Genomic DNA, 54,876 nt, shown 5'->3' on the forward strand with positions numbered 1-54,876 from the left:
GTCGAGTTCGAAGCTGCCGCGCACACCCCCGTCCCGGCGGGCGGCCAGGTGGAGTGCCCGCCGGGGCTGGGCGAGGTCTGCCTCGCGGGGCGCGGTGCCGTCGGGGTCGAGCCGGTCCCGGATCTCCCGCCCCAGTTTGGTCAGCAGCCGGGGCTCGGTCTGAGTGGCTGCCTCGCACAGGATCCGTTCGGCGGCCACCCGGTCCTCGGCGGTGGTGGCGCGGGGCAATGCGTCCACGGCTGCTCGAATCGCGTCGACGTGCTCCGGGCCGATCTCGCCCTCCCGTAGGGCGGTCGCGGTGCGCGGGAGTTCCGCGTCGACCTGCCCGCCGCTGGGAGTGAGCTTCGGGTGCAGAGCGTGCGCGTGGGCCACCATGCGCTGCGCCTGGGACATGCCCAGGTGGTAGAGGTCGCGCACCAATGCCGCCGCCGTCGGATAGCCCTGGTCGAGAGCGAGCCCGCGAGCGTCGATCTCCGCCAGCAGCGCCAGCTCGTCGGCGTAGGCGGCTCGCCGCCGCACCATCGCCTCGCGCAACGCGTCCAGTAGCGCCGCGTCCCCCAGTGCTGGGGGAACGGCGCTCGGCGGCTGGATTCCGATCACAGAGTTATGGTAGCACGATACTCGAACATATGTTCTAATCTGTCGCGAATGGAGTGAGTCCAACCGTCTCGCCGGGGTGGAGTCGAGGGTTCGGGAATGATGGCGGGGCGAGCGGACCGCGGAAGCCGTTATGGCGGGTGTCGGCTGACGCGGCCGCGGCACGACGGATGTTGTCGACGCCGGGCGACCCGGTGATCGGTGAAGCACCCGCTCCGGTCGCGGGTGGCCTTGGGTCGACCGCTGTTCCTGACCGGCGGCCGCACACTGCGCCGGACCTCCTTCCGGCCGCCCGCCCACGCTCACCGCGAACACGGAAGGCGCCCGCTAGGCGTACATCGCCAGCCAGATCGCGATGTAGTGGGAGATCGCGGCCAGCACGGTGCACGCGTGGAAGAACTCGTGGTAGCCGAAGACGTGCGGCCAGTGGTTCGGCCAGCGGGTCGCGTAGAAGACCGAGCCCAGGGTGTAGAGGAAGCCGCCGACGAGGAGCAGTACGAGAGCGGCGGTGCCCGCCGTGCGCGCCAGTTCGGGGAGCACGAAGATCGCCACCCAGCCGAGCGCGATGTAGATCGGCACCCCCAGCCAGCGGGGAGCCCTCGGCCAGAGCATCTTGAGCGCCACGCCCGCGATCGCGCCGCCCCAGACGACCCCGAGCACCACGTAGCCGGTCGGCTGCGGCATCGCCAGCAGCGTGAACGGGGTGTAGGTGCCCGCGATGAACAGGAAGATCATCGAGTGGTCGGCACGCTTCATCCACTCGTACGCCCGCGGGCTCCAGATGCGCCGGTGGTACAGCGCGCTGACGCCGAACACGCCCAGCACGGTGACGCCGTAGATCGACGTCGCGAGCGCCGCCGTGGCGGACACCGTCGCACCGGCCAGCGCGATCAGCGTCGCGCCCGCGGCGAGGGCGCCGAAGAAGGACCAGAAGTGGAGGTGTCCCCGAAGCCGGGGCCGATCCAGCATGTCCAGGTTCGCTCCCGGTCGGGAATCGGTCGCCGCACTCACGTCTCCAGGTTACGAGACCGTAGGTTGTGGTCGCCATGTTTCGGCGGCCCTGGTCGCTGTTCGAAGCATCACGCTCGCCGCATCGTCACGGGGGCAGCGGCCGGGCGAACCGGACACCGCGGACGCGGGCCGGACGGCGCGTTCCGCCGTCCACCGTCAGGCGTACGCTCCGATCCCGTGAGCGTTCGGTCCTTCCTCTCCAGAATCGTCTACACCGCCTACTCGTGGCGGCTGCGACAGCAGGCAGCCGGCAGGCAGCCCCGGCACATCGGCATCATGCTCGACGGCAACCGGCGCTGGGCTCGGGAGGCTGGGTTCACCGACGTCAACGACGGCCACCGGATGGGCGCGAAGAAGATCGCGGATTTCCTCGGCTGGTGCCGGGAGGCCGAGGTGGAGGTGGTGACGCTCTGGCTGCTGTCCACGGACAACGTCCGCAGCCGGTCCAGCGAGGAGGTCACGGCGCTGCTGGAGATCATCCCGGACGTCGTGGACGAGCTGGCGAAGCCGGGCAACTCGTGGCGGTTGCGGATCGTGGGTGCGCTCGACACCCTCCCCACCGAGGTCACGGCCCGGCTCACGGCGGCGGCTCAGCGCACCGAGAGCCGCAACAGCATGGTCGTGAACATCGCCGTCGGTTACGGCGGGCGGCAGGAGATCGCCGATGCCGTGCGGAAACTGCTCGAACAGCACGCGGACGAGGGAACGTCCATTCGCGAGCTGGCGAAGATCCTGGACGTCGATCACATATCGGAGCATTTGTACACATCCGGACAGCCCGACCCTGACCTCATTATCCGGACATCGGGCGAACAACGGCTTTCCGGATTCCTGCTCTGGCAGTCCGCGCATTCGGAATTCTGGTTCACCGAAGCCTACTGGCCCGCATTCCGCAAGGTCGACTTCCTGCGCGCGCTGCGGGACTTCGCGGTGCGCCACCGGCGGTACGGGGCGTGAGCAGGCCGGTGGCCCGCGGGGAACTCCCGCGGGCCACCGGGCCTTCCCTGGATGATCAGTCGCCGGCCGGGTTCATGATCAGGTGCGGGGTACGCGCGATACCGGTGTAGGCACCGGCGACCAGCGAGGACGCACCGTAGCCCAGCGCGCCACCGCCCTCGATGAACTGGTAGTAGGCCTCGGAGAACGTGATTCCGTCATGCGGAATCGGGGACGAGGCTTCCGCTGGGGCGGCGAACGCGGTGCCGCCGGCCATCATCAGGGCGGCGGTGGTGGCGGTGACGATTCCGGCCTTCTTCAGCACTTCGCACACTCCTCTTTCGACAATCCGAATCCGGGACTTTCCGGGTGGAACCCGGTGCGTCCGTGAGCCAGAAATTACTTCAAAAAGCCGAGTCATGATCGTCCGGTTACACCATTGTGTGAGTGGCATCCGGCGTAGAGCACCCGTTCGCCTGGCGGTTCGCGGTCGACGGTGGCGAAAGAGTATTCGCCTTTGATATAGGCGAAAAAATCTTGGTGAGGTGACCGGCCAGGTGCCCCGACAAGGCGAGGAATGACCGGTCCGGGGGTGCCGAGGCGGCGGTATCGAACACGGACGGTGAGGACCCAGGCTCGTTCGCGCTCGCTGAGTGATCGCGTGCTGTCGGACAAGTGACGAATCGGCGAATCACCTGGCTGGCTGCCTGCGAGACAGGCCACTCGCAGGTAGCTTCCGAGGAGACGGATCGCGAACCCATGCGGACCGTCGCGGGAGGCCCTGGTCGTGGCAGTGGTGGAGCGAACGGCGAAGCCGTTCAGGAAACGCACGAGGGGGCCGGCACCGGGCCCTCGTGGCCGCGTGCCCTGACGTCCGAGGCGTCAGGGAGAGCGACCAGCCAGGGCAGTGCCCGGCCCAGCGAGTGCGGGCGTGGTGCCACGCCCACGAGGGAGATGCCGTCGTGACTGCGCAGCGTTTGCCCCGAAAGGCCTCCGGCCGCTCTTCGACCAGTGCTTCGGGCACTGAGGAGGCCTCGGCCTCAGCCTCACCCGACTCCGACCAACCCAGGCACACCTACGTGCTCGACACCTCCGTGTTGCTGTCCGACCCGTGGGCGGTGACCAGGTTCGCCGAGCACGCCGTGGTCCTCCCGCTCGTGGTGATCAGCGAGCTGGAGGGCAAGCGGCACCACCCCGAGCTGGGGTGGTTCGCCCGGGAGGCGTTGCGGCTGCTGGACGACATGAGGCGCACACACGGCAGGCTCGACGCGCCGGTTCCCATCGGCGACCAGGGCGGAACCCTGCACGTGGAGCTCAACCACTCGGATCCCACCGTGCTCCCGCCCGGGTTCCGGACCGACTCCAACGACCACCGCATCCTGGCGTGCGCGCTCAACCTCGCCACCGAGCTGACCGACGTCACGCTGATCACCAAGGACGTCCCGCTCCGCGTCAAGGCGGGCTCCGTCGGTCTCGACGCCGACGAGTACCGCGCGCAGGACGTCACGCCGTCCGGCTGGACCGGAATGGCGGACATGCACGTGCCCCAGGAGGCGCTCGACGAGCTGTTCTCCCGGAACACGGCCGACCTGTCCGACTTCGGCCTGCCCGAGGCGGCCGAACTGCCGTGCCACACCGGTGTGCGCCTGCTCGCGGGCACCGCGAGCGCACTCGGCAGGGTGACGCCGGACAAGAAGGTGCGGCTCGTCCGCGGCGACCGTGAGGCGTTCGGGCTGCACGGGCGCTCCGCCGAGCAGCGGATCGCCCTCGACCTGCTGCTCGACCCCGACGTGGGCATCGTCTCGCTCGGCGGGCGTGCGGGCACCGGCAAGTCGGCCCTCGCGCTGTGCGCGGGACTGGAGTCCGTGCTGGAGCGGGGACAGCACCGCAAGGTCGTGGTCTTCCGGCCGGTCTACGCCGTCGGCGGGCAGGACCTCGGCTACCTCCCCGGCACCGAGAGCGAGAAGATGCAGCCCTGGGCGCAGGCGGTGCTCGACACCCTCGGCGCCCTGGTCAGCCAGGAGGTCATCGACGAGGTCTTCGACCGGGGCATGCTGGAGGTGCTGCCGCTGACCCACATCCGGGGCCGCTCGCTGCACGACGCGTTCGTGATCGTGGACGAGGCGCAGTCGCTGGAACGCAACGTCCTGCTCACGGTGCTGTCGCGGCTGGGCACGGCGTCGCGGGTCGTGCTGACCCACGACGTCGGCCAGCGGGACAACCTCCGCGTCGGCAGGCACGACGGCGTGGCCGCGGTGATCGAGAAGCTGAAGGGCCACCCGCTCTTCGCGCACGTCACCCTGACCCGCTCGGAGCGTTCGCCCATCGCGGCGCTGGTCACCGAGATGCTGGAGTACCACGCCTGACGGGCCGGGCCGTGGGCGCGTGGTCTCCCGGCCGCGCGCCCACGGCACCGCAGGTCACCAGCCGACGGGCAGTGGCCTGCCCTCCGCGAACCCGGCGCTGGACTGCACTCCCAGCACGGCCCGCTGGTAGAACTCCTCCAGCGTCGCCGCGCCCGCGTACGTGCACGCCGAGCGGACCCCCGCGGTGATCGAGTCGAGCAGGTCCTCGACGCCAGGCCGCACCGGGTCGAGCGCCATCCGCGACGACGAGATGCCCTCCTCGAACAGCGCCTTGCGGGCCCGCTCGTACACGTCGTCGGCCCGGGTGCGCGCGCCGACGGCACGCTTCGACGCCATGCCGAACGACTCCTTGTACGGCCTGCCGTGCTCGTCGTAGCGCAGGTCGCCGGGAGACTCGTGTGTTCCGGCGAACCACGAGCCGATCATCGCGGCGGACGCGCCCGCGGCGAGCGCCAGCGCCACGTCCCGCGGGTGCCGGATGCCGCCGTCGGCCCACACGTGCTTGCCCAGCGAGCGGGCTTCGGTCGCGCAGTCGGACACCGCCGAGAACTGCGGCCTGCCCACCCCGGTCATCATGCGGGTGGTGCACATGGCGCCCGGCCCGACACCGACCTTCACGACGTCGGCGCCTGCCTCGATGAGATCCCGCGTCCCCTCCGCCGTCACGACGTTGCCCGCCACCACCGGCACCGCGGGAGACACCGAGCGGACGGCCTTCAGCGCGGCCAGCATCTTCTCCTGGTGCCCGTGCGCGGTGTCCACGACCAGCACGTCCACGCCCGCCCCGAGCACGGCCTCCGCCTTCGCCGCGACATCGCCGTTCACGCCGATGGCGGCGGCGATCCGCAGGCGCCCGCCGGCGTCCACGGCGGGCCGGTAGATGTCCGCCCGCAGCGCGCCCACGGCCGTGAGCACGCCCGCGAGACGGCCCTCGGCATCCACGCCCAGCGCGAGTTTCCCGCCGTGCGCGTGCAGCCGCGCGAACACCTCGCGGGAGGGGGTGTCCAGCGGGCAGGTGAGCACCGCGGGGTCCGCGATCTCGCCCAGCCGGGCGAAGCGGTCCACCCCCGCGCACGAGTCCTCGTCGACGATGCCGACCGGCTTGCCCCCGGCGTCGACCACGACGACGGCACCGTGTGCGCGCTTGCCGACGAGGTTCAACGCGTCGGCGACGGCGTCGTCGGGGGTCAGCACGAGCGGCGTGTCCCAGACCGGGTCGCGGTCCTTCACCCACGCGGTGATCTCGGCGACCGCCGCCGGGTCGATGTCCTGCGGCAGCACGACGAGGCCGCCCCGGCGGGCGACCGTCTCGGCCATCCGCCTGCCCGCGACGGCGGTCATGTTGGCGACCACGATCGGGATGGTCGTGCCGGTGCCGTCGACGGTGGAGAGGTCGACGTCGAAGCGCGACTCCACCGCCGAGCGGTTCGGCAGCAGGTAGACGTCGTCGTAGGTCAGGTCGTGAGCGGGCCGGTGGCCATCCAGAAAGCGCACGAGACTTCAGAGTACGTGGTACTCGCCCGCCGCGGGTCACGGGCTCCCGGCGAGGTCGAGTGGTTACCCAGGGCTGCGACGCAATACCCTCGGTGCTCATGACGAGGGGTTCGGGGCGCCGGGGCCGGACCGCCACCTGCCCGGACGAGTCCGCCGGACCCGTCGCGGCGTTCGCCCGGCGACTGTGGGAGCTCAAGCGCGCCGCCGGGGACCCGTCGTACGACCGGATGCGCGAGGAGTTCGGCGCGCTCGCGTCCAGGTCGGCGCTCTCGGCCGCGGCGCGCGGCAGGCACCTCCCCTCGTGGGAGACCACGTGGGAGTTCGTCCGGGTGCTCGCCGTCGGCGTGCTCGGGGAGGACGAGGAGGCGACCCGGAGCACGTGGCGGCGCCAGTGGGAACGAGCCCGCGGTGCCGCGACGGGGGAAGGACCGGTGCCGGTCGCCGCCGAGCCGGGCACACCCCGGCGCGGGCGCGGGCTCACCGTCGCGGTGACCGCCGCCGCCGCCGTGGTCCTGCTCGTGGCGGCGGGGCTGGTCGGCAGCAGGCTGCTCGGCGGTTCGGCACCCGCGGACGAGTCCATCGACCCGAGCCTGGCGCCGCTCGTGCCCGGCGACGCCTCCGAGTTCGGCGGGGACATCACGGTGCCCGACGGCACCGAGGTGCCCACGGGCTCCCACTTCGTCAAGACGTGGGAGTTCCGCAACGTCGGCTCGGTGCCGTGGATCGGCCGGTACCTGCGCCGGGCGGGCTCGTTCGGCGGTCCCGACGAGTGCACCTCACCCGAGCGGGTGCCGATTCCGGACACCCGTCCCGGCGAGTCCGTGCGCGTCTCGGTCGAGGTGCGCGCACCCGACCGGCCCGGCTACTGCCAGGTCTACTGGAAGATGGTCGACGCCGAGGGCAGGCTCGTGCTGCCCAACCACCGCGCCGTGTTCTACCTCGTCCGCGTCGTCCCCTGATCCGGTGAACGAATTGGCCATCGCCATCGCAGGCCAAATCTCCGACCAGCGGATTCGCCGGGTTTCGGCCGCGAGCCGTCCGGCGGCCGCCGAACCGCTTCCGGCCGCCCGCGCCCGTTCCTACGTTCGGATCCGTCATCGATCCGCAAGCGAAAGGGGAACGACTCCATGGGATCCACGTGGGGCAGGCGCGCCGCCGCGGCGCTGACGACGGCGGTCGCCGTACCGCTGCTGCTGGCGCCCTCCGCGTCGGCCGGGTACAAGGTGTGCGCGGGCGGGCAGCTGCCCGGTGGCAGGACCACCACGGTGGGTGTGCTGGCCGACCAGGTCATCTCGATCAAGGTGCACAACCACGACTGGCGCGGGCTCGCCCTCACGATCCGCGACGTGAAGTGGAAGAAGACCCTCTGGAAGGGCGTCGTCGCGCCCGGCAAGGACAAGAAGGTGCGGACCGACGTGTTCGGTGAGCCGCCGATCGGCTACAAGATCGCCTTCGACGTCACGTCCAACCTGTCCAACAACTACACCTACGCCATCTCGTCGGCGCGCTGCTACTGACCGGAGGGACCGACATGCGAGCACTGAGGAAGGCCGTGACCCTCGCCGGCGTGGCACTGACCCTGGCGGTGGTGCCGGTGACGGCGGCGGGCGCGGAACCTGTCGCCGCACCGTCCGGTGCGGAGTCCGACATCATCAAGACCTGCGGCAAGGGCTATGTCGGCTACCTCCGCCGGTTCGGCAAGGACGCGCTGTGCCTCAAGCCGGGAACCCGCACGTGGAACGGCTTCAAGGCGTTCGAGTGCCAGGGCAAGGTCACCGTGTACTTCAAGGAGGGGCAGAAGATCCACTGCGGTGGCGGGGTGAACTTCCCCCACTACGGCGGGGTCGTCAAGACCGTCGCCACCTGGTAGGCGCACGCTACTCGCGCACGGTGGCCCGCACGGCGTCGATCGTGTCCGCCTCGGCGGGGTCCTTGTCCGGCCGGTACCGCAGCACGCGGGCGAACCGGAGCGCGACCCCGCCGGGGTAGCGGGGGCTCATCTGGGCCCCGTCCAGCTCGATCTCCACGACCAGCTCGGGCCGCACGTGGACGGTCCAGTCGTCGCGCCGGGTCTCGATGCGCTGGAACTCGGCGGTCTGCCACGCGAGCAGCTCGTCGGTGAGGCCCTTGAACGTCTTGCCCACCATGATCGGCGGCCCGCCGTCGGGGTCGCGGGCCCCGAGGTGCAGGTTCGACAGGTAACCCGTGCGCCTGCCGTGCCCCCACTCCGCCGCGAGCACGACGAGGTCCAGCGTGTGCACCGGCTTCACCTTCAGCCAGGCCCGGCCGCGCCTGCCCGCCGCGTACCCGGAGTCGAGGTCCTTCACCAGCACGCCCTCGTGTCCCGCGCCGAGCGATCCGGCGAGGATCGCCTCGGGGTCGGCCGGTTCCGTCTCGCCGGGCATCACGTGCTCGCCCGCCACCGCGCGCAGCGCGACGTTGCGCTCGCGCAGGGGAGCGTCGAGCAGGTCGGTGCCGTCGAGGTGCAGGCAGTCGAAGAAGTACGGGCGCAGCAGCAGCGCCCGCACCTGCTCCTCGCGGGTGCTGCCGAACCGCGACATGGTCTCCTGGAACGGCCTCGGCCTGCCGTCGTCGGTGAGGGCGAGCGTCTCGCCGTCGAGCACCACCGACTCGCACGGCAGCGAGCGCACCAGGTCGACGAGCTCGCCGACGTGGCGGGTGATCTCCCGCAGGGTGCGCGTCCAGACGCGGACCTCGTCCCCGTCGCGGTGCACCTGGATCCGCGCGCCGTCCATCTTGTACTCGACGACCGCGGGTCCGAGCTCGGTCAGCGCGTCGGCCAGCGACTCGGCGGGCGAGGCCAGCATCGGCCGGATCGGCCTGCCCAGCTCGAGCCGGAACTCGGCCAGCGCCGCGCTGCCGCCGGACATCGCCGCGCTCGCGGTGGCGGGCAGCCGCCCGGACAGCATGAACGCCCGGCGCACCGCCTCGACCGGCACGCCGGTGGCGGCCGCGATCCCCTCCACCATGACCCCCTCCAGCGCGCCGTGCCGCAGCTCACCGGTGAGCAGCCGGAACAGGAAGTCCTGCTCGTCGGAGGTCGCCCGCCCGAACAGCGCGCCCAGCACGTCGGCGCGCCGCTTCGCCGAGCCGCTGCCGCTCGCGGCGGCCACCTCACCGAGCGCCGCGTCGACCTCGGACACCGTCAGTGCCGGCTCGGTCGCGGGTTCGGGGCGGACCGCGGCGAGCGTGCGCCAGCCCGCACCGATCCGTCCCTGCGTCGGCTGGCCCGTGAGGAAGGCGACCGCGGCGGCGAGCTCCCCGGGCGGCGCGGCCGTCAGCAGCCCGGCCAGCACCGTGGTCTTGGCCTTTCGGGAGCGCGTGGCCGCCAGCGCGGCGGAGGCGCGGACGACGTCGTGCAGCAACATGCCGCCATCATCCCCCTGGCCACCGACAACGCGCCCGCGCGAGACCGCCCCACCGGTGGACCGGCTAGACCGGTCGGTATACCTTCGGGGGGTGACCGACGAACTGACGTTGACCCCGGCCGCCGAGCGCGTGCTCGACGTCGCCGGGCGGCTGTTCTACGACAACGGCATCCACGCCGTCGGCGTCGAGTCGATCGCCAGCGAGGCGGGGGTCACGAAGAAGACCCTCTACGACCGGTTCGGCTCCAAGGACGCGCTGATCGCCTGCTACCTGCGCCGCCGGGACGAGCGGTGGCGGGAGCACGTGGTGAGCGTCGTCGAGCAGCGGGGCCGGATGACGCCCGCCCGGCGGCTGCTGCTCGTGTTCGACGCGCTCGAGGAGTGGATCGCGACGGAGAACACGCGCGGCTGCGCGTTCCTCAACGCCCAGGCCGAGCTGCCGGACGGCACGCACCCCGGGCGGGAGATCATCCGCGAGCAGAAGCTGTGGATGCTCGATTACCTGCGCGCGCTCGCGCGAGAGGCCGGGGTGCGCAACCCGCGCAAGGTGGCCACCTCCCTGCTCGTGCTGCTCGAGGGCGCTACGGTCACCGCCGCGCTGGGGGTGGTGCCGGGCGCGGTCGGCAACGCGAAGGAGGTCGCGCGCCAGATCGTCGAGGGCTAGTGCCAGGCGAGCCCGGCCCGGTAGTCGTACACCTCCCGGTCCGCCTTGCCCGACCCGGCCGAGCGGAGCACGAGCGGCAGGACGGCGTCGCGGACCACCCTTCCGACCGGACCCGCCGCCTTGCCGCTGTGCATGCGCGCGGCCCGCTTGATGATCCGTTCCACCCGCGGCCTGCGCGTGGCCTCGAACTCGGCGAACGCCGCCTCGTGCCCTGCGTGCCCGCGCAGGCACCTGGCCAGCACCACCGCGTCCTCCACGGACAGTGACGCGCCCTGGCCGGATGTCGGCGTCGGCGCGTGTGCGGCGTCCCCGATGACGAGCATCCGCCCCCGGTGCCACCGCGGCAGGTGCGGGACCGAGTGCATCCGATGACCAGTGCCGTACGTGGACTGTTCATGTTTCCGGTGCCTCCTCGGTGTGGAACGCCGCCCACTGCCTGCTCCAGCCGTGCTCGGGATCGGTGATCCGGTCGACGAACTCGTGGACGAAGCGAACCTCGGCGTCGAGCAGGGCGATCCGGTACTCCTCCTCCACGAGGAACAGCGGGTGCACCCCGTCCGCGAGTGCGCCGTCGATCACCTCCCGGATCTCGGCGAGCTCGGTGCCCAGCAGCCGTGCCCGCTCGCGGAGCAGGGGGACGACCTCGTCCGGGGGAGCGCGGCGATCAGGGACAGTGCCGCGACGAACCTGGGGTATTCGTGTTCCGGTGTGCCGACGAGCTCGCGGAGCCAGTCGCGCAGCTCCCGCCTGCCCGCGTCGGTGAGGGCGTAGACGGTGCGCTCGGGCCGCTGGGTGAGATACGCCAGCACGGCGAGTCCCAGCAGGTTGCCGACCTTCCGCTTCCGCGCTACGGCTGCCCTCCGTCGTCAATAGTCAGAGTCAACTATTCGCGGCGGGTCCGGTCAGGCGTCGTCCGCCCAGCGCAGCGTGGCGTCGAGGTGCTCGGCGAGCACGGGGGACAGCGTCGCCATGTAGCTCGCCGTCACGTGGTTGTCATCGAGGTAGACGAGCACGTTCCCGATCACCGGCCGGCACGCGTCCTCTGGGCAGAAGTACTCGCTGAGGTCGAGGAACGACACGCCGGGCGGCAGGTCGAGGCCCGCGTAGGGCGGCTCGGTCGCGTACAGCTCGCTCCGCGGGATCCGGCACCGCGCGGCGTCCGCGCCGTGCCGCTCCACGCACGCCGACGGCTCGAAGTCGTACCGGGGGTTGTCCCGCATCGCCACCACGGGGATCCCCGCCTCGGCGAGCCGGTGCCACTGCTCCACGTAGCCGGGTGGCGTCCACTCGGTCAGCCCCGGCCGCACGTCCCTGGTCGCCATCGTGACCACGGCGTCCGGCCGCATCTCCAGCAGTTCCGCGACCACGGCCTCGTTCCAGTCCAGGCACGTCCGGTCGCCGGGAGCGTTCTCGGACCCGGTCGACAGCGGGCAGCCGCCCCGGCCCATCGAGATGATCTCCCAGTTCCGCTCCTCGGCGATGGGCGCGAGCGCCCCGATGTACTGCTGGGAGTGCGAGTCACCGGCCACGACGATCCGGCGGTCCGGCGGACCCGCCGCGCCGGTGGTGCAGACGACCAGCTCGGGGTGGCGGGGCGAGATCGTGCAGTCCGGCTCCTCGAACGCCACGAACTCGTCGCGCAGCGCGATGAACGGCGGCACGATCGGCCGTTCCTCGTCGAGGAGCGGGAACTCCTTCGACACGGCCCGCGCACCGGGGATGCCCGGATCGTCGGGCGAGAGGACGAACGCCGCCTTGTGCTGGCTCACCAGCTGCCAGCCGCCCGCGACGAGCAGCACGGGCGCGAGCGCCAGCGCGCCGAACCGGTACGCGCCCCAGCGGGTGGTGACCCCGATCCGCGAGTCGCGCACGGGCGTCTCGACGAGGTGGTACGTCAGTGCCGCGAGGCCCACCGACAGCCCGACGAGCATCGCGCCGTCCCACCAGCCCACGGTCGCCGTGTCGCGCGCGACGAGGTAGCAGATCAGCACGGGCCAGTGCCACAGGTAGAGGGCATAGCTGAGGTCGCCGAGGTAGGTCAGCGGCCGCGCGGAGAGGAACCGGTCGGCGCCCACCCTGCTGCCCGTCGCGCCCGCGAGCAGCACCAGCACCGCCGACAGCGTCGGCCACAGCGCCGCGTAGCCCGGGAAGACGCTGCCGATCCGCAGCACCAGCCCGCAGAGCACCAGCCCGGCGACGCCCAGCCAGCCGAGCACGATGCGCACCGTGCGGGGCAGCGCGACCCGGTCGATGCCGAGGGCCAGCAGCCCGCCGAGCGCGAACTCCCAGATCCGGGTGAGCGAGGTGAAGTAGGCGAGCGGCTGGTTCACCGCCGTCAGCCACACCGAGTACGCCAGCGATCCGGCGAACAGCGCCAGCAGGCACACGGCGAGCGTGCGCCGCAGGCCGAGGCCGGCGCGGCGGGCGAGCAGCGCCACCGCGGCGACCAGCACCGGCCACACCACGTAGAACTGGCCCTGGATGGACAGCGACCAGAAGTGCTGCACCACGCTGGCCGTGTCGTGCTGGGCGAAGTAGTCGACGGAGTTCGCCGCGAGCCGCCAGTTCTCCACGAACAGTGCCGAGGCGACGACCTCGCGGATCGTGTCGAACCAGCGGTGTTGCGGCAGCACGGCGACGGCCAGCGCCATGGTCGCCAGCAGCACGGTCAGCGCGGCGGGAAACAGCCGCTTGATGACTCGTCCCCACAGCGGCCGGAACTCGATCCGGCCCCGGGCCGCCGCCCGCGCGAGCTGGCCGGTGAGCAGGAAGCCCGAGATCACGAAGAAGACGTCGACGCCGCCGGAGATCCGGTCCAGCCACACGTGGTAGGCGACGACGAGCAGGGCCGCGACCGCCCGCAGCCCCTGCAGTTCGGTCCGGTAGCGCCGGGCGGGCTCGGCCGCGCGGCCGCGAAGCGGTGACATCCTCGACTTCCCCTCGTGCTCACCGCGAGCGCTGCGCCCCGGTTCACCCAAACCGGGCGCACGATACCGGTCCCGCCGATCGCCTCCGGCGGCCCACCACGGGTGGCGTGACCCGCTAGTCTCCCCGGCATGGGCAGGCTGACGATGGGCGATCTCACCGACACGGAGCGTGCGGTGGTCGGCGCCCTCGGCACCGGGACGTGGCTGGACCTCGGGGAGCACCGCGATCCGGTGGTGCGGGCGGAGCTGATCCGGCAACTGGCCGCAGGCTGGTTCGCCTGGCCCGGTGACGAGCTGCCCGATCCGCGCGGCATCCGGCTCCGCGGGGCGCGGATCCCGGACGTACTCGATCTGTCCGAAATGGAATCCAGTCTGCCGTTGCGGCTCGTCGACTGCCAGGTATCCGGCCCGGTTCTGTTGATCGGCAGCAGACTGTGCACAGTGGACATGTCGGGTCTGGAGGCCGGAGGCGTCGCCGCGCAGGAACTGAGGCTGGAGCGCAGCCTCCTGCTGCGCCGGGCCCGGCTGCGGGCCACGAGCTCCTACGCCGCGCTGCACCTGGGTGGCAGCGACCTCGGCGGAAGGCTCGACCTCGGCGGCGCCGAGCTGATCAGCCCGGAAGGCTCCGCCCTGGGCGCGAGCAACCTGCGCGCGGGCGGCGGCGTGTTCCTCACCGAGGGGTTCCGTGCCGAGGGCAGGGGCGAGCTGGGCACGGTGCGGCTGCCGGGCGCGGAGCTCGGCGGGCAGCTGAACATGAGCGGGGCGCGGGTGACCAATCCCAAACTACGCGAGCCAGCCGTACTTCCAGCTCGCCGCCGCCCACGGCGCCACCGGGCACGAACGAGACGTCCGCCGGGTCCACATCGCGCGGCAGAAGGACCTGCTGCGGCGCGGGGAGCTCCGGGCTGACGGCACGGGCGGGCGGCACCCCGTGCTCGACCGTGGAAGAGGTCGGGCTGGCGCTGGCCGCCGCGGCGCCGCTCGTGCGGATCGACGGCCCCCAGCGCTGCCTGATCGACACGGCGACCGGCGCGGGCCAGGCCGTGCTCGCCGCGACCTGGGCGCTGCAGGTCCTCGTCTGGGCCTTGCTCACCCTGTTCGTCGCCGGCTTCACCGGCCTGGTCCGCCGGTCACCGTGAGCGCTACCGGCCGCCGCGGGCCATCCGCAGCACGTCCAGCGCCTCGTCCAGCTGTGCCTCGGTGAGCTTGCCCTCGGCGACGTATCCGCGCTCGAGCACGACCTCGCGGATGGGCTTCAGCTCCGCGAGCGCCTGCTTGGCGACGGCCGCCGCCTCCTCGTAGCCGAGGTAGGCGTTGAGCGGTGTCACGATCGACGGCGAGCCCTCGGCGAAGGCACGGGCCCGCTCGACGTTGACGGTGAGCCCCGCGAACACCTTGTCGGCCAGCAGCCGGGACACGGCGGCGAGCAGGCGCGCCGACTCCAGCACGTTGCGGGCGATCACCGGCAGGTTCACGTTGAGCTGGAAGTTGCCCTGCGCACCGGCGAACGCGACGGCGGCGTCGTTGCCGATCACCTGCGCCACCACCTGCAGCGTCGCCTCGGGGATCACCGGGTTGACCTTGCCCGGCATGATCGACGATCCCGGCTGCAGGTCCGGCAGCGCCAGCTCGGCGAGGCCCGTGCGCGGGCCCGAGCCCAGCCAGCGCAGGTCGTTGGCGACCTTGTTCAGGGACACGGCGACCGTGCGGAGGTGGCCGGAGGTCTCGACGACCCCGTCCTGGGCGGCCTGCGCCTCGAAGTGGTCCCTGGCCTCCGTCAGCGGCAGCCCCGTGACGTTGGCCAGCTCGTCGGCGACCGCGGCGCCGAACCCGGCCGGCGCGTTCAGGCCCGAGCCGACCGCGGTGCCGCCGATGGGCAGCTCACCGAGCCGGGGCAGGCCGCTGCGCAGCCGCTCGATGCCGAACCGGACCTGCGCGGCCCACGCACCCGCCTCCTGGCCGAACGTGATCGGCACCGCGTCCATCAGGTGCGTCCGCCCGGACTTCACGACGTCCTGCCACTCGGCGGCCCGCCGCTCGATCACGGTCGCCAGGTGGTCGAGCGCGGGGATCACGTCGGTCAGCACCGCCTCGGTGGCGGCGACGCGGATCGTGGTGGGGAACGTGTCGTTCGACGACTGCGAGGCGTTCACGTGGTCGTTCGGGTGCACGTCCCGCCCGAGCGCACGCGTGGCGAGCGTCGCGATGACCTCGTTGGCGTTCATGTTCGACGACGTTCCCGAGCCGGTCTGGAAGACGTCGATCGGGAAGTGCGCGTCGTGCCTGCCCTCGGCCACCTCGTCGGCCGCGCTCGCGATCGCCGCCGCCAGGTCGGCGTCCAGCACACCGAGCCGGGCGTTGACGCGCGCCGCCGCGGCCTTGAGCAGGCCGAGCGCGCGGATCTGCGCGCGTTCGAGACCGCGGCCGGAGATCGGGAAGTTCTCCACGGCGCGCTGCGTCTGCGCCCGGTAGAGGGCATCGGCGGGCACCCGCACCTCGCCCATCGTGTCGTGCTCGATCCGGTATTCCTGTTCAGCCATGGCGCCAGTCTGGCCCAGCGCGGGTGCCGACGCCCGGTGTCGTGGCGCACTAGGCTGGTGGCGACTGCCACCCACCACGGCGGAAGGAAGGTGAGCCATGAGCTCGCCCGAGCAGCTGACGGTCGACGTGCTGATCGTCGGTGCCGGCCCGACCGGGCTCTTCGCGGCGTACTACGCGGGTTTCCGGGGGCTGTCGATGGCGGTCGTCGACTCGCTGCCGGAAGCAGGCGGCCAGATCACGGCCATGTACCCGGAGAAGATGATCTACGACGTCGCGGGCTTCCCCGCGGTCCGCGGCCGCGACCTCGTCAACGGGCTCGTCCAGCAGGCCGCGCCCTGGCAGCCGACCTACCTGCTCGAACGGAAGGCGGTCCGGCTCGACGACACCGAGACCGGGCTGGCGATGACGCTGGACGGCGGCGACGTCGTGCACGCCGGTGCCGTGCTGATCACGGCGGGGATCGGGGAGTTCACGCCGCGCCCGCTGCCCGCGGGGGACGGCTGGCTCGGTCAGGGCATGGTCCACTTCGTGCCGGAGCTCGACAAGCACCGGGACGAGGACGTGATCGTGGTCGGCGGCGGCGACTCCGCGTTCGACTGGGCGCTGGCGCTGCGGCCGATCGCGTCGAGCGTGGCCCTCGTGCACCGGAGGGCGAAGTTCCGCGCGGCCGAGTCGATCGTGCGGGAGGCGCGCGAGTCGGGGATCCGCATCATCACCGACGCCGAGGTGCGCGCGCTGCGCGAGAACGGCGAGGGCAAGCTCGCGGAGGTCGACGTCGAGCTCAGGAGCGGGGAGTGGCTGACCCTGCCCGCGCAGACGGTGGTCGCCGCCCTCGGCTTCACCGCGGACCTGGGGCCGATCGAGAACTGGGGGCTGGAGATCCACCAGCGGGCCATCGCGGTGGACACCACGATGGCCACCAAGCGGGACCGGGTCTACGCGGCGGGCGACGTGGCGTCCTATCCGGGCAAGGTGAAGCTGATCGCCACCGGCTTCGGCGAGGCCGCCACGGCGATCAACAACATCGCGGTGGCTCTCAACCCCGGCGCGCACCTGTTCCCCGGCCACTCCAGCGACATGTAGCCGTCGTGAGTGGGGAACGTGGTGAGAACGACGTTCTTCACTCCCGAGTGTGCGAGGTGATCCAGGTGCCGTAGGCGACGGCGGAGGTGTAGATCGACGGGGCCGTCGCGCATTTCGCGTCGTCGTTGCCGGGCCTGCTGGACACGCCCAGCAGCCGCCACGTGCCGTCCACCCGCGCGATCTCGGGTCCGCCGGAGTCGCCGTAACAGGCGCCCGAGTCGCCACCGGGGTTGTCGGTGCACAGCTCGGCCGCGTGGTCGAACGCGGACTCGCAGCGGGAACCGTCCACGATGGACGTGTCGAGCTGCTGCAGCGTCACCGGGCTCTGCCCGCAGCCCTCGGCCGGGCACGTCTGGCCCCAGCCGAGGATCCGGGTCGCCGTCCCCGCCGAGGTGTCCGAGCCGAGGGGGATCGGCGCCGGGGTCGCGGGTTCGGCCAGCCGGACGAGCGCGATGTCGGCGCCCGCACCGTCCGGATCGTACGCACGGTGCACGACGAACCCGGCCGCCCGGCGGGTCTCACCACCCGCCGTGCGGTCGTTGCTGCCGATCCGCGCCGTCACCTCCGCGGGTTCCCTGCCCTGCACGCAGTGCGCGGCCGTCAGCACCGAGTCCGGCGTGACGAGGGAGGCCCCGCAGAAGTGCTCGCCCGAGGACAGCTGCAGCGACACGATGAACGGGTACGGCTCGTCGGCGTCCTCGCCCCCGACGATGCCGGGCTGCGTGGCCACTGCGGGAGCCGCGGTCGCGCAGGCCAGCATCAGGATCGCGGCGAGTGCGCCCGCCGCGCGGCACAGGCGGCCCATCAGGGCAGCGGCGGGACGGCGTCGTCGGCGTTCGGGACGCCGTCGAAGTCGACCGAGGAGTAGCCGCGCAGCTTGGTCAGCCGGTGGTAGCCGTCGATGAGGCGGACGGTGCCCGACTTGGAGCGCATCACGATCGACTGCGTGGTGGCGCCCCCCGCGCGGTAGTGCACGCCCCGCAGCAGGTCGCCGTCGGTGACGCCGGTGGCGCAGAAGAACACGTTGTCCCCGCGCACGAGGTCGTCCGTGGTGAGGATGCGCTCGACGTCGTGCCCGGCCGCCCTGGCCTTCTCCCGCTCCTCGTCGTCCTTCGGCCACAGCCTGCCCTGCAGTTCGCCGCCGAGGCACTTCATCGCGCACGCGGCGATGATGCCCTCCGGCGTGCCGCCGATGCCCAGCAGCAGGTCCACGCCGGTCGTCGGGCGGGCGGCGGCGATCGCGCCGGCCACGTCACCGTCGCTGATGAACCGGATACGGGCGCCCGCCTCGCGGACCTCCTTCACGATCTGCTCGTGCCGGGGCCGGTCCAGGATGCAGACGGTCACGTCGGAGACGCTGCTGTGCTTGGCCCTGGCCACGCGGCGGATGTTCTCCGCGATCGGCGCCGAGAGGTCCACCGTGCCCGCCGCCTCGGGACCGACGGCGAGCTTCTCCATGTAGAACACCGCCGACGGGTCGAACATCGCCCCGCGCTCCGCCACCGCGAGCACCGCGAGCGCGTTCGGCATGCCCTTCGCCATCAGCGTCGTGCCGTCGATGGGATCCACGGCGACGTCGCAGTCGGGTCCGTTGCCGTTGCCGACCTCCTCGCCGTTGAACAGCATGGGCGCCTCGTCCTTCTCGCCCTCGCCGATCACGACGACGCCGTGCATCGACACGGTGCCGATCAGCTGGCGCATGGCGTCCACCGCGGCGCCGTCGCCGCCGTTCTTGTCGCCCTTGCCGACCCAGCGGCCCGCGGCCATGGCGGCCGCCTCGGTGACCCGCACCAGTTCCATCGCCAGGTTGCGGTCCGGCGCCTCGGGCTTTCTCGGCGTCCCAGCGGACTGCTCAGCCTGCTCTGCGGCGGTCATGGTGCCCTCCCGGATCGACGCGACAGTGCTTACCGGAATCTTCTCAGATACCCGGCCGGTCCGACGGTCATGCGCCCGTTGTGAACATCACTCACGGTCGCTGCCGGTGTTCGCGCCGTCGCCGCCCGGCTCGTCCGCGCCGCCGTTGTCCTCGACGCTGGCCAGCGCCGCCTCGATCCGCTCGCGAGCACCCTCCAGGTGCCGCTCGCACAGCTTGGCCAGGTGTTCGCCCTTCTCCCACAGCGCGAGCGAATCCTCGAGGGACAACCCGCCGGCCTCCAGGTCGCGGACCACCTGGATCAGCTGGTCACGGGCATCCTCGTAGCCGAGTTCGGTGCGGTCGCCGTTCGCTTCGCTCACTGTGTCCGTCTCACGTTCCCGATGGCCGTCGTGCTGCTCGTCCGGCGCACACTACCGCGCTCGCCATCGCGTGGTCGTAACCGACGAACGCCTTCGCGAACTCCTGGCCGTCACCGTCGGTGACCGCGTCCTCGATCTGCGACTGCGCGCTGGCCACCCGCCTGCGGTAGGCCGAGCCGTCGCTGAACCACCAGCGCGTGCCGACGTAGTGGGACGTGGCCTCGGACAGGCTCCGCAGGCGCGGGCCGAGCGCCCGCCTGCCCGCCGAATCACAGCCCGCCAGGAGCGTGGTCCAGCAGTCGGCGGCGGCGGCCTCGACCTCGGCCGCCCGCCGGTGCACCTCGGCGGCGCGGGCCCGTGCCTCGCCCGACCGGGCCGCCCGGCTCAGCCGCGCCGCGGCGTCGGCGGTCATCGGCAGGAACATGGTGGTGTGGGGAGCCGGCACCGCAGGCGGGGCACCCCCGAAAGGGCTTGGTGGAGACATGCCGTCCTCCCGGATCGACGATCGCTCAGGTGTCCTGTCCCCGCGCGACGGCGGTCACCGCACCATCGGTGACGCGCACGCGCAGCGGGGTTCCCTCGGCTACTTCAGAGACCGATCGGAGCACCTTGAGGTTGCCTGCCGAATCGGTGTACTGCACGACGGCGTAGCCGCGGGCGAGCGTCGCCGACGGCCCGAGCGCGGTCAGCCGGGCCCGCGCGGACGCCAGCGCGGTCTGCTCGCGGCTGAGCGTCGCCAGTATCGCGCGCCTGCCCCGCTCGAGCTGCGTCTCGACCTCGGCCGCACGCCGGTCGACCGGCCCGAGCGGGTCGGCCAGCGACGGCCTGCTGCGCAGCTGGTCCAGCAGACGGCACTGCGTGTCGACCCAGCCGTGCAGGGCTCGCCGGGCCCGGTCGCGCAGCTGGTGCACCCTGGCGGTCTCCTCCCGCACGTCCGGCACGATCCGCTTGCCCGCATCCGTCGGCGTCGAGCAGCGGAGGTCGGCGACGTGGTCGAGCAGCGGCGAGTCCGGCTCGTGGCCGATGGCGCTGACGACCGGGGTGCCCGCGGCGGCCACGGCCCGGCACAACGCCTCGTCGGAGAACGGCAGCAGGTCCTCGACGCTGCCGCCACCACGGGCGATGACGATCACGTCGACGGCGGGGTCGGCGTCCAGCCTGGACAGTGCCCGGATGATCTGGGGCACGGCCTGCGGGCCCTGCACGGCGGTGTTGATCACCTGGAAGGCGGCGGCAGGCCACCGGCTTTGCGCGTTGACCAGCACGTCGTGCTCCGCGGCCGACGCGCGTCCCGTGATCAGGCCGATCCCCCTCGGCAGGAAGGGGAGCTTTCGCTTGCGCTCGGCCGCGAACAACCCCTCCGCGGCCAGCAGCCTGCGCAGCCGCTCGATCCGCGCCAGCAGTTCCCCGATGCCGACGGCGCGAATGTCGTTGGCCCGCAGGCTCAGCGTGCCACGGCCGAGGAAGAACGTCGGCTTGGCGTGGACGACCACGCTCGCGCCGTCCCGCAGTGGCGGTTCGACGGAGCGGAGCAGGCGGGCCGGGCAGGTGACCGTCATGGACACGTCAGCGGACGGGTCGCGCAGCGTGAGGAACGCCGTCGCCGTGCCCGGCCGCGCCGAGACCTGGGTGACCTGCCCCTCGACCCACACCGAGCCGAGGCGGTGGATCCAGTCGGCGATCTTGCGGGCGACCGTGCGGACCGGCCAGGGGTTCTCCGCGGTGGAAGGTTCGCTCGTCCGGGTGGTCGGTTCGCCGCTCACTGTTCGGGCTGGTCCTCGGAGCCCGATCCGGCCGACCGCACGTTGCCGATGCGGCGGGTGAGCATGCCGACGAACGACGGCCGGTTGGCGTGCGCCCGCTCGTAGGCGAGGATCTCCTCGAGGTCGGCCAGGCTGAGCCGGCGCAGCCGCGCGCGGACCTGCGGCAGCGTCAGCTCGTCGTACCCGGTGAGGCCACCGGGCGCCCCGGCGGGGCCGCCCGGCTCCCGCGGTGTGTCGAACGTGGACGGTTCGCTCGCCGCCGCCGGGCCCGCGGGCTCTGGCCCGTCGAGCTCCTGGGCGCTCTCCGGCAGCACGTCCGGTGCGGCCGAGCCGGCCGGGGTGCCGTCGGGGCTGTCGAACTCACCGTCGGCGTGGTCCTCCGCGAGCGCGCGTTCCTCCTCGGCCCACGGGTCCTCCGCCGCGGGCTCGCCGAGCGAGGGCGGCACCGGCCTGCCGTTGCTGCTTCCGGGGAAACCGTGAGCGCGGCTCGTGTCGAACGCCGAGTCGATGGGGGTGACGCTGGCCGGGGGCCCGGCGGTCGGCACCGGTTCCGCGGGAGTGGCGGGGCCGCTCAGGTCCGGCTCGATGTCCTCGTCGAAGGTCGCCCAGCTGGGCGACTCCTCGACCGGCCGCAGCATCGACAGCGCGTCGTCTCCCTTGATCGCGAGCTCGGTGACGTGCTGCTGCACGCGCATGGAGGCCTGCAGCACCTGGCTGGCCACCGTCACCGGCAGCCCGGTCAGCTGTTTGGGGAGTTCGCGAACCCGCTCGGCGGTGGTGACGGCGAGTCCGGCGGCGACCCGGAGCGGGAACGGGAGTTGCTTCATGTCTCTAAGCCTGCCGCACATGGTCCGTCCTGCCCAACCGGAAGGGGGAACGCGGGGCGCCGGGTGACGCTGCGCACATCGGGCGCGGGCGGCCCGCGCCGTCGGGTGCCGGCACCGCCCTGCTCATGGCGCTCCCCGTGGGATCGTCTCGACATTTGTGGTTCCGGCGTGACCCGTACCCTGGTGGCATGAGTGCAGCGAGTCCCGGAACCGAGCCTGCCACCAGCGTATCGATCGACGGCGGCTCCGAGGCCTGCGAGGCCTCCGCGAGCGGTGGTAAGCGCGTCCTGCTGGCGAAGCCGCGCGGTTACTGCGCCGGGGTCGATCGGGCCGTGATCACGGTCGAGAAGGTGCTGGAGATGTACGGCCCGCCCGTCTACGTCCGGAAGGAGATCGTCCACAACCGGCATGTCGTGGACACGCTGCGGGAGCGCGGGGTGATCTTCGTCGAGGAGACGTCCGAGGTGCCCGAGGGCGGGCTCGTCGTGTTCTCCGCGCACGGTGTCTCCCCGGCCGTCCACGCCGAGGCCGAGCAGCGCAACCTCCGCACGATCGACGCGACGTGCCCGCTGGTGACGAAGGTGCACAAGGAAGTGAACCGGTTCGCCCGCGACGACTACGACATCATGCTCATCGGCCACGAAGGACACGAGGAGGTCGAGGGCACGGCGGGTGAGGCGCCGGACCGCGTCCAGCTCGTCGACACCGAGGACGACATCGAGAAGGTCCAGGTGCGCGACCCGTCCAAGGTCGTCTGGCTCTCGCAGACGACGCTGAGCGTCGACGAGACCATGGAGCGGGTGGACCAGCTCCGGAAGCGGTTCCCGGAGATCTCCGACCCGCCGAGCGACGACATCTGCTACGCCACCTCCAACCGGCAGGTCGCCGTCAAGGCGATGGCGGCCGAGTGCGACCTCGTCATCGTCGTGGGCTCGGGCAACTCGTCCAACTCGAAGCGCCTGGTCGAGGTGGCGCTCCAGGCAGGTGCCCGCGACGCCCACCTCGTCGACTACGCGCGCGAGGTCGACGAGACGTGGCTGGACGGCGTGGAGACCGTCGGCGTCACCAGCGGCGCCTCGGTGCCGGACGTGCTCGTGATGGAGCTGCTCGAATGGCTCGCCGAGCGCGGCTGGGAGGACGTCCAGGAGGTCACCACCGCGAACGAGAAGATCTCCTTCGCCCTGCCGAGGGAGCTGCGGTCCGGATCGGGCCGCAGCAGCGTGCGCTGACGGCCTGAGCCGGCCCGCGCCAGCCGGTGCGCTTCCGCGGTGCCCGCTCAGCCGCGGTCGTCGTCCCACGGCCGGGAACGGCGCGGTGGCCGTCCACCGCCGCGTTCCGGGCCGCGCCGGGGTCCGTCCGGCCCGCCCGACGGTGGTTCCCCCGTGCGCGGCGGGGAGCGCCGCGGCCGCTTCGGGTCCTGCGGTGAGCCGGACCGGTCACCGCCGCGTCCGCCCGCCTTGTCCCCCGGCTGACGTCCACCGCGACCGGCGCCGCGCGCCTTGCCGCCTCCGCCGGGCTCCCGCTCCGGCGGCCGTTCCCTGCGCCGCTCCTCCGGCCGGGCCCGCCTGCCCGCGGCATCGGGTGGCGGCGCCCCGCGACGGCGCTCCGGGGCTCCCGCCGCTCCACCCGCGCGGCGCGGCGGCTCGCCCCTGCCCTCGGCCGGCCGTTTCTTCGCCGGCCCCCGGCTCGCGTCGCTCTCCTTCTTCTTGGCGGGCCGCGCCCCACCGCGCTTGTCCTCGTCGCGCGGCGCGCCGGAGGGCTTCCGGTCGTCGCGCACCTTCCGCGGCGCGTCCGGGTCGCGCTCCCGGAACATGCGGTAGACGCCGATCGCGACCGTGATTCCCGTGGTGATCGCCATCGTCGGGAAGCCGTTGATCAGCGGTGTGCTGATCGCCAGCACCTTCGCCAGCATGTCGCTGCTCTCCGGAAGGCCGGAGCCCGCCAGCACCACCGCGGGCACCGTGACCGCGAGGATCAGCGGGGGCTGCACCATCGGCCCGAACAGGTTCCTCCTGCGGACCGCCCCGATGGCCAGCACGGATCCGACCAGATAGCTGGCCTGGAACACCACACCCAGCGCGCCCGACAGCTGCAGGTCCGCGACGGCACCCAGGGTCGCGAGGCCGAACGCGAACAGCACCGCACCCCACCACGGCAGACCCCGCCACGGGCCGAACATCGGCCGCTGGTCCCACTCGACGGGCGTCGCGTCGTCAGCGTCAAGGTCGCTGCGGCGGTCTCGTATGGCGGTCACGAGGCAACACCGTATCCCGTGACCTTGGAGAATCGGCTACCGCTCCGGGAGCGGTACCTTCGCCGGTCTCGCTGACCTGCGTCCGGACGCGTCGGAACCGTCATACCGGGTGATGGTATGGACCTGCGGGCGGCCCCGCTCTCAGTTCGCCGACATCTCGTCCCCCTGCCTGATCGCGGGCACCGGCGACGGGCTCGCCGCCGCGTCGGTGAGCGGCGACACGGTCGCCCGGAAACTCTCCAGCGCGTCCAGCTCCCGCCTGCGGGCCGACAGGAAGCGCTGCAGGTGGGTGCTCGACAGGTTCACCGCGTCGATCGCGTTGCCCGCGGCCCGGTGCGCGGACGCGGCCTGCGACCGCACCCGCTCGACGTCGTCGACCAGCGCCCGCTCGGTGGCCGCGAACAGGGCGGCCGACGCGACGACCGCGAACCCGGTCGGGCCGCACAGGAACACCCGCCGGTCGAGCATCCAGCGCAACAGCTCCGGGTCGGTGTCGAGCGCCGCCACCACCGCGGCGTCGGACGGCACGAACATGACGGTCCCGTAGATCGCGTCCGCCCAGCGCTGGTAGCCCTTCGCCGACAGCTCGGCCGCCCGCGACCGCAGGTTGCGGACGTGCACCCGCAACGCGTCGCGGCGCTCCTCGGGATCGTCCGTCTCCACCGCCTCCGCCCAGCACGCCATGCTCGCCTTGGCGTCGACCGGGACGGTGCGGTCGCCCCCGACCCGCAACACGAGGTCGGGCTTGGCGCCACCGCCGCCCGCGAGGTCGGTCTGGACCGTGAAGTGCAGCCCCTCTCGCAGGCCCAGCGCACGGGCGGTCTCGACCAGCACACGTTCCCCGAGCTCGCCCCGGCCGCTGATCGAGGCGAACGCCACCTCGTATCGGCGCAGCTCGTCCCGCCGCTCGTCCGCCCTGGCCCGTTCGACGTCGACCTGTCGCCGGGCGGCGTCGGCACGGCGCATGCCGTCCTGGTAGAGCCGCCACAACAACGCGACCGCGGCCGCCAGCAGCAACGCCACCACGATGGCCGCTGTGCTGAGCACCGTCGAACCCACCAGCCGGCTCCTTCCCGTCCTGTCCCGGTGTCACGCGTCCCGCCCCGGCGTCCGGTGGCCGGGGCAGCTCGCATCATGGCGCACGGCACCGACAGAACGAGACGGGGAAGCCCGCCCACCATACCGAACACACGTTCGAGTGACACGCCGGGCGGAACTGCGGGGTTCTGTCGCCGTCCAGCCCTAGCTTGAGTGCCGTGCGCATCTTGCATACGTCCGACTGGCACGTCGGAAGGACCTTCCACGGCACCGACCTGCTCGCGGAGCAGGAGGCGGTGCTGGGCCACCTCGCGCGCGTCGTGGCCGACGAGGAGGTCGACGTCGTGCTCGTCGCCGGCGACGTCTGGGACCGGGCGGTGCCCTCCGCCGACGCGGTCCGCGTCGTCACCCGCGCGCTGGCGAGGCTGCGCGAAGCCGGTGCGCGGCTCGTGCTCACCCCAGGCAACCACGACTCGGCGGCCCGGCTCGGCGCGTTCGGCGAGTTCGCCGAGGCGGGCGGCCTGTACCTGCGCACGACCGTCGACACCGTCGACCGCCCGGTCCTGCTTCCCGACGAGCACGGGGAGGTGGCCGTCTACGGCATTCCCTACCTCGAACCGGAGGTCGCGCGGCACGCCCTCGGCGTCCCCGGAGCGCGCGGGCACACGGGCGTGCTGACCGAGGCGATGCGCCGCGTCCGGGAGGACCTCACGGCCAGGCCCGAGGGCACCCGCTCGGTGGTACTGGCGCACGCGTTCGTGACGGGCGGCGAGGCGAGCGAGTCGGAGCGCACCATCGCCGTCGGCGGCGTCGAGCAGGTGCCCGGCTCGGTGTTCGACGGCGTCGACTACGTGGCACTCGGCCACCTGCACGGCCCGCAGCGCCTCGCCGAGCACCTGCGCTACTCGGGCAGCCCGCTCGCGTACTCCTTCTCCGAGGCGGCACACCGGAAGTCCGTGTGGCTGGTCGACCTCGACGCCGGCGGCCTCTCCGCCGTGCGGCGCCACGAGCTGCCCGTGCCGCGGCGGCTGGCGACCGTCCGGGGCACTCTCGACGAGCTGCTGGCCGACCCGGCGCACGAGGGGCTGGCCGACTGCTACCTGTCGGTCACGCTCACCGACCGCGTTCGCCCGGTCGACGCCATGCGGAAGCTGCGGGAGCGGTTCCCGCACACCGTGCACCTCGACTGGGAGCCCGAGGGCGGCACGGCGACCGTGCTCAGGTACGCGGAGGCGGTGCGCGGCCGCTCCGACGCCGAGATCGGCCGCACGTTCCTCGCCGACTGCCGGGGCGCGCCGCCGACCGAACGCGAGGACGCGCTGCTGGTCAGGGCACTCGAAACGGCGGGAAAGGGCGACCCCGAACAGGACGGTGATCCCCGGTGAGACTGCACCGCCTCGAGGTGACCGCCTTCGGCCCCTACGCCGGGTCCGAGATCGTCGACTTCGACGCGCTCGGGGCCGACGGGCTGTTCCTGCTGCACGGCGACACCGGTGCGGGGAAGACGACCCTCCTCGATGCCATCGCCTTCGCGCTCTTCGGCGTCGTTCCGGGAGCACGCGGGCAGGTGAAGCGGCTGCGCTGCGACCTCGCCGATCCGGAGACCCCGACCGAGGTGGTCCTCGAGCTGACGGTGCAGGGACACCGGCTGCGGATCGTGCGCTGCCCCGAGTACCAGCGACCGAAGCGGCGCGGGAACGGCTACACCACCCAGCCCGCGAAGGCGTCGCTGGCCTGGGTGGGGGAGGCGCCGCACGGTCAGCGGCCCGAAGGGCTCACGCGTATCGACGAGGTCGCCCGCACGGTGCAGCGGCTGCTCGGGATGAGCGCCGAACAGTTCTTCCAGGTGGTGCTCCTGCCGCAGGGCGAGTTCGCCCGCTTCCTGCGGGCCGAGACCACGGAGCGCGAACAGTTGCTGGAGCGGTTGTTCGGCACCCGGCGGTTCGCCGACGTCGAGCGCTGGTTCCGGGAGCTGCGCGCCGAGCGGGGCCGGGAGCTCGACCGGCGCAGGCAGGACGTGCGGGTGTGGCTGGAACGCCTCGCCCAGGTCGCCGGGGAGGAGATCCCGGAGGACGCCGCCCAGCCCTGGGTCGACGACGTCCGCCGCCGCGCCGAAGCGGCCGCCGCGGAGGCGGCCGAGTACGCGCGGGCGGCGGGTGTGCGGCGGGAGCACGCGGACGCCGTCCTGCACGAGCGGCGCACGACCGCGGAACGGGTCCGCCGGTTGCGCGCCGCGCATCGGGAACTGGCCGCACTGGCGGATGGAGCGGACGAGCGGGCCGCGGCGAGGGCCGAGCTGGAGTCGGCGCGCCGCGCCACCGCCGTCACCGGCCTGGCCGCCGAGGCGGACCGCCAGGCCGCGCGGCTCGACCGGTGCGGGCAGGCCGAGCTGGCCGCGCGGGCCGCCGTGGCCGAGACCGGGTTCGAGCAGCCGGACGCGGAGGTGGTCGTCCTGCGCGAGCGGGCCGGTGACCTGCGCGAGGAAGCAGGCACGCTGGCGGGACTGGTCGAGGAGGCGCGGCAGCAGGCCCGGGACCAGGCACGGCTGGCCGAGCTGCAGGAGACCGCCACCTACGCGAGCGCGCAGGCCGCCGCCCTCGGCGAGAAGCTGGACGGCCTGCCCGAGCGCATCCGGGAACTGCGGGAGGAACACGAGGCCGCAGCCGGTGCCGCCGCCCGGCTCGGCGACGTCCGCTCCAGGGAGGCCACGCTGGCCGAAGCCAGGGCCTCGGCCGAGCAGGTGCCCGCCCTGGAGCGGGCGCTCGCCGAGGCCAGGGACGCCGAACGGGCGGCGATCGACGCTCACCAGCTGGCCCGCAGCGAGCTGCTCGACCTGCGCGAACGCAGGCTCGCCGGCATGGCTGCCGAGCTGGCCGCGAACCTCGGCCCTGACCTGCCCTGCCCGGTGTGCGGGTCCGCCGAGCACCCGGCGCCCGCGACGGCGGACGGGGACCGGATCGGGGAGGAGCAGGAGCGGGCTGCCGCGGACCGGGAGCGCGCGGCGGAGCGGCGCCGGGAGGCCGCCGTCGACGAACGGCACCGCGCCGAGAACGGACTCGCCGTGGTCCGCGAACGCCTCGGTGGGCAGTCGGCGGACGACCTCGGCCACGCGCTCGCCGGGGTGCGGGCCGAGCTGGAGCGGCTGGAGGGCCTGGCCGTTCGCCGCGACCGGCTCGACGCGTCCGTGCGGTCCGCGGAGGCGGAGCTCGAGGACCTGACGGAGAAGCGGGCGGCCGCCGATCGGGCCGTGAGCGAGGCCGACGCGGAGCGCCGCTCGCTGGCCGAGTACGTCGAGCAGCGCGGCAGGCGTCTCGAGGAGGCCCGGGGAGAGCATGCCGATGTGGCCGGACGCCGCGAGCACCTGCTCCGTGTCGGGCAGGCCCTCGACCGGCTCGCGGACGCCCGTGCCGAACGCGCGGCCGCCGAGGACCGGCTGCGCGAGCAGCGGACGGCCGTGCGGGACGCCGCGCTGGGGGCCGGGTTCGAGTCGGTCGAGGCCGCGCTGGCGGCGGCCAGGTCCGAGGAACGCGTGGCGGAGCTGGAACGCCGTCTCCGCGAGGCGGAGGACGCCGAGGTCAGGGCTCGTGCCGTGCTGGAGGAGCCGGAGCTCGCGGGCGTCTCCCCGGACGAGGTGGTCGACGTCGACTCCGCGCGGGCCGAGGCCGAGGAGGCGCGGGTCCGCGCGGAGCAGGCCGTCTCCCGCGCACACGAGGCGGAAGGCCGGGCCCGCACCGTGACCGAGCTCGCGGAGCGGTTCGCGACGGCGACCGGCGAACTGACCCCCGCGGAGGAGGAGTTCGCCGAGCTCGACGCCCTGACCGACGTCGTCAACGGCCGGGGGCAGAACGCGCGGCGGATGTCCTTGCGCTCGTACGTGCTGGCCGCACGGCTGGAGGAGGTCGCCGTGGCCGCGACGGCGAGGCTGCGGTCGATGAGCCAGGGCCGCTACTCCTTCGTGCACTCCGACGCGGCGGGCAGCCGGGGTACCCGCGGCGGGCTGGGTCTCGACGTGCTCGACGACTACTCCGGCACGGTCCGGCCGGCCAAGACGCTCTCCGGTGGGGAATCCTTCCTCGCCTCGCTCGCCCTCGCGCTCGGCCTGGCCGACGTGGTGGCGGCCGAGACCGGTGGGGCGCTGCTCGACACGCTCTTCGTCGACGAGGGTTTCGGCACCCTGGACGCCGAGACCCTCGACGTGGTGATGGACGTGCTCGACGAGCTGCGTGCCGGAGGGCGGGTCGTCGGCCTGGTCTCCCACGTCGAGGAGCTCCGGCAGCGGATCCCGACCCGGCTGCGGGTGCGCAAGTCGCGCTCCGGGTCGTCGATCGAGCTGGAAGGGGCCGCGCCGGCGGTCGGCTGAGCCGGGTGCGTCACGCTCCGACGCCGGTCTCGTGGTCGAGCAGCCAGCGTTTGACGTCGACGCCCCAGCGGAAGCCACCCAGCGCGCCGCCGATGCGCAGCACGCGGTGACACGGGACGAACAGTGCCGCCGCGTTGCGGGCGCACGCGGACGCGGCGGCGCGGACCGCCGACGGCCGCCCGGCCAGCGCGGCGAAGTCCGAGTAGGTCACCGGCTTGCCCGCGGGGACGGTGCGCAGCACGTCCCAGGCGTGCTGCAGGAACTCGCCCGACCGCTGGCGCACGGGCACCAGGTCGGCCGCGTCGAGCTCACCGGCGTGGTAGCGGCGCACGGCCGTGCTGACGGCGCCGAGGTCGCGGCGCTCCCGCAGCCCGGACGGCCGCAGCGCCGGGGACACCTGCGGCAGCAGCGCGTCGACGTCCGCGGTCCAGCCGGAGGCCAGGACAGCGCCATCCGGTGCGACGACGGCGGTGAACGGTCCGATCGGGGTGTCCTGTGTGGACCAGTGTGCGGTGCTCATGTGAGGTCTCCTTGTCGGTGCGGGTGGGTGGATCCGGTGGGGGCGCTCGCCCGCCAGAGGTGCATCCCGGCGTAGGACCGCCACGGGCGCCAGGCCTGGGCCCGCGTGGCCAGCGTCCCCGGCGGGTCGGCCAGGCCCAGCGCGGCGGCTCCCTTGCGGAGCGCGAGGTCGCCGTCGAGCAGGATGTCCGGGTCGCCGAGCGCACGCATCAGCAGATAGTTCGCCGTCCACGGGCCGATGCCGGGCAGCTCCAGCAGCTCGGCCCTGAGCTCGTCGGGGTCCCGGCCGACGTGCAGGGTGAGGTCTCCGGTCGCCACCGAGGTGGCCGCCGCCCGGATGGCCTCGATCCGCCTGCGGGGACCGCGCAGCACGTCGCCCGCGTGCTCGGCGATCGTGGCGGCGTCCGGGAAGAGGAGCGCGGGTTCGCCTTCGGCCGCCGTGGGCGCGCGCTCCCCGAGCTCGGCCACGAGACGTCCGGCCGCGGTGCGCGCGGCGGCCACCGAGACCTGCTGGCCGAGCAGCGCCCGGATCAGCAGTTCGGCGGTGTCGACCGTGCCCGGCACGCGGATGCCGGGTGCCGCGGCGACCGACGGTGCGAGCGCGGGGTCGGCGCCCAGCGTGTGATCCACCGCCTCCGGATCGGCGTCGAGGTCCAGCAGCCTGCGCAGCCGGGCCACCGCGCTGCCGAGATCACGGATGTCGGTGAGCCGCAGGTCGCACCGGACGTGGCCGGACGAGGGCGTGAGCGTGGTGGACCCGCTACCGTGCGGCAGCCGCAGGGTGCGCCGGTAGGCGTCGCCGGTCACCTCCTCGACCCCCGGCACGGCACGCAGTGCGAGGAACGCGAGCGTGCCCTGGGCGTCGAACGGCTCGCGGTAGGGGAGCCGGAGCGAGAGCCGGGTGCCCGCCGAGGTGTCGTCGTCCGCGGGCGCCGCGCGGCCCCGCTTCGTCCCGGCGGCCGCGCGCAGCTGCGACGGGGTGGTGGCGAACACCTCGCGGATCGTGTCGTTGAACTGGCGGACGCTGGCGAACCCCGCGGCGAACGCCACGTCGGTGAGCGGCAGGTCCGACAGCTCGATGAGCAGCCGCGCCGAGTGCGCCCGGTGGGCGCGGGCGAGAGCGAGCGGGCCCGCGCCGAGCTCCCCGGTGAGCACGCGGCCCAGCTGGCGTTCGGAGTAGCCGAGCCTGCGGGCGAGACCGGGCACGCCCTCGCGTTCCACCGTCCCGTCGGCGATGAGCCGCATCGCCCGGGCGGCGAGGTCGGCGCGCACGTTCCATTCGGGGGAGCCGGGCACCGCGTCGGGCAGGCAGCGGCGGCACGCACGGTAGCCGCCGGCCTGCGCGGCGGCCGAGGTGGGGAAGAACTCGACGTTCTCCGCCTTGGGCGTCAGCGCCGGGCAGGAGGGCCTGCAGTAGATGCCGGTGGTGCGCACGGCGGTGATGAACTGCCCGTCGAAGCGTGAGTCCCGGGACATCACGGCGCGGTAGCAGCGCTCGGCGTCCCGCCAGATGGCCCAGCCACCCGTGCTCGCCGGGCGCTCCGGGGGTGCGGTGACCTGCGTCATGACCAGAATCCTGCCACCGGGGGAGCGGGTCGGCTGGCGGAAATCGGACACGAAGGCGCCGTGCGGCGCGGCGCGTGGGGCCCTACGGTCGGGGCATGAGGTCACTCAGCAGGCAGCGTTCGCTGCGCATGTTCGGTGTGGTGCTCGCCGCGGCCGGCGCCATCGGGTTCTCCGCCGCGTGCGACGAGCCACAGCAGGAGGACGGTGGGACACAGCAGGAGGAGAACGGCGGCGAGAACGAGGGCGGCGGAGAGGAAGGCGAGGACGGCGAAGGCGGCGAAGGCGGTTACGGCGGCGGTGGGGACGACGGCTGATCGAGCCGCGCGGCACGGCACGTAGACTGCGTGGTCGTGAGCCTCACCCTCGGTATCGTCGGCCTGCCCAACGTGGGCAAGTCCACGCTGTTCAACGCTCTGACCCGAAACGACGTGCTGTCGGCGAACTACCCGTTCGCCACGATCGAGCCGAACGTCGGCGTCGTTCCGCTGCCCGATCCGAGGCTGGACAAGCTCGCCGAGATGTTCGACTCGGCCAAGACCGTGCCCGCCACCGTGTCCTTTGTGGATATCGCGGGCATCGTCCGGGGCGCGTCCGAGGGTGCGGGTCTCGGCAACAAGTTCCTGGCGAACATCCGTGAGGCGAACGCCATCTGCCAGGTCATCCGCGTCTTCGAGGACCCCGACGTCGCGCACGTCGAGGGCAAGCTCGACCCGATGTCCGACATCGAGACGATCAACACGGAGCTGATCCTCGCCGACCTGCAGACGCTCGAGAAGGCCTTGCCCCGCATGGAGAAGGAGGCCAGGACCAGGAAGGAGCACCGGCCCGCCCTGGACAACGCCCAGCGTGCCAAGGACATCCTCGACTCCGGCCGGACGCTCTTCGCGGCGCAGGACGAGATCGACCTCGACGGGCTGCGCGAGCTGAGCCTGCTCACCACGAAACCGTTCCTGTACGTGTTCAACGCCGACGAGAGCGTGCTCACCGACGAGGCACGGCGGGCGGAGCTCAGCAAGCTCGTCGCCCCGGCCGACGCGGTGTTCCTCGACGCCAAGGTCGAGTCGGAGCTGCTGGAACTCGACGACGAGGAGTCGGTGCGCGAGCTGCTGGAGTCGGTCGGCCAGGCCGAGCCGGGGCTGCACGCGCTCGCGCGGGCCGGGTTCCACACGCTCGGGCTGCAGACGTTCCTCACGGCGGGCCCCAAGGAGGCGCGGGCCTGGACCATCCCCCAGGGCGCGACGGCGCCTCAGGCGGCCGGCGTCATCCACACCGACTTCGAGCGCGGCTTCATCAAGGCCGAGGTGGTCTCCTACGACGACCTCGTGGAGGCCGGTTCGATGGCCGCCGCCCGGTCCGCCGGAAAGGTCCGGATGGAGGGCAAGGACTACGTGATGACCGACGGCGACGTGGTCGAGTTCCGGTTCAACGTCTAGCCTCGCCACGATGTCGTCATCGTGTCGGATAGCTGCGGGGCTTCCCGCGGGTAGCGCGTACGGCCGCATGGTCCGACTTCAGGTCGGTCCCGGCCAGCGGTGAACCCGCCGACGGGTCCTGTCGACGAGACGGCGCCGCGCAGTGAGCGACATGGCTGTCACCCCGCGACACTCCACAGTTGTCAGTCGATGCCTTGGAGGAACGCTCGTCCGCCGTCCGCGGCCGGACAATCGGGGCCAGGCATGGTGGTCGACAACTCGACTCCCGCGATTTCCTCGCCGAAATCGCCTATGTCATGGAATGGCGTGCTGTCTTGATTCAGTGCGGTTTGGCCATAAGTATGATCTCAGGGCGTGTTCGTGTGTGTATGCGGACCTCACCCCAGTCGCCGCCGACATGCCAGCTACTGTTTTCATTGGCAAGAAAGTCGATGTTGCCCATGTCTTCCTCGTTTGCGGCGTCGGTGAACTTTCGGAAGTTCTGGTCCAGCCATTCAACCTTGATGACGTTCGTGAATGTCAAATATCCATTCCGGTAGCAATACTGCTCGCCTTCCCGGGGCGAGCAGTAAGCATCGTGGTTCTCCGTGAGTACGAATTCCATGGTGAACACCACCCTGTTCGGCTCCTCGGAGATGCCCAGCACGTAGCTGTCCTCTAGATACACACCTGCGAGCTCGGGCAGATCAGAGTAGTTCATGATCACCAGTCCCATTGAATTGGCGTGTGGTTTCGGACTGATCTCCGCGTCACCGGACGGCCTTGCGGGTCGATGCGCTGCCCGTTAGCATCCTTCAATTCTACATGAGGATGGCCGCTTCCGGGTGCGCGATCGCTGCCCGACTTGAGGGTCATTCTTGGCACGCCGTTCTCATCCACATATTTGGGCGGTCCGTTCGGGCTCTGCTTCTTCGTCCATCCTTGCGCCTCTGCGTACTTCTCGAGGTCGCTCGCTTTCGGTGTGGCGCCATCCTTGAAGTAGTCGCCGACATTCGGCTTGACGCCCGACGTCCCTTTGCCCTTGCGCATCTTGCCGATGGTGGAAGCGGCTTTGCCAGCGCCGTATCCGAGTGCGAGGCCGCCGGCGATCTGGCCGAGGGCGCGGCCAGGCTCGCCGTTCTTCCAGTGTTCCCAGCCGATGAGCTGCTTGCCGAACTCGACCGGGTTGGTGACCGCGGAGGCGATGGTCTGGCCGATTCCCTTCCAGGTCTCGCCGTAGGCGGCGGGATCGGTCAGCAGGTGATGCGGGCTGAGGTCCCAGAGCAGCTCAGCCGTGCCACTGACGGTCTCCCACGCTCCTTCGGCGAAGTCGCCGATGAACTCACCGACACCGCCGATCGCGTCGCTCACGTCGTCCCAGAAGGACTGCTGGGGTGCCTCGTCACCGCGGGCCCGGATCGTGGCGGAGGCTTGCTCGCCAGCTTCGGAGAGCTGCTGCCGTGCTCGGCCGAGTTGTTCCCGCGCCGCCTGGCGCTTGGCCTCACCGGGATCGGTGAAGGGCGGTTCCGGCACCTGCTTCGGGTCGCCGGATGCCGCCAGCGCACGGTTCTGCTCGGCCACCCTGGCCACTGCGGTCTCATGCTGGGCCATGGCCTGTTGGGTGGCGGCCTCACCCTCCTGCCACAGCCGGATCGCCTCGACGGCTTCACCTTGTGCCCAGCGCAAGGTCGCCACGTACGATTCCAGCGCAGCGGCGGTGGCCGTGAAGGCATCACCGGCCTTGTGCCACCGCGCCGGCTCGTAAGAGAACTTGTCCCGGAATGCGTCGCCGGCATCGCCCTTCCACGCCCCAGAGTCAATCTTTCTCAGCTCGTCGCCGGCTTGGTCCATAGACCGGCCCCGGCCACGGATGGCGACCACGTTCTCCTCGATCGCCGCTGGGTCCCCCGGGACGAGTTGCCGGGGATCGGTGGTTTCGCCGAGTTCAGCCATCAGGGTTCCGCCTGGCCGCCGAAGACCTGCTCCGCCTCTCCTTCGAAATCGCCATAGCCCTCGACTGCCCGGTTCAGGGCGCCGGCGATGGTGGCGCCGTCCTCGATCAACAGCTCTACACCTTGCTGCCACCGGCCGCAGAAGTGTTCGAACGCCTCGTGCACGCCGTCGTGCCCGTACATTTCGGCAGGCCCACAGATACTTTCGATCTTGCAGGTCTCCATGTCATGCATGGTCTGCGATACCGCGGTCGCCGCACCGTCGAGCACGTCGAGCTCGACCTCGAACCTTCCCGACACTCAGCACCTCACTTTCCGCGCAGCTCCGCTACCTTGCTTGAGCCTGGCCAGGATGCGAGGGCAGGCGCGCACCACCGAACCTCGCCTTCCCACCTGGCTGCGGCAACAGCGGCAGGCCATGCTCTTCGCACACATCGAGCAGGACACCGAGCCCGTGCGGCAACTGGTCGAGCAGATCGACACCGGTCGTCGACAACCAGGGCACCTCACCGAGCTGGCGTTCCAGGCGCTCCAACGTCGAGAACACCAACACCCAACGCCCCTTGCCGGGCAGATCCGAGGCGACTACGCCAGGTCGGTCAGGCAGGCGTTCCGCGTAGACCGTTGCCCGCGCGAAAGCTACGTCGAAGGCACTTGGTTCCTGCTGACGCGCCCGCACCTGACGGCACACGGTCACCAGCTCCGGCTCGGCCCTCACCGTCGATTGATCCCCTCCGTGATCGACCGTGCATCCACGGTAATCACCCTACCCGGGGACCGCACCTCCAGGGAGACCAAATCCGCTCAGCTTGTCCACTGGGAGCCGAGGCCCTGTGGGTTGTGCGTCCTGTCATGGGAGGTAAGCGGTCGGTGTACCGCCGGCGCCACGCTGCTGGGCGTCGACCAGCAGGTCGCCGCTTCGTTCCGGAGGCCTGAATGTCGACGGACGTGGCTTCTGACTGGCCGCGCGAGAGACCGCCGGCAGCCTGTGTGCGGTCCGCCGCAGCTCGCGGGCCAGTGGGCGACGTCGCGCGGCACAACCCGATCGGGACTGCGAGCCACCCGGTCGTAGTGGTCCGCCGCTGCGGTGAGTGCGCCGGGTACTCGGTATTCCTTGCCCAAAGCGAGCTTCCTAAGCAGCTCGCCAGGATTCGCCGGTCCCGGCCGCGACACCCAGTCCGATCCTGGGCGTGGTGGAGGTCGCCGACTATCTGACGCGGGAACACGCGGAGGGCCGACTGCCCGCCCGCGAATCGTGGCTCGCCTGCGCGTCGATGATCATCGGCGCATGCCAGCACTATGTCTACACGGAGTTCCTGTCGACGTCGGGCATGGCGGGGCTCCTGCCATCCGCCGAGAACCCGGTGCGTGAGTACGCCCGGACGATTGTGCGTACGCTCTTCGGAGTTCCCGAGTGATTCGGCGTCCGCGGGTTGGAGCCCAGTGACCATGACGTGCGAATCGAGCCGGACGGGCTCGGCTGCGGCCCGGTGGGCGGAGGTTCAAGCGGACGCTGAGTTCCGGTTCAACGTCCAGCCCGGCCGGGTCTCACTCGCCAGCGCCCTCGGGCGGTGTGCCGTTCGGCCACACGCACGGCGAGGAGGCGCCGAGTGAGAGGTCGCCCTCGACGCTCTGCTTGACGGACATGCGGAACGCGTCGTCGTCGTTCTCCACCGACACGAACCGGTCGCTCTCGGAGCGCTTGTCGGTCAGTATCCGGAATCCGTGCGACACCCAGTAGTCGTAGAGGGCGTCGACGAACTCCTCGTTGCGTTCGGAGGGCACCCCGTCCAGCCAGTAGGTCTTGCCTACCTGGTACCGGCCACGGGGTCCGTTGTCGGTGGGGTCGAGGCACTCGGCCGAGTCCGCGTACTGCACGGTCAGGGTCGGCTTCTCGGGCAGTGCCGCGACCGCACGCCGGATGTGCTGCTCGGCGCGCTGGGCGGCCTCTTCCTCGGTCAGTGTCCTCATCGGCTCTCCGTTCCCCGGAGGAGTCGTCGTCCGCTCCGGTGTGCCTTCGGGGTCACCTCCGCCACATGCGGTGATCAGCAGCAGACAGGCGAGCAGCACGAGTGCTCGCTTCATGCTCGTCCCCTCCTGCCTGTGCTGGTCAACTCGGTTGTCCGCCGAGGACGATGGTGGCCATGTTCCGCAACGAGGCGGAGTCCTTGTGCCAGTACTCCGAGTGGGCATCGGTCGAGTAGCCTCCGGTGTACCACTCCCCGTCGGTTCCGGGGTCGGAGGTGAACTGTTTCGCGCCGAAATCCTCGGAGACCGGCTGGGGACCGTGAACGATGTCGGGCGTGGCACGGATGACGTCGTTCTCGGCGGTGCTCGCGTAGACGTTCGTGTCCTGGGGCAGCCGCAGGTCCGAGGCATGTTCCACGCCGACCCCCGGGCTGCCGAGGAAGATCACGTTGTCCACGTCGAGCCGGGTGCCCGCGCCCTGCGCCGAATGCCCGATCACGGTGGAACCGTAGCTGTGCCCGATCACGGTGTTGTTCGACGCGGCGCCCTCGTGCGTGACCCGCAGGCCGTCCTGGAAGTCGCGCAGGTCCCCGGCCGCGGCCTCGGCGTAGTCCGCGTCGGCCGCCCGGATCAGGTCCTGCGGCGCGTCGTAGCCGACCCAGGTGATCGCCGCCGTCTCACTGCCGCGCGACTGCAGACCGGCCTCGGCGAGGATCAGGTCGCTGCGATCCAGCTCACCGCCGATTCCGGCGAGGTCGGACCCGGTGCCTGGCACCGAGGTGACCACGTTGTCCGCGGTGTCCGGATTGCCGGTCGCGACGATGCCGCGCCCGTTCCCCTCGGTGGAGTAGTCGAGCAGGTACGCCCGTGGCTGGCGGTCGCTCGTGTCCCGGTCGAGCCGTTCGGCGATGGCGTCCAGCCCGCGCAGCGTCTCCCCGAGCCGCCGGTACTCGTGGTCCTGATCGGCGGTCCGGCCGTCACCGAGCTCGGCCAGCGTCTCCCGTCGCGTGCGGAGTTCGGCGTGCTCCTCGGCGAAGCGGATCCGGTTGGCCCGGTCCCGGGCCTCGACGGGGATGCCGTCCGTGCCGCCGAGGACATCCCCGTGGGTGTAGATCGCGGACTCTTGCTCCATCGGCGTGAGGCTGTCCCACCAGCGCTTGACCTCCGCGGGTGAGGCGTCGGCGCCGGGGAGGTCGCTCGGTGTGACGAGGTCGCCCCCGGCGACCGCCTCGAGCTCCAGGCCCGCCGCCGCGGGCCGGGCCTCGTCGAGCGCGGCGGACGCGACCTGGTCGGCTTCCCCGACCGCGCGCAACGCCTGCCGCACCGTGCCGGTCAGCTCCTCCGCGGTCTGCCGGTCGCACTCCTTCTCCTCGTCGGTGCGCCGGTCACCCGGCCCGCCGAAGACGGCCCGCACCTGACCGGTCAGCGGGTCCACCGACAGCACGTGCGATGAGTCGACCGCCCGCATGACCCCGTCGACGGTCCGCTGCGCCTCGATGATCGCGTCCGCGAGGTCGCGCAGGGCAGGCGGGATCCGCTCCAGATACTCGCCCGCGGTGTCGTAGCCCGCGCGGACGTCGTCGAAGTGCGCCCTGGCGGTGTCCGCCGCGTCGCCCTGCCAGCCGTCGAGCCCGCCGAGGGTCGTCTTGAGATCGGTCGCCGTCGCGGTGAGCTGGCCCGCCAGCAGTGCCCAGCGGTCGGCCAGGTCGTCGTACGTTCCGGCATCGGCCTCGCGCAGGTCCTGGAACGACACCACGGTGGCTCAGCGCTCCGAGCTCAGCGGCGGCAGTGTCTCGGCCACGGCCTGCTCCATCCGTTCGTAGCCGTCCGCGCTGTCCCGCAGCAGCCCGCCCGCCATGGCGGTGCGCTTGCACAGGTCGTCGATCTGGTACTCCCACAGCGCGGCGAGCAGCGCCGCCCTGTCCGTGGTCGTGAAACCGCGGTTGGCGCCCTCGTGCGTCTCGACCGCGCCCAGGAACTCGGCCAGCGCCTCGTTGACGTCGTCCGCGATGTCGACGAAGCGGCCACCCGCCTCGACGAGACCGCGAGGCTCGACTCCGTATCCGCCCATCTCGCGTCCTCCCCGTTCGCGAGCGATCGATCAGCCGGATGTTCACCGCGCACCGCGGGCCGGTCGGCCGGTTTCCGGGAATCGGTGCGCGCGGCTCCCTCGGCCGGGGGTGGCGGCGGGCTAAGCGGGTTCGGACTCGCGCTCGGCGGCGGCGATGCGGTCGTCGGTCACCACGCGCAGGCACGGCAGGAGCAGGGTCAGGGCCAGCAGCGCCATGATCGCGAAGACGGCGCGCAGGCCCAGCAGTTCCGCGACGAGGCCGCCCGCCAGCGCACCCAGTGGCCTGCTGCCCCAGGCGACGAGCCGGTAGCCGCTGTTGACCCGCCCGAGCAGGCGGTCCGGCGTGATCCGCTGCCGGAGGGACACGGTGATCACGTTCCACACGATGATGCCCGCGCCGCCGACGACGAACGCGCCGCCGACGAGCAGCGCGTTCGACGTCAGCGCGGGTGCGCCCACCAGCAATGTGCCGCAGCCGATCGTGAGCGCGACCGACCGGGCGCGGCCGAGTGTCCGCTCGATGCGTTCCGCGACGAACGAGCCGAGCAGGCCGCCCAGCGCCGAGGCCGACAGCAGCAGCCCGAACTCCGCGCCGGACAGGCCCATCGGTGACCCGGGGCCCACCGCGTAGAGGACGAGGATCGCGAAGGTCGCGTTCGAGGCGAAGTTGAACACCCCGGTCATCACCGCCAGGGTGCGCAGCAGCTTGTGCCGCCACAGGAAGCGCAGCCCCTCGGCGATGTCGGCACGCAGCGAGGTACGGCTGTCCCGCTCGATCCGGAACGAGCCGGGGACGAGCAGCAGCGCGCCGAGGGCCACCGCCCACAGTGCCGCGGGGGAGGCGATCGCCACGGCCGCGCCCGCCACGACGAGGAGCCCGCCGAGGGGCGGGCCCGCGAACTCGTTGGCCGTGAGCTCGGCCGCCTGAAGCCTGCCGTTGGCCCGGGACAGCTGCTCGCGCCGGACCACCTGGGGCAAGATCGACTGGCTCGCGGTGTCGTACAGCGTCTCGGCGATCCCGACACCCAGCGCCGCGACGAAGAGCAACCAGATCGAGCCCTGGTCGTGCGCCACCGCGAGCGCCGCCAGGGCGAGCAGCCCGGCCCGGACGCCGTTCGCGCCGAGCATGATCCGGCGCCGGTCGAACCGGTCGCACAGCGCTCCCGCAGGCAGGGCGAACAGCAGCCACGGCAGCGTCATCGCGAACACCAGGATCGAGATCAGCGTGGGTGAGCGGGTGTAGCTCACGGCGACCAGCGGCAGCCCCACCCGGAAGACCCCGTCCGCGAGGTTGGACATGGCGGAGGACACCCACAGCCGCCAGTAGGCGCCACCCAGGGCAGTGGATCCGGTCACCGGCCGCTCGACCCGCATCAGTGGAGAATCGCACAGCGGTGGAGAAAACTCCATCGGTATGGCGTACTACATCGATGGACTATTGTCGCGGCATGGCTGAGCAGGACATTCGGCAAAGCGGAGAGGCCGAGTCCACCACTGGGAAGCGGCGAGAGGCGACCGTTCGGGAGGCGAAGGCGCTCGCGCACCCGCTGCGTGTGCGGATCCTGCGCCTGTGCGGGCAGCGGGAGCTGACCAACAAGCAGCTCGCGGACCGGCTCGGCCGCGACCCCGGCACGGTGCTCCACCACGTCCGGCACCTGCTCGGCGCCGGTTTCCTCGAACAGGCACCGGTGCGCAGCGGGGAGAGCGGTGCCCTGGAGAAGCCCTACCGCTCCACCGGGCTGTCCTGGTGGCTGAGCACCCGCCTGGACGAGGACGAGGCGGCTGCCGCGGGGCCGGTCCAGGCGTTCCAGGAAGAGCTCGCCGAGGCGGGTCCCGGGTCGGTGCGGACGTTCTCGCGCTTCCTGCTGCACCTGTCGCCCGAGGAGGTCGCCGAGCTCGACCGGCGCATCCTCGCGGTCCTCGACGAGTACATCGAGACCGACGACCAGCGGCGGGACCGGCCCGCGCTCGGCGGGATGTTCGTGCTGCACCAGCTCCCGGACTGAGGTCCCGGCTCAGCCGTCCGCTTCGCGGCGGAGGTGCCGCTGCAGCGCGTAGGTGGCCCAGAAGGCGATCGCGCTCGTCACGATCGCGCCGGCGAGCACCCACAGGATCCAGTGCGGTTCGGTGAACACGAACGCGAGCACGATCAGGACGGGGCCGAGCACGGTGAGCGCCACCATCGTCCTGACCCGGCGGCGTTCCAGGTCCCTGGCCCGCTTGTCGGGATCGTCCGTCATGCACGGAGCATCGCACGGCGGGGATCGGCGGTCCCGCGGGGTCCCGGCCGGACCCGGTCGCCGCGCGACGGCGCTCAGGCCGGTGCCGGGTCGTCCTCGGGGACCTGGCCCGGGTCAGGCCGATCCTGGTGGCGCTGACGCATCGCGTAGTACAGCACCGCCGCCCCCGTCGTGAGCATGCCGAGGAAGGCCAGGCTGCCCACCACGATCGCCCGCACGTCGTCGCCGGCCGGCATGCGATCGCCGGAGAGTTCGGTGGCCGCCACCGCCGGCACCGTGAAGGCGCCCAGCACCAGGGCGACGAGGACGGACAGGGCGGACAGGGCCGTCTTGGTCGTCTTCATCGCGCTCCTTTCGCCGGCTACCGGCTACCCGGTGCCGCGCGCCCGCTCACATGGCGTCGATCACCCCGTCGATCTCGCCGGCGAGCTGCACGTCCTTCTCCGTGATCCCGCCGTCGGAGTGGGTGCTGAGCCGGAACGTGAGCTTGCGCCAGCGGATGTCGATGTCCGGATGGTGGTTCTCGTTCTCCGCGATCTCCGCGATCCGGTTGACCACCTGGATCGCCTGTGGAAAGTTGGCCAGCTCCGCCGTGCGCTGGATCGCGTTCCCGTTGCGCTCCCAGCGGGGCAGGTGGGCGAGGGCCTCGTCGATGCGTTCGTCACTGAGTAGTTCCGCCATGGGTCCATGGTGGTACGAAGCCGGGTACGCTGCACCCTTGCCACGGGAGTCCGGCGCCGCCGGGCTGAGAGGTGGGCGCGAGTCCACGACCGTTCGCACCTGATCCGGATCATGCCGGCGCAGGGAGGCCCTCGCGCTCCTTCTTGCCGGTGGGGACAAGGAGGGTTCATGAGGTTCATCCGGGCGGCTTCCGTGCTGCTCGCCGGTGCGCTCACGGCGGGCTGCACCCTCGCCGGAGGCGGTGAGGACCAGGCCGAGGGCACACCGACCGTCACCCTCGTCACGCACGACTCGTGGACGGTGCCGCAGGAGGTGCTCGACGCCTTCGAGCAGCGTTCGGGCATCAGGCTCGAGGTGCGCAAGCAGGGTGACGCCGGTGAGCTGACGAACAAGCTGGTGCTCACGAAGGCCAACCCCATCGGCGACGTCGCCTACGGCGTGGACTCCACGTTCGCCTCGCGGGCGCTGTCCGCGGGCGTCTTCGAGTCGTACACGAGCCCGGAGGCCGACCGCGGTCCGCAGCGGTACGCCATCGATCCGAGGCACCGGCTGTCCGCTGTGGACGTGGGCGACGTCTGCGTCAACATCGACACGCGGTGGTTCGCCGAACGCGACCTGGCCGAGCCGGAGACACTGGCCGATCTCACCGACCCGAAGTACCGCGACCTGCTGGTGGTGGAGAACCCGGCGACCTCGTCTCCGGGGCTGGCGTTCCTGCTGGCGACCGTGGCCGAGTACGGCGAGCAGGGCTGGCTCGACTACTGGTCCCGGCTGGAGCGCAACGGCGTCAAGGCCGTGAGCGGCTGGACCGAGGCCTACACGCAGGAGTTCTCCGGCTCTTCCGGCAACGGCCCGCGGCCCATCGTCGTGTCCTACGCCTCGTCCCCGGCCGCCGAGGTCGACGAGAACGGCGAGCCGACCACCAAGGCCCTGCTCGAGACCTGCTACCGGCAGGTCGAGTACGCGGGTGTGCTCGCGGGCACCGACCAGCCCGACAACGCGGGCAAGGTGGTCGACTTCCTGCTCTCCCAGGAGTTCCAGAGCATCGTCGCCGAGAACATGTACGTCTACCCGACGCGGGAGGGCGTCGAGCTGCCCTCCGCCTGGGCGGAGGCCGCGCCGCTGCCCGAGGACCCGGCGTCGCTGCCGGGGGAGCGTGTGCAGTCCGGCCGGGAGCGCTGGATCGAGAAGTGGCGCGCACTGGTCGAGGGATAGCCGGGGTCGCCGCCGTCGCGGTGGTGCCACTGGCCTTCCTCGTGGTGTTCTTCGCCTGGCCGGTCGCCGGCATTCTCGGCCTCGGCTTCTCGTCGGGCGGTATCGCGACGACCCTGTTCGAGTCCCAGACGTGGCGGCTGGCGGCGTTCACCGTGGCGCAGGCCGCGGCGGCGACGCTCGTCGCGGTGGCCGCCGGGCTGCCCGTGGCCTACCTGCTGGCCAGGGTCCGCCTGCCCGGACTCGGTGTGGTGCGGACGCTGGTGCTCGTGCCGTTCGTGCTGCCGACCGTGGTGGTCGGGCTCGCCTTCCGGGCACTGTGGCCGGACGGCGGCGTGTTCACCATCGTGCTGGCCAACGCGTTCTTCAACGTCGCCGTCGTCGCGCGCACGGTCGGCGGGCTATGGGCGCAGCTCGACCGGCGCGGCGAGGACGCGGCGCGCTCGCTCGGCGCGTCGCGGTGGCGCGCGTTCCGTACGGTCACCCTGCCCGCGCTGACCCCCGCGCTGGCGTCGGCGGCCGCGGTCGTGTTCCTGTTCTGCGCCACCAGCTTCGGCGTCGTCCTGATCCTCGGCGGCGCGCGGTGGCGCACCCTGGAGACCGAGATCTACCTGCGCACGGTGAACCTGCTCGACCTCTCCGGCGCGGCGGCACTGTCGCTGGTCCAGCTCGCCGCGGTCGTCGCGGCGCTGGCCGCGGGTGCGCTGGCCCGGCGCAGGCGCGAGACCGCGCTGGCCCTGCGGGCACAGCCGACCCCGGCACGCCGCCCCGAGCGCGGCGAGTGGTGGGTGGTCGCGGCCGCGTTCGCCGTGCTGGCGCTCCTGCTCACGCCGATCGTGGGCCTGGTCGCCCGCTCGCTGTCCACACCGGACGGCTGGAGCCTCGACGGCTACCTCGCGCTGTCCGGCCAGGGTGAGCGCGGGGCGCTGAACGTCACCGGGTGGCAGGCCGCGGCCAACTCCGTGCGGGCGGCCTCGGACGCCACCGTGCTGGCGATGGTCGTGGGTGTGCTGGCGGCCGTGGTGCTGGTGTCGCTGCGCCGCTCGCCAGGGCGGGGTCCGAGGGTCCTCGGGGAGACCATGGACGCGGCGCTGATGCTGCCGCTCGGTGTCTCGGCGGTCACCGTGGGCTTCGGCTACCTGGTGACCCTCGACGCGCTGCCCGGCGACCTGCGGACCTCGCCGCTGCTCGTGCCGTTCGCGCAGGCGCTCGTGATCATCCCGCTGATCGTGCGCATGGTGCTGCCCGTGCTGCGCTCCGTGGACGAGCGGCTGCGGCAGGCCGCCACGACGCTCGGCGCGGGTCCCGTGCGGGTGTGGCGCGAGATCGACCTGCCGCTGACCATCCGGTCGCTGATCGCCGCGGCGGCGTTCGGTTACGTGGTGGCGCTCGGCGAGTTCGGCGCCACGAGCTTCCTCGCGCGGCCGGACGCGCCGACGCTGCCGGTCGCGATCGCCTCGCTCGTCAGCAGGCCGGGCGAGCTGAACAGCCAGATGGCCTATGCCGCCTGCGCGCTGCTGATGGCGGTCACCGCCGTCGTGGTGGCCCTGATCGAGCGGCTGCGGTCCGCGCAGTCGAGGGTGGGTGAGTTCTGATGCTGGCGGTCGAGGGGCTGACGGTGCGCTACGGATCGTTCGCCGCGGTGCGGGACGTGCGGCTGGAGATCGCGGACGGCGACGTGCTGGCGCTGCTGGGCCCCTCCGGCTCCGGCAAGTCGACCCTGCTGCGGGCGATCAGCGGTCTCGAACCGGGCGCCACCGGGGCCGTCCGCTGGGACGGCGCGGACCTCGCCCGCGTGCCGGTGCACCGGCGTGGGTTCGGGCTGGTCTTCCAGGACGGGCAACTGTTCCCGCACCGCGACGTCGCCGGGAACATCGCGTTCGGCCTGCGCATGCACGGCGTGCCCGCCGCCGAGCGGGGACCGCGCGTCCGTGAACTGCTCGATCTGGTCGGGCTCGCGGGTTACGAGCGGCGCAAGGTCACCGACCTGTCCGGCGGCGAGGCACAGCGCGTCGCGCTCGCGCGAGCGCTCGCGCCGCGGCCGCGGCTGCTGCTGCTCGACGAGCCACTGTCCGGTCTGGACGCCGAGCTGCGCGAGCAGCTCGCCATCGACCTCGCGGAGCTGCTGCGCCGGGCGAAGATCACCACCCTGCTCGTGACGCACGATCAGGAGGAGGCGTTCACCCTCGCCGACCACGTGGCGGTGCTGGAGAGCGGGGAGATCCGGCAGGCGGGCGAGGCGCGGGAGGTCTGGCGCAGGCCGGCCGACGACCGTGTCGCGCGCTTCCTCGGTGTGACCACGCTGCTCGACGCCAACGTCCGGGACGGCGTGGTCGGCACGCCGCTCGGCACGGCGCCCGTGCCGTGGCTGCCCGACGGTGCGGTACGGCTGGGGCTGCGGCCGAACGCCGTGCGGGTGGCCACGACCGGCGTGGGCGGCGAGGTGCGCAGCCGGGTGCACCGGCGCGACCACGTGCGGCTGTGCGTGCGGCCGGACGCCGGGCCGGACACCGTCGACGCCGTGGCGCCGGTCGCGGCCGATCTCCGCGCCGGGGACCGGGTCCGCCTGGCCCTGGACCCCGACGGACTGGCCGCGATCGGCTCGTGAGTGTGAAACGTGGTTAGAACGACGTTTCACACTCACGAGCCGGGGCGCGGCCGGTCAGCCGTCCTTCGTGGTCAGCCGGGCGTAGGCGACGGAGAGGCCGATCGCGAGATAGCACGCCGCCCGTAGGGCGCCCTCGCCGAGCGTGTCCAGCGGCATCGGGTCACGCAGCACGTCGGCGAGCGCGATCTGCCAGGAGTCGTTCAGCAGCACCGGGTGCAGCCAGCTCAGCGCGTCCAGCAGGCCGAGCACGGAGAACAGGACGATCCCCGCCAGTACCGAGGCCACGACCAGCATCGGGTGCTCGGTCCACGCGGAGATCGCCAGCGCGACCGCCCCCACGGCCCACAGCTGCAGCGACACCCACGCGGCCGCCACCGCGACCTTCCCGATCGCCGCCGGGAACGACAGCGTGGTGCCCGACAGCGTGAACAGCGTCCCGCCGCCGTTGATCACCAGACCGGTCAGCATGCCGGTCAACGCCATCGTGAACGCCGCCGTCGCCGCCACGGTGGCCACGCCGAACGCCTTGACGAGCAGCAGCTTCCCGCGGCTCACCGGGGCGAGCAGCCAGCCGCGCAGCGTCCCGTGTGCCGACTCGCCGGCGAGCGCGTCCGCGCCGGCCATGGCCGCGGCCAGCGGCAGCAGCAGCGCCAGCGTCATCGCCAGGGTGCCGACCGGCAGTACCAGCGCGTTGCCCGCGGCACTGGCCAGCAGTGACCCGCCGCCCTCGCCGCCGGGCCCGTCCCCGGGCGGACCCGGCGAGTCGGCGAGCGTCAGGGCGACCCCGACGATCACCGGGAGGACGGCGAGCAGCCCGAGCACGACGAGGGTGCGCGGCCGGTGGAAGATCCAGTGCAGCTCGGCACGCAGCAGCCGAACCGTCGGCGCGTGCGGCGCCCGGCTCCCGGTCCCGGCCAGTACCTGTGTGGTCACGTGTCCTCCCCGTCCGTCTCGACGACGTCCGAGAGCCCGTCCCGCTCCGGCCTGTCCTCGCCGTTCGTCTCGCCCTGGGTGAGCCGGGCGAACAGGTCCTCCAGCCCGGTCCGCGCCCGCCGCGCCTCGTGCACCGGCACCCCGGCGCGCACCAGGCACGCCACGACCTCGGGGGCCGTCGCCGCGGTCAGGTCGGCCCGCACCCCCTCCGGCACGAGCCGGGACGGGATACGACCGCCGCGCAACGCCTCCATCGCCGCGGTCGTGTCCGGAGTGGACACCACGAGCCCCGGGTTGCCGGTCTCCAGCAGCTCGGCGAGCTCCCCCTGGGCCACCACGGTTCCCGCGTGCAGCACGGCGACGTGCGTGCAGGTGGCCTCGACCTCCGCGAGCAGGTGCGAGGACACCAGCACGGTCACCCCGGAGGCGTGCAGCTCGGCGATGATCGAGCGGATCTCCCGCGTACCCGCGGGATCGAGGCCGTTGGTCGGCTCGTCCAGCACCACCATGCGGCGGGGCACGAGCAGGGCGGCGGCGAGGCCGAGCCGCTGCTTCATGCCGAGCGAGTAACCGCGGTAACGCCGCCGCGCCGCGGCCGTCAGCCCGACCCGCTCCAGCGCGTCGTCGACCGCGCCGGGGATGTCCCCGCCGCCGAGCCGGGGTTCGGCGGCGGCGAGGCGCAGCAGGTTGTCCCGCCCGGAGAGGAACGGGTGGAAGCCCGGTCCCTCCACGAGCGCCCCCACGTCGGGCAGCGCGTGCCCGGCCTCGTCGGGCATCGCGTGGCCGAGCAGCGTCGCCTCCCCCGCCGTGGGCCGGACCAGCCCGAGCAGCATCCGGATGGTGGTCGTCTTGCCCGAGCCGTTCGGCCCGAGCATGCCGAGCACGGCGCCCTCCGGCACGTCCAGGTCCACGTGGTCGACGGCGACGGTCGGGCCGTAGGTCTTGCGCAGCCCCCTGGTCCGCGCGGCCAGCGGCCCGGTGGGCGGGGACAGCGGATGGTCCGCGATGCCCCCGTCCACCGACACCGTGCGCACCGACGTGCTCACCGGGTGCCCAGTGCCTCGGTCAGCACCTGCTGGGGCACCGCGCCGAACGCGACCCGGCCGTCGTCGGTGACGAGCGCCGTACCCACCTTGGTGGTGATCGCGTGGCCCGAGCCGAACTCGCCGCTCACCGGCGTGCCGACCTGCCCGAGCAGTCCGCGCACGTTCTCGCCGCGCTCGCCCGGCGCCTGCCGGTCGAGCAGGCCGGCCGGGAGCTGACCGACGAAGACGGCGTCCCAGCCCTCGCCGACGACGTCACCCGCGACCTCGTCCCGCATGTGGTCCTCCCGCTGCGGCTGCTGCTCCTGCTCGACCGTCGCCCCCTCGGGCGGCGTGAACCGGAACAGTTCGGCGGGCTGGGCGCCGAAGTCGATGTCGCTGAACCCGATCCGCAGCGCGGGTTCCGTGGTGCCGTTGGTGTGCACCGACAGCCGCAGCGGCAGGCGGGACTCCGAGTCCACCGCGACCCGGACCTCCCGCAGCAGGGTCCGCTCGGCCGGCTTGGGCGTCAGCACGAGCTCGTAGACCGCCCGGTCGGCGACCCGCGCCGTGCCGTCCACCGTCACCGTGCTGCTCTCCCGGACCGTCCGCAGGAACTCCGCCGCCAGCCGCGTCGGGTCGGCCATGCGCTCGCCCTCCGGCCCCAGGGGCCGCTCGCCGTGCGCCCGGTCCACCGGCGACCTGGTCACGGTGTTGGTCGCCGAGTCGTAGTTCCACAGGGTGTTCCCGTCGAGCACGATCGTGTGCTCGCTGGCCCCGTCCTCCAGCGCCAGCCTCGACCGGCCCTCGCCGTCGCTGTACACCCGCGCCGACTCGAGGTCGAGGGCCGGTACGCCCGGCACCGCGGGCAGGCCGAGGTCGTTGTCCACCTCGACCGTGCCGGACAGCGCGGGTGCGTCCGCGCGGAGGACCGACTCCACCAGCGACTCGGCGCTCACCGGCGGCAGCTCGGGCGCCTCGCCCGCCCCCGCGGGCACCGCGATCGCGGCGAGCCCCGCCACGCCGAGCGCGGTCCCCGCCGCCGCGATGCTCACTGCCTTGCGTTTCGGATTCATCGTGCTCTCCCTGTTCGATCCCAGTGTGCCCCTTGTTCCGCCTCCGAGGTTGCGGCACCGGGCCTGAGACCGGACTGAGAGCCTGAGAACCGGCTGAGAGTTCCCGCGCGAATCCGCCGGAGGCGGCATTCTGAGAGCTGTGAATCCGCGAGTTCTGGTCGTCGACGACGAACCCGGCGTGCGCAAGGCGCTGCAGCGTGGCCTGCGCGCGGAGGGTATGGACGTCGTGACGGCCGCCGACGGTCCGAGCGCCCTGCGGCTGGCGGAGACGGGCGCGTTCGACGTGCTGCTGCTCGACATCATGCTGCCGGGGCTGTCCGGCTACCGCGTCCTGCAGGCCCTGCGGGCGAAGGACGTGCGGACGCCGGTGCTGCTCGTCTCGGCGAAGGACGGGGAGATCGACCAGGCGGACGGGCTCGACCTCGGCGCGGACGGGTACCTGGTGAAGCCGTTCTCGTTCGTGGTGCTCGTCGCGCAGGTGCGGGCCGTCCTCCGGCGGTCGTCGGTGGAGTCCGCCCGCGGCGCCCTGCGGATCGGGCAGCTGGTGGTCGACCGGTCGACGCGGGAGGTGCGGTGGCACGATGACGTCGTGCCGTTCAGCCCGCGCGAGTTCGCGCTGCTGGAGGCGCTCGTCGGCAGGGCGGGCACGGTCGTCACGAAGGACGAGCTGCTCAAGGCGGTGTGGGGCGACGCGCAGGCGGCCACGCGCAACGTGGTGGAGGTGTACGTGGGGTACGTCCGGCGCAAGCTGGAGGCCGTCGGTGCGGGCGAGTTCGTGCGGACCGTCCGGGGGCACGGCTACGTCGCCTCGGACCCCGAACTCGACCAGGCGATCACGGGGTGATCCCGCCGCGCCGGTGGTGGCTGCGGCGCAGCCTGCGGTTCCGGATCACGATGATCGCCACCACGATCACCCTGGCGCTGCTGTTCGGGCTCGCCGGTCTCGCGGGCAAGACGCTCGGCCCGCTGCTCATCCAATCCGTCGACGACGAGCTCACGGCCGTGCTCGCCACCGCGGGCGACCAGGTGCGCTCAGGGTCCGGGCCGCCGGAACGCGGGGGCATCGCGGTGCGCGTACTCGACACCGCGGGCACGCCCGTCGACGGCGGCGCACCCTCCGGGCTCGACCGCGAGCAGGTCGGCGAGCTCAAGGCGGGTCTGCCCGTCACGGACCCCGGCGACCCGAAGTGGCGGTGGCTCGGCGAGGTCGTCACGGCCCCGGACGGAGCACAGCGGCTGGTCGCCGTCGGGGCACCGCTGGTGGGCTTCCACGCCGCCGTGGTGGACGGTTCCCGCTGGCTGCTGCTCGTGGCACTGGTGGGCGCGCTCGTCGCGACGCTGGCGACCTGGCTCGGCATCCGCTCGGCGCTGCTCCCGGTCGACCGGATGCGGCGTTCGGTGCGCGCACTGCCGCCGGGGCGCCGCCTGCCGCTGCCCGAGGCGGGGGACGAGCTGCGCGATCTCGCCGCGGAGTTCAACGCGCTGCTGCGCAGGCAGGAAGAGGTGAGCGAGCGGCTGCGCCGGTTCACCGGGGACGCGGCGCACGAGCTGCGCTCGCCGGTCGCGTCGATCCGCGTGCAGGCCGAGGTGGCGGTGAGCAACCCGGACCCCGAGCTGGCTCAGGAGACGCTGACCGACATCCTCGACGAGGCGGAGCGGCTGTCGGCGCTGCTGGACGGCCTGCTGGCGCTGGCCCGCTCCGACGCGGGGGAGCTGCCGCCCGCCGAGCCCGTCGAGGTGGTCACCGAGGCCCGCGACGCGGTGGCCAGGCTGCCGGAGGGTGCGCCGCCGGTCCGGGTGCACGCCGCCGTGCCGACGGCGTGGGCGCTCGCGGCGCCCGCCGAGGTGGCGCTCGTGCTCGACAACCTGCTGCGCAACGCCTGCCGGTACGCCGAGTCCGAGATCGTGCTCTCGGTGCTGGCCTCCCGGTCCCGGGTGCGGGTGGTCGTCGACGACGACGGGCCGGGCATCTCCGCCGAGCACCGGGAGCACGTGTTCGACCGGTTCTACCGGGTCTCGGACGACCGGGCACGCAGTTCCGGCGGGGCCGGGCTGGGGCTGGCGATGGTCGCGGAGGCGGTCCGCAGGCGGGGCGGCCGGGTGACCGTCGGGGAGTCGCCCGAGGGCGGCGCCCGGTTCCAGGTGAACTGGCGCAGGCACCACGGGTAGCGTTGCCGTCCCGTGAAACCTTCCGTCGTCGTCGGCGCCGCGATCGTCCGCGGCGGCCTGCTGCTCGCCCAGCAACGCGCCTACCCGGCCGAGGCGGCCGGCCGCTGGGAACTGCCCGGTGGCCGGGTCGAGGCGGGGGAGTCGGAGCCGGACGCGCTGCGCCGCGAGTGCGCGGAGGAGCTGGGGGTCGCCGTCGCCGTGCTCGGCCGGGTGGGCGCCGACGTTCCGCTGCCCGGCGGGAAGGTGCTGCGGGTCTTCGGTGCCGCGCTGGCCGATCCGGTCGCCGAGCCGAGGGCCGTCGAGCACCGCGCCGTGCGCTGGTTCGCGGCCGCCGAGCTCCCGGCCGTCGACTGGCTGCCCGCCGACCGGGCACTGGTGCCCGCACTGCTCGATCTGGTTTCCGCCGCCGACTCCGGATGACGCGATCGACCAGCGGGTTTACCGTCATTTCATGTACATCGTGCTGCTCACCTACACCGCGCCGTTGCCGGAGATCGACTACGAGCTGCCCGACCACGCGGAATGGCTCGCGAGGCAGTTCGAGCACGACTACTTCCTCGCGTCCGGGAGGCGGGATCGCCACCTCGGGGAGGTGATCATCACGCGGCCGATGGCGCGCGGCAAGCTGGACGCGGTCCTGGCGACGGACCCGCTGGCGCTCAAGCACCTCGCCCACTACGAGGTCGTCGAGTTCGCCGCCACGAAGACGGCGGCGGAACTGCGCACCGTCAACGAGGCCATCGCGCGCTGAATGCCTGGTCACCGCTCGTGAGTGAAAAACGTGGTTAGAACAACGGAAAGCACTCACGAGGTGGGGTTGCGTGTGGTGGTGCTCTCACGCGGCCTTGGCCAGCTCGGCCTTGGCCTTCTTCAGCGCGAGCACCGGGCACTTCTTGCAGCGCGGCTTCGACTGGCAGCACTTCTTCTTGACCTTGCCGGCCTTGATCCGTTTGCGGACGATCGCCTTTGGATCATGCGCGTGTTTCTTGCTCAAGTCTGACGCTCCACGCTGGCTCGGGTGCCTGCTCCAGGTTAGGTGAGCCTAGCCTATTTCGAGGTGTGGCGCTGGACACAGCGCGGCCGCGGTTATCCTGGACAGTGACCGGGTCCGGCCGCAGGGCCGCTGGTCACCCCAACCTCTTTTCGTTTCAGGAGCCGACGCGTGCCCACAGCCGCCGCCGAGAAGGTCCGCACGGACCTCCGCAACGTCGCGATCGTCGCCCATGTCGACCACGGCAAGACGACCCTCGTCGACGCGATGCTGCGCCAGTCCGGCGCGTTCGCCGAGCGCGCGGAGCTGGTCGACCGCGTCATGGACTCCGGTGAGCTGGAGCGCGAGAAGGGCATCACCATTCTCGCGAAGAACACCGCGATCCGCAGGGTGACGCCCGAGGGGCCGGTGACGATCAACGTGATCGACACCCCCGGCCACGCCGACTTCGGCGGTGAGGTCGAGCGCGGGCTCGCCATGGTCGACGGCGTGCTGCTGCTGGTCGACGCCAGCGAGGGCCCGCTGCCGCAGACCCGGTTCGTCCTCCGCAAGGCACTCGAGGCCAAGCTGCCCGTCGTGCTCGTGGTGAACAAGGTCGACCGGCCGGACGCCCGCATCGCCGAGGTCGTGGAGGAGACCCACGACCTGCTCCTCGACCTGGCAGGCGACATCGAGGGCGCCGACCTCGACGCGGTACTCGACCTGCCCGTGGTGTACGCCGCCGCCAGGGACGGCAGGGCGAGCCTCACCCAGCCCGAGGACGGCGGCCGCCCCGACAGCGAGAACCTGGACCCGCTGTTCGAAGTGCTGCTGCGGCACGTGCCGCCGCCGACGGCCGACCCCGAGGCGCCGCTGCGGGCGCTGGTCACGAACCTCGACGCGTCCAGCTTCCTCGGCCGGATCGCGCTGGTCCGCATCCACGCGGGCACCCTGCGCAAGGGTCAGACGGTCGCGTGGCTGCGCGAGGGAGGCTCGGTCCAGCAGGTGCGCGTGTCCGAACTGCTGGTCACCGAGGCGCTCACCCGCGTGCCAGCGCAGCAGGCGAGCGCGGGCGACCTGGTGGCGATCGCGGGCATCCCGGACATCACGATCGGCGACACGCTCGCCGACCCCGAGGTCCCCGAGGCGCTGCCCAGGATCACCGTCGACGAGCCCGCGATCTCCATGACGTTCGGCGTCAACACCTCACCGCTGGCCGGCCGCAACGGCGGTGACAAGCTCACCGCCCGCCTGGTCAAGGCCAGGCTCGACCAGGAGCTGGTGGGCAACGTGAGCGTCCGCGTGCTGCCCACCGACCGGCCCGACACCTGGGAGGTGCAGGGCCGCGGTGAGCTGGCGCTGGCCATCCTGGTCGAGCAGATGCGCCGGGAGGGCTTCGAGCTCACGGTCGGCAAGCCGCAGGTGGTCACCCGCACGATCGACGGCAAGCTGCACGAGCCGTTCGAACGGCTCTACCTCGACGCGCCCGAGGAGTACCTGGGCGCCATCACGCAGCTGCTGGCGTCCCGCAAGGGGCGCATGGAGCACATGGACGGGCACGGCACCGGCCGCATCAAGCTGGAGTACGTGCTGCCCTCGCGGGGGCTGATCGGGTTCCGCACCGACTTCCTCACCGAGACCCGCGGCACCGGCATCGCCAACCACGTCTTCGAGGGCTACTTCCCGTGGGCGGGGGAGATCCGCAGCAGGTACACCGGCTCCCTGGTGGCCGACCGGTCGGGTCCCGTCACCGCCTACGCCATGCTGCAACTGGCCGACCGCGGCACGTTCTTCGTCGAGCCGGGCGCGGAGGTGTACGAGGGGATGGTCGTGGGCGAGAACCCCAGGGCCGAGGACCTCGACGTCAACATCACCAAGGAGAAGAAGCTCACCAACATGCGCTCGTCGACCGCGGACGAGCTGGAACGGCTCGCGCGGCCGCGCAAGCTCGGGCTCGAGGAGGCACTCGAGTTCCTCGCGCCGGACGAGTGCGTGGAGGTCGGCCCGGACGTCGTGCGGGTCCGCAAGATCACGCTGGACGTCGGCCAGCGGGCGAAGGAGCGGTCCCGCGCCAAGAGCAGGGACCGCAACGCCTGAGCCGCCGAGCCTTTGGGCCCGCCACCCGCCACGAGTACCGATCCACTATCGGGGCTTGACATCCGGTCTGGCAGTCTCGGTGCCACGTGATGGGCGTGGCAGGATGGCTGGTTTCCGGTGAACTGGAGGGGCTGCGGCGTGCGGACGAGTGGCAGGACGAAGGCAGGTGCGTTGCTGTTCGCGCTCGTGACCGCCGTCGCGGGCTGCACGAACACACCGCCGCCGCCGGTGGTCACCTCGCCGGTCGCGGAGACCGACGCCCCGCAGCCGGACGAGACCGCCTCCCAGATCGTCGTCGGCGTGGACGAGATCGCCGGTGGCTACAACCCGCACAACCTCGCGGACACGTCCACGATCACCTCCGCGCTGTCGCAGATGCTGCTGCCCTCGGTGTTCCGGCCCGGTGACGAGGGTGAGCGCGTACTCGACGAGAGCCTGATGACCTCGGCCTCGGTCATCTCGCAGGACCCGTTCACGGTCGCCTACGAGATCCGGCCCGACGCGTCGTGGTCGGACGGCGCGCCGATCGCGGTGGAGGACTTCGCCTACCTCGCCGACGCGATGAAGAACCAGCCGGGCGTGGTCGACCCCGCGGGCTACCGGCTCATCTCCGGCATCGAACCGGGGCAGGGCGGCAAGCGTGTGGAGGTCACGTTCACCGAGCCGTACCCCGCGTGGCGGACGCTGTTCGACAACCTGCTGCCCTCGCACCTGCTCAAGGACGCGCCAGGCGGCTGGCAGGGTGCCCTCGCCGACAGCTTCCCCGCCTACGGTGGTCCGTTCGCGATCAAGACGCTCGACAACGCGCGCGGCGAGATCGTGCTGGAGCGCAACGAGCGCTACTGGGAGAAACCCGCCGCCGTGGACCGGATCGTGCTCCGCCGGATCGACGGCA

The 54,876-nt window shown here is 72.3% G+C and carries 60 protein-coding genes and 1 riboswitch (1 of these 61 only partly in view); of the genes, 25 read left to right on the plus strand and 35 right to left on the minus strand.

Annotation, left to right across the window (positions count from 1 at the left end; all coding sequences use genetic code 11):
• A partial coding sequence (locus B0I33_RS06690) for a DUF222 domain-containing protein (protein WP_146147464.1) occupies positions 1-600 on the minus strand: 600 nt, incomplete at its 3' end.
• A 324-nt stretch (positions 601-924) separates the two neighbouring features.
• Entirely contained in the window at positions 925-1,566 is a 642-nt protein-coding gene (trhA, locus tag B0I33_RS06695) for a PAQR family membrane homeostasis protein TrhA (protein ID WP_106177707.1), read from the minus strand.
• Between the two features lie 219 nt (positions 1,567-1,785).
• Between trhA and B0I33_RS06700 the strand changes: the two genes are divergently transcribed.
• On the plus strand, positions 1,786-2,565 hold the full coding sequence (locus B0I33_RS06700; RefSeq protein ID WP_106177708.1) for an isoprenyl transferase: 780 nt from the start codon (positions 1,786-1,788) through the stop codon (positions 2,563-2,565).
• Between the two features lie 55 nt (positions 2,566-2,620).
• On the opposite strand, the gene B0I33_RS06705 is transcribed toward B0I33_RS06700, so the two are convergent.
• Positions 2,621-2,869 carry a hypothetical protein gene (locus B0I33_RS06705; protein ID WP_106177709.1) on the minus strand — a complete coding sequence of 83 codons (249 nt, stop codon included), beginning with the start codon at positions 2,867-2,869 and terminating at the stop codon, positions 2,621-2,623.
• A 754-nt stretch (positions 2,870-3,623) separates the two neighbouring features.
• Here B0I33_RS06705 and phoH2 point away from each other — a divergent pair.
• On the plus strand, positions 3,624-4,910 hold the full coding sequence (gene phoH2, locus B0I33_RS06710; protein ID WP_245900478.1) for an RNA 5'-3' helicase PhoH2: 1,287 nt from the start codon (positions 3,624-3,626) through the stop codon (positions 4,908-4,910).
• Positions 4,911-4,964: 54 nt separating this feature from the next.
• On the opposite strand, the gene guaB1 is transcribed toward phoH2, so the two are convergent.
• Positions 4,965-6,404, minus strand: a complete 1,440-nt coding sequence (gene guaB1, locus B0I33_RS06715) for a GMP reductase (RefSeq protein ID WP_106177711.1) — start codon at positions 6,402-6,404, stop codon at positions 4,965-4,967.
• Between the two features lie 98 nt (positions 6,405-6,502).
• Between guaB1 and B0I33_RS06720 the strand changes: the two genes are divergently transcribed.
• The 3 genes from B0I33_RS06720 (at position 6,503) to B0I33_RS06730 (ending at position 8,274) form a co-directional block, all read left to right on the plus strand.
• Positions 6,503-7,363, plus strand: coding sequence for an NBR1-Ig-like domain-containing protein (locus tag B0I33_RS06720; RefSeq protein ID WP_106177712.1), 861 nt, complete (start codon positions 6,503-6,505; stop codon positions 7,361-7,363).
• Positions 7,364-7,531: 168 nt separating this feature from the next.
• Positions 7,532-7,921, plus strand: a complete 390-nt coding sequence (locus tag B0I33_RS06725; RefSeq protein ID WP_106177713.1) for a hypothetical protein — start codon at positions 7,532-7,534, stop codon at positions 7,919-7,921.
• Between the two features lie 14 nt (positions 7,922-7,935).
• A complete protein-coding gene (locus tag B0I33_RS06730; protein ID WP_106177714.1) occupies positions 7,936-8,274 on the plus strand; it encodes a hypothetical protein in 339 nt (112 codons plus the stop codon).
• 7 nt (positions 8,275-8,281) lie between these two features.
• Here the strand turns inward: B0I33_RS06730 and B0I33_RS06735 are convergent, their stop codons facing one another.
• Complete coding sequence (locus B0I33_RS06735) at positions 8,282-9,793, minus strand: ATP-dependent DNA ligase (protein WP_106177715.1); 1,512 nt, start codon at positions 9,791-9,793, stop codon at positions 8,282-8,284.
• A 91-nt stretch (positions 9,794-9,884) separates the two neighbouring features.
• On the opposite strand from B0I33_RS06735, the gene B0I33_RS06740 reads away from it, so the two are divergent.
• Positions 9,885-10,457 (plus strand): TetR/AcrR family transcriptional regulator, encoded by a 573-nt coding sequence (locus B0I33_RS06740; protein WP_106177716.1) that lies wholly within the window; start codon positions 9,885-9,887, stop codon positions 10,455-10,457.
• On the opposite strand, the gene B0I33_RS06745 is transcribed toward B0I33_RS06740, so the two are convergent.
• From B0I33_RS06745 to B0I33_RS06755, 4 genes are all read right to left on the minus strand, one after another.
• On the minus strand, positions 10,454-10,822 hold the full coding sequence (locus tag B0I33_RS06745; RefSeq protein WP_106177717.1) for an FAD-dependent monooxygenase: 369 nt from the start codon (positions 10,820-10,822) through the stop codon (positions 10,454-10,456). The two genes, B0I33_RS06740 and B0I33_RS06745, sit on opposite strands and share 4 nt — an antisense overlap.
• A 28-nt stretch (positions 10,823-10,850) precedes the next feature.
• Complete coding sequence (locus B0I33_RS30350; RefSeq protein WP_245900479.1) at positions 10,851-11,036, minus strand: hypothetical protein; 186 nt, start codon at positions 11,034-11,036, stop codon at positions 10,851-10,853.
• Positions 11,033-11,266, minus strand: coding sequence for a hypothetical protein (locus B0I33_RS30355; RefSeq protein ID WP_245900480.1), 234 nt, complete (start codon positions 11,264-11,266; stop codon positions 11,033-11,035). The genes B0I33_RS30350 and B0I33_RS30355 overlap by 4 nt, the downstream gene beginning before the upstream one ends.
• A 93-nt stretch (positions 11,267-11,359) precedes the next feature.
• Complete coding sequence (locus B0I33_RS06755) at positions 11,360-13,384, minus strand: acyltransferase family protein (protein ID WP_106177718.1); 2,025 nt, start codon at positions 13,382-13,384, stop codon at positions 11,360-11,362.
• A 129-nt stretch (positions 13,385-13,513) separates the two neighbouring features.
• Here B0I33_RS06755 and B0I33_RS06760 point away from each other — a divergent pair, with 129 nt between their 5' ends.
• Positions 13,514-14,293 carry a hypothetical protein gene (locus tag B0I33_RS06760; protein WP_106177719.1) on the plus strand — a complete coding sequence of 260 codons (780 nt, stop codon included), beginning with the start codon at positions 13,514-13,516 and terminating at the stop codon, positions 14,291-14,293.
• A 32-nt stretch (positions 14,294-14,325) separates the two neighbouring features.
• Positions 14,326-14,523, plus strand: a complete 198-nt coding sequence (locus B0I33_RS06765) for a hypothetical protein (RefSeq protein WP_106177720.1) — start codon at positions 14,326-14,328, stop codon at positions 14,521-14,523.
• A gap of 3 nt (positions 14,524-14,526) precedes the next feature.
• On the opposite strand, the gene B0I33_RS06770 is transcribed toward B0I33_RS06765, so the two are convergent.
• Positions 14,527-15,924, minus strand: a complete 1,398-nt coding sequence (locus tag B0I33_RS06770) for a class II fumarate hydratase (RefSeq protein WP_106177721.1) — start codon at positions 15,922-15,924, stop codon at positions 14,527-14,529.
• Positions 15,925-16,021: 97 nt separating this feature from the next.
• Between B0I33_RS06770 and B0I33_RS06775 the strand changes: the two genes are divergently transcribed.
• Positions 16,022-17,008: an NAD(P)/FAD-dependent oxidoreductase gene (locus B0I33_RS06775; RefSeq protein ID WP_106177722.1), complete on the plus strand. Its 987-nt coding sequence runs from the start codon at positions 16,022-16,024 to the stop codon at positions 17,006-17,008.
• Between the two features lie 37 nt (positions 17,009-17,045).
• On the opposite strand, the gene B0I33_RS06780 is transcribed toward B0I33_RS06775, so the two are convergent.
• The 6 genes from B0I33_RS06780 to B0I33_RS06805 all read right to left on the minus strand — a co-directional run bounded on the left by B0I33_RS06780 (position 17,046) and on the right by B0I33_RS06805 (position 21,833).
• A complete protein-coding gene (locus tag B0I33_RS06780) occupies positions 17,046-17,813 on the minus strand; it encodes a S1 family peptidase (RefSeq protein WP_425440447.1) in 768 nt (255 codons plus the stop codon).
• The gene (gene glpX / locus B0I33_RS06785; RefSeq protein ID WP_106177723.1) at positions 17,813-18,883 is read right to left on the minus strand and encodes a class II fructose-bisphosphatase; all 1,071 of its coding nucleotides are present in this window, start codon (positions 18,881-18,883) and stop codon (positions 17,813-17,815) included. Before glpX ends, B0I33_RS06780 begins: the two co-directional genes overlap by 1 nt.
• Before the next feature lie 87 nt (positions 18,884-18,970).
• A complete protein-coding gene (locus B0I33_RS06790; protein ID WP_106177724.1) occupies positions 18,971-19,243 on the minus strand; it encodes an exodeoxyribonuclease VII small subunit in 273 nt (90 codons plus the stop codon).
• 10 nt (positions 19,244-19,253) lie between these two features.
• Complete coding sequence (locus B0I33_RS06795) at positions 19,254-19,655, minus strand: hypothetical protein (protein WP_106178217.1); 402 nt, start codon at positions 19,653-19,655, stop codon at positions 19,254-19,256.
• Positions 19,656-19,752: 97 nt separating this feature from the next.
• Positions 19,753-21,006, minus strand: coding sequence for an exodeoxyribonuclease VII large subunit (gene xseA, locus B0I33_RS06800; protein ID WP_106177725.1), 1,254 nt, complete (start codon positions 21,004-21,006; stop codon positions 19,753-19,755).
• Entirely contained in the window at positions 21,003-21,833 is an 831-nt protein-coding gene (locus tag B0I33_RS06805) for a lipid droplet-associated protein (protein ID WP_106177726.1), read from the minus strand. The genes xseA and B0I33_RS06805 overlap by 4 nt, the downstream gene beginning before the upstream one ends.
• Before the next feature lie 188 nt (positions 21,834-22,021).
• Between B0I33_RS06805 and B0I33_RS06810 the strand changes: the two genes are divergently transcribed.
• On the plus strand, positions 22,022-23,062 hold the full coding sequence (locus B0I33_RS06810) for a 4-hydroxy-3-methylbut-2-enyl diphosphate reductase (protein WP_106177727.1): 1,041 nt from the start codon (positions 22,022-22,024) through the stop codon (positions 23,060-23,062).
• 47 nt (positions 23,063-23,109) lie between these two features.
• On the opposite strand, the gene B0I33_RS29860 is transcribed toward B0I33_RS06810, so the two are convergent.
• Entirely contained in the window at positions 23,110-24,087 is a 978-nt protein-coding gene (locus B0I33_RS29860) for a DUF6542 domain-containing protein (RefSeq protein ID WP_181193204.1), read from the minus strand.
• Positions 24,088-24,228: 141 nt separating this feature from the next.
• The gene (gene rmuC / locus B0I33_RS06825) at positions 24,229-25,146 is read right to left on the minus strand and encodes a DNA recombination protein RmuC (protein ID WP_106177730.1); all 918 of its coding nucleotides are present in this window, start codon (positions 25,144-25,146) and stop codon (positions 24,229-24,231) included.
• A gap of 197 nt (positions 25,147-25,343) precedes the next feature.
• Here rmuC and B0I33_RS06830 point away from each other — a divergent pair, with 197 nt between their 5' ends.
• Together B0I33_RS06830 and B0I33_RS06835 are read left to right on the plus strand one after the other, a co-directional pair.
• Positions 25,344-26,510 (plus strand): exonuclease SbcCD subunit D, encoded by a 1,167-nt coding sequence (locus tag B0I33_RS06830; protein ID WP_181193205.1) that lies wholly within the window; start codon positions 25,344-25,346, stop codon positions 26,508-26,510.
• A complete protein-coding gene (locus tag B0I33_RS06835; RefSeq protein ID WP_106177732.1) occupies positions 26,507-29,485 on the plus strand; it encodes an AAA family ATPase in 2,979 nt (992 codons plus the stop codon). Before B0I33_RS06830 ends, B0I33_RS06835 begins: the two co-directional genes overlap by 4 nt.
• A 10-nt stretch (positions 29,486-29,495) precedes the next feature.
• Here B0I33_RS06835 and B0I33_RS06840 read toward each other — a convergent pair whose 3' ends face one another.
• Both B0I33_RS06840 and B0I33_RS06845 read right to left on the minus strand, forming a co-directional pair.
• Positions 29,496-30,005, minus strand: a complete 510-nt coding sequence (locus B0I33_RS06840) for a methylated-DNA--[protein]-cysteine S-methyltransferase (protein ID WP_106177733.1) — start codon at positions 30,003-30,005, stop codon at positions 29,496-29,498.
• Complete coding sequence (locus B0I33_RS06845; protein WP_106177734.1) at positions 30,002-31,570, minus strand: AlkA N-terminal domain-containing protein; 1,569 nt, start codon at positions 31,568-31,570, stop codon at positions 30,002-30,004. Before B0I33_RS06845 ends, B0I33_RS06840 begins: the two co-directional genes overlap by 4 nt.
• A gap of 95 nt (positions 31,571-31,665) precedes the next feature.
• On the opposite strand from B0I33_RS06845, the gene B0I33_RS06850 reads away from it, so the two are divergent.
• Together B0I33_RS06850 and ychF are read left to right on the plus strand one after the other, a co-directional pair.
• Positions 31,666-31,884 (plus strand): hypothetical protein, encoded by a 219-nt coding sequence (locus tag B0I33_RS06850; protein ID WP_106177735.1) that lies wholly within the window; start codon positions 31,666-31,668, stop codon positions 31,882-31,884.
• Between the two features lie 36 nt (positions 31,885-31,920).
• Complete coding sequence (gene ychF, locus B0I33_RS06855; protein WP_106178218.1) at positions 31,921-33,003, plus strand: redox-regulated ATPase YchF; 1,083 nt, start codon at positions 31,921-31,923, stop codon at positions 33,001-33,003.
• Between the two features lie 319 nt (positions 33,004-33,322).
• Here the strand turns inward: ychF and B0I33_RS06860 are convergent, their stop codons facing one another.
• From B0I33_RS06860 to B0I33_RS06875, 4 genes are read right to left on the minus strand one after another with little or no spacing between them, the layout of a single operon-like run.
• Positions 33,323-33,709, minus strand: coding sequence for a hypothetical protein (locus B0I33_RS06860; protein ID WP_219927149.1), 387 nt, complete (start codon positions 33,707-33,709; stop codon positions 33,323-33,325).
• On the minus strand, positions 33,706-34,935 hold the full coding sequence (locus B0I33_RS06865) for a putative T7SS-secreted protein (protein ID WP_106177736.1): 1,230 nt from the start codon (positions 34,933-34,935) through the stop codon (positions 33,706-33,708). Before B0I33_RS06865 ends, B0I33_RS06860 begins: the two co-directional genes overlap by 4 nt.
• Positions 34,935-35,234 (minus strand): hypothetical protein, encoded by a 300-nt coding sequence (locus B0I33_RS06870; RefSeq protein ID WP_106177737.1) that lies wholly within the window; start codon positions 35,232-35,234, stop codon positions 34,935-34,937. The genes B0I33_RS06865 and B0I33_RS06870 overlap by 1 nt, the downstream gene beginning before the upstream one ends.
• Positions 35,235-35,262: 28 nt before the next feature.
• Positions 35,263-35,652: an SseB family protein gene (locus B0I33_RS06875; RefSeq protein ID WP_106177738.1), complete on the minus strand. Its 390-nt coding sequence runs from the start codon at positions 35,650-35,652 to the stop codon at positions 35,263-35,265.
• A gap of 472 nt (positions 35,653-36,124) precedes the next feature.
• Between B0I33_RS06875 and B0I33_RS06880 the strand changes: the two genes are divergently transcribed.
• Positions 36,125-36,352 (plus strand): hypothetical protein, encoded by a 228-nt coding sequence (locus B0I33_RS06880; RefSeq protein WP_106177739.1) that lies wholly within the window; start codon positions 36,125-36,127, stop codon positions 36,350-36,352.
• Between the two features lie 130 nt (positions 36,353-36,482).
• Here the strand turns inward: B0I33_RS06880 and B0I33_RS06885 are convergent, their stop codons facing one another.
• The 4 genes from B0I33_RS06885 to B0I33_RS06900 all read right to left on the minus strand — a co-directional run bounded on the left by B0I33_RS06885 (position 36,483) and on the right by B0I33_RS06900 (position 40,347).
• Positions 36,483-36,905: a hypothetical protein gene (locus B0I33_RS06885; protein WP_245900481.1), complete on the minus strand. Its 423-nt coding sequence runs from the start codon at positions 36,903-36,905 to the stop codon at positions 36,483-36,485.
• Between the two features lie 139 nt (positions 36,906-37,044).
• The gene (locus B0I33_RS06890) at positions 37,045-38,658 is read right to left on the minus strand and encodes an alpha/beta hydrolase (protein WP_106177741.1); all 1,614 of its coding nucleotides are present in this window, start codon (positions 38,656-38,658) and stop codon (positions 37,045-37,047) included.
• 6 nt (positions 38,659-38,664) lie between these two features.
• Entirely contained in the window at positions 38,665-38,973 is a 309-nt protein-coding gene (locus B0I33_RS06895; protein WP_106177742.1) for a hypothetical protein, read from the minus strand.
• Positions 38,974-39,093: 120 nt separating this feature from the next.
• Complete coding sequence (locus B0I33_RS06900) at positions 39,094-40,347, minus strand: MFS transporter (RefSeq protein WP_219927150.1); 1,254 nt, start codon at positions 40,345-40,347, stop codon at positions 39,094-39,096.
• Positions 40,348-40,421: 74 nt separating this feature from the next.
• Between B0I33_RS06900 and B0I33_RS06905 the strand changes: the two genes are divergently transcribed.
• Positions 40,422-40,979 (plus strand): helix-turn-helix domain-containing protein, encoded by a 558-nt coding sequence (locus B0I33_RS06905; RefSeq protein ID WP_106177744.1) that lies wholly within the window; start codon positions 40,422-40,424, stop codon positions 40,977-40,979.
• 9 nt (positions 40,980-40,988) lie between these two features.
• On the opposite strand, the gene B0I33_RS06910 is transcribed toward B0I33_RS06905, so the two are convergent.
• The 3 genes from B0I33_RS06910 to B0I33_RS06920 form a co-directional block, all read right to left on the minus strand.
• Positions 40,989-41,213, minus strand: a complete 225-nt coding sequence (locus B0I33_RS06910) for a hypothetical protein (protein WP_106177745.1) — start codon at positions 41,211-41,213, stop codon at positions 40,989-40,991.
• Between the two features lie 74 nt (positions 41,214-41,287).
• Positions 41,288-41,557 carry a hypothetical protein gene (locus tag B0I33_RS06915; protein ID WP_106177746.1) on the minus strand — a complete coding sequence of 90 codons (270 nt, stop codon included), beginning with the start codon at positions 41,555-41,557 and terminating at the stop codon, positions 41,288-41,290.
• Positions 41,558-41,603: 46 nt separating this feature from the next.
• Positions 41,604-41,894: a 4a-hydroxytetrahydrobiopterin dehydratase gene (locus B0I33_RS06920; protein ID WP_106177747.1), complete on the minus strand. Its 291-nt coding sequence runs from the start codon at positions 41,892-41,894 to the stop codon at positions 41,604-41,606.
• A 32-nt stretch (positions 41,895-41,926) separates the two neighbouring features.
• Positions 41,927-42,037: riboswitch (TPP riboswitch) on the plus strand.
• Between the two features lie 25 nt (positions 42,038-42,062).
• Between B0I33_RS06920 and B0I33_RS06925 the strand changes: the two genes are divergently transcribed.
• From B0I33_RS06925 to B0I33_RS06935, 3 genes are read left to right on the plus strand one after another with little or no spacing between them, the layout of a single operon-like run.
• A complete protein-coding gene (locus B0I33_RS06925; protein WP_106177748.1) occupies positions 42,063-43,109 on the plus strand; it encodes a thiamine ABC transporter substrate-binding protein in 1,047 nt (348 codons plus the stop codon).
• Between the two features lie 20 nt (positions 43,110-43,129).
• A complete protein-coding gene (locus tag B0I33_RS06930) occupies positions 43,130-44,701 on the plus strand; it encodes an ABC transporter permease (protein ID WP_106177749.1) in 1,572 nt (523 codons plus the stop codon).
• Entirely contained in the window at positions 44,701-45,714 is a 1,014-nt protein-coding gene (locus B0I33_RS06935; protein ID WP_425440448.1) for an ABC transporter ATP-binding protein, read from the plus strand. Before B0I33_RS06930 ends, B0I33_RS06935 begins: the two co-directional genes overlap by 1 nt.
• Positions 45,715-45,768: 54 nt before the next feature.
• Here the strand turns inward: B0I33_RS06935 and B0I33_RS06940 are convergent, their stop codons facing one another.
• Genes B0I33_RS06940 through B0I33_RS06950 form a run of 3 tightly spaced genes read right to left on the minus strand, consistent with a single transcriptional unit; the run spans position 45,769 to position 48,745 of the window.
• A complete protein-coding gene (locus B0I33_RS06940; RefSeq protein WP_106177751.1) occupies positions 45,769-46,647 on the minus strand; it encodes an ABC transporter permease subunit in 879 nt (292 codons plus the stop codon).
• A complete protein-coding gene (locus B0I33_RS06945; protein ID WP_106178220.1) occupies positions 46,644-47,681 on the minus strand; it encodes an ABC transporter ATP-binding protein in 1,038 nt (345 codons plus the stop codon). Before B0I33_RS06945 ends, B0I33_RS06940 begins: the two co-directional genes overlap by 4 nt.
• A gap of 8 nt (positions 47,682-47,689) precedes the next feature.
• A complete protein-coding gene (locus B0I33_RS06950) occupies positions 47,690-48,745 on the minus strand; it encodes a LolA family protein (RefSeq protein WP_106177752.1) in 1,056 nt (351 codons plus the stop codon).
• A gap of 139 nt (positions 48,746-48,884) precedes the next feature.
• Here B0I33_RS06950 and B0I33_RS06955 point away from each other — a divergent pair, with 139 nt between their 5' ends.
• The 4 genes from B0I33_RS06955 to B0I33_RS06970 are packed head-to-tail and all read left to right on the plus strand — an operon-like array spanning position 48,885 to position 51,665.
• Positions 48,885-49,589, plus strand: coding sequence for a response regulator transcription factor (locus tag B0I33_RS06955; RefSeq protein ID WP_106177753.1), 705 nt, complete (start codon positions 48,885-48,887; stop codon positions 49,587-49,589).
• Positions 49,586-50,914, plus strand: coding sequence for a sensor histidine kinase (locus B0I33_RS06960; protein WP_425440449.1), 1,329 nt, complete (start codon positions 49,586-49,588; stop codon positions 50,912-50,914). The genes B0I33_RS06955 and B0I33_RS06960 overlap by 4 nt, the downstream gene beginning before the upstream one ends.
• A gap of 12 nt (positions 50,915-50,926) precedes the next feature.
• The gene (locus B0I33_RS06965) at positions 50,927-51,334 is read left to right on the plus strand and encodes a (deoxy)nucleoside triphosphate pyrophosphohydrolase (protein ID WP_106177754.1); all 408 of its coding nucleotides are present in this window, start codon (positions 50,927-50,929) and stop codon (positions 51,332-51,334) included.
• 31 nt (positions 51,335-51,365) lie between these two features.
• Positions 51,366-51,665 carry a YciI family protein gene (locus B0I33_RS06970; RefSeq protein WP_106177755.1) on the plus strand — a complete coding sequence of 100 codons (300 nt, stop codon included), beginning with the start codon at positions 51,366-51,368 and terminating at the stop codon, positions 51,663-51,665.
• Between the two features lie 84 nt (positions 51,666-51,749).
• On the opposite strand, the gene B0I33_RS29865 is transcribed toward B0I33_RS06970, so the two are convergent.
• A complete protein-coding gene (locus tag B0I33_RS29865; protein WP_181193207.1) occupies positions 51,750-51,908 on the minus strand; it encodes a hypothetical protein in 159 nt (52 codons plus the stop codon).
• A 168-nt stretch (positions 51,909-52,076) separates the two neighbouring features.
• On the opposite strand from B0I33_RS29865, the gene typA reads away from it, so the two are divergent.
• Both typA and B0I33_RS06980 read left to right on the plus strand, forming a co-directional pair.
• Positions 52,077-53,981: a translational GTPase TypA gene (gene typA, locus B0I33_RS06975; protein WP_106177756.1), complete on the plus strand. Its 1,905-nt coding sequence runs from the start codon at positions 52,077-52,079 to the stop codon at positions 53,979-53,981.
• 138 nt (positions 53,982-54,119) lie between these two features.
• On the plus strand, positions 54,120-54,876 hold the 5' portion of the coding sequence (locus B0I33_RS06980; protein WP_106177757.1) for an ABC transporter family substrate-binding protein. Its footprint extends 995 nt past the window's final position; 757 of the gene's 1,752 nt are visible here — the first part of the coding sequence; it begins with the start codon at positions 54,120-54,122; the stop codon falls past the right edge of the window.

This window comes from Prauserella shujinwangii, assembly GCF_003001955.1.
Taxonomy (GTDB): domain Bacteria; phylum Actinomycetota; class Actinomycetes; order Mycobacteriales; family Pseudonocardiaceae; genus Qaidamihabitans; species Qaidamihabitans shujinwangii.

Coding starts and splice junctions, on each gene's coding strand:
- B0I33_RS06805 (WP_106177726.1), bottom strand. CDS start 21,833: ATGAAGCAACTCCCGTTCCCGCTCCGGGTCGCCGCCGGACTCGCCGTC.
- B0I33_RS06770 (WP_106177721.1), bottom strand. CDS start 15,924: ATGGCTGAACAGGAATACCGGATCGAGCACGACACGATGGGCGAGGTG.
- B0I33_RS06905 (WP_106177744.1), top strand. CDS start 40,422: ATGGCTGAGCAGGACATTCGGCAAAGCGGAGAGGCCGAGTCCACCACT.
- B0I33_RS06795 (WP_106178217.1), bottom strand. CDS start 19,655: ATGACCGCCGACGCCGCGGCGCGGCTGAGCCGGGCGGCCCGGTCGGGC.
- B0I33_RS06900 (WP_219927150.1), bottom strand. CDS start 40,347: ATGCGGGTCGAGCGGCCGGTGACCGGATCCACTGCCCTGGGTGGCGCC.
- B0I33_RS06895 (WP_106177742.1), bottom strand. CDS start 38,973: ATGGGCGGATACGGAGTCGAGCCTCGCGGTCTCGTCGAGGCGGGTGGC.
- B0I33_RS06745 (WP_106177717.1), bottom strand. CDS start 10,822: ATGCACTCGGTCCCGCACCTGCCGCGGTGGCACCGGGGGCGGATGCTC.
- B0I33_RS06760 (WP_106177719.1), top strand. CDS start 13,514: ATGGGCAGGCTGACGATGGGCGATCTCACCGACACGGAGCGTGCGGTG.
- trhA (WP_106177707.1), bottom strand. CDS start 1,566: ATGCTGGATCGGCCCCGGCTTCGGGGACACCTCCACTTCTGGTCCTTC.
- B0I33_RS06735 (WP_106177715.1), bottom strand. CDS start 9,793: ATGTTGCTGCACGACGTCGTCCGCGCCTCCGCCGCGCTGGCGGCCACG.
- B0I33_RS06885 (WP_245900481.1), bottom strand. CDS start 36,905: ATGAGGACACTGACCGAGGAAGAGGCCGCCCAGCGCGCCGAGCAGCAC.
- B0I33_RS06775 (WP_106177722.1), top strand. CDS start 16,022: ATGAGCTCGCCCGAGCAGCTGACGGTCGACGTGCTGATCGTCGGTGCC.
- B0I33_RS06780 (WP_425440447.1), bottom strand. CDS start 17,813: ATGGGCCGCCTGTGCCGCGCGGCGGGCGCACTCGCCGCGATCCTGATG.
- B0I33_RS06950 (WP_106177752.1), bottom strand. CDS start 48,745: ATGAATCCGAAACGCAAGGCAGTGAGCATCGCGGCGGCGGGGACCGCG.
- B0I33_RS06840 (WP_106177733.1), bottom strand. CDS start 30,005: ATGAGCACCGCACACTGGTCCACACAGGACACCCCGATCGGACCGTTC.
- B0I33_RS06910 (WP_106177745.1), bottom strand. CDS start 41,213: ATGACGGACGATCCCGACAAGCGGGCCAGGGACCTGGAACGCCGCCGG.
- B0I33_RS06925 (WP_106177748.1), top strand. CDS start 42,063: ATGAGGTTCATCCGGGCGGCTTCCGTGCTGCTCGCCGGTGCGCTCACG.
- B0I33_RS06935 (WP_425440448.1), top strand. CDS start 44,701: ATGCTGGCGGTCGAGGGGCTGACGGTGCGCTACGGATCGTTCGCCGCG.
- B0I33_RS06720 (WP_106177712.1), top strand. CDS start 6,503: ATGACGAGGGGTTCGGGGCGCCGGGGCCGGACCGCCACCTGCCCGGAC.
- B0I33_RS06725 (WP_106177713.1), top strand. CDS start 7,532: ATGGGATCCACGTGGGGCAGGCGCGCCGCCGCGGCGCTGACGACGGCG.
- B0I33_RS06850 (WP_106177735.1), top strand. CDS start 31,666: ATGAGGTCACTCAGCAGGCAGCGTTCGCTGCGCATGTTCGGTGTGGTG.
- glpX (WP_106177723.1), bottom strand. CDS start 18,883: ATGACCGCCGCAGAGCAGGCTGAGCAGTCCGCTGGGACGCCGAGAAAG.
- B0I33_RS06755 (WP_106177718.1), bottom strand. CDS start 13,384: ATGTCACCGCTTCGCGGCCGCGCGGCCGAGCCCGCCCGGCGCTACCGG.
- B0I33_RS06915 (WP_106177746.1), bottom strand. CDS start 41,557: ATGAAGACGACCAAGACGGCCCTGTCCGCCCTGTCCGTCCTCGTCGCC.
- B0I33_RS06730 (WP_106177714.1), top strand. CDS start 7,936: ATGCGAGCACTGAGGAAGGCCGTGACCCTCGCCGGCGTGGCACTGACC.
- B0I33_RS06865 (WP_106177736.1), bottom strand. CDS start 34,935: ATGGCTGAACTCGGCGAAACCACCGATCCCCGGCAACTCGTCCCGGGG.
- B0I33_RS06845 (WP_106177734.1), bottom strand. CDS start 31,570: ATGACGCAGGTCACCGCACCCCCGGAGCGCCCGGCGAGCACGGGTGGC.
- B0I33_RS06970 (WP_106177755.1), top strand. CDS start 51,366: ATGTACATCGTGCTGCTCACCTACACCGCGCCGTTGCCGGAGATCGAC.
- B0I33_RS06810 (WP_106177727.1), top strand. CDS start 22,022: ATGAGTGCAGCGAGTCCCGGAACCGAGCCTGCCACCAGCGTATCGATC.
- B0I33_RS06920 (WP_106177747.1), bottom strand. CDS start 41,894: ATGGCGGAACTACTCAGTGACGAACGCATCGACGAGGCCCTCGCCCAC.